This window comes from Bradyrhizobium neotropicale, assembly GCF_001641695.1.
Lineage (GTDB): Bacteria > Pseudomonadota > Alphaproteobacteria > Rhizobiales > Xanthobacteraceae > Bradyrhizobium > Bradyrhizobium neotropicale.
The window spans coordinates 1-55185 of record NZ_LSEF01000089.1; the positions used below are offsets into that span (position 1 = coordinate 1).

At 65.2% G+C, this 55185-nt stretch carries 54 protein-coding genes, 1 tRNA gene and 3 pseudogenes (1 of these 58 only partly in view); 22 read left to right on the forward strand and 36 right to left on the reverse strand.

Going from position 1 to position 55185, the window contains the following annotated elements:
* Positions 1-11 precede the first annotated feature (11 nt).
* Complete coding sequence (locus AXW67_RS28065; RefSeq protein WP_063675747.1) at positions 12-1142, reverse strand: IS630 family transposase; 1131 nt, start codon at positions 1140-1142, stop codon at positions 12-14.
* 113 nt (positions 1143-1255) lie between these two features.
* On the opposite strand from AXW67_RS28065, the gene AXW67_RS44405 reads away from it, so the two are divergent.
* Entirely contained in the window at positions 1256-1462 is a 207-nt protein-coding gene (locus tag AXW67_RS44405) for a LexA family protein (RefSeq protein WP_347336765.1), read from the forward strand.
* Positions 1463-2688: 1226 nt separating this feature from the next.
* On the opposite strand, the pseudogene AXW67_RS44885 reads toward AXW67_RS44405, so the two are convergent.
* Positions 2689-4239, reverse strand: a pseudogene (locus AXW67_RS44885) (autotransporter-associated beta strand repeat-containing protein); the annotation flags it as partial.
* 231 nt (positions 4240-4470) lie between these two features.
* On the opposite strand from AXW67_RS44885, the gene AXW67_RS28075 reads away from it, so the two are divergent.
* A complete protein-coding gene (locus AXW67_RS28075; RefSeq protein WP_245315756.1) occupies positions 4471-5511 on the forward strand; it encodes an AraC family transcriptional regulator in 1041 nt (346 codons plus the stop codon).
* 45 nt (positions 5512-5556) lie between these two features.
* Here the strand turns inward: AXW67_RS28075 and AXW67_RS28080 are convergent, their stop codons facing one another.
* From AXW67_RS28080 to AXW67_RS28110, 7 genes are all read right to left on the reverse strand, one after another.
* On the reverse strand, positions 5557-6807 hold the full coding sequence (locus AXW67_RS28080; protein ID WP_082908071.1) for an MFS transporter: 1251 nt from the start codon (positions 6805-6807) through the stop codon (positions 5557-5559).
* 64 nt (positions 6808-6871) lie between these two features.
* Positions 6872-7840, reverse strand: a complete 969-nt coding sequence (locus AXW67_RS28085) for an ABC transporter ATP-binding protein (protein ID WP_027552355.1) — start codon at positions 7838-7840, stop codon at positions 6872-6874.
* Positions 7837-8817, reverse strand: a complete 981-nt coding sequence (locus tag AXW67_RS28090) for an ABC transporter ATP-binding protein (RefSeq protein ID WP_063680507.1) — start codon at positions 8815-8817, stop codon at positions 7837-7839. Before AXW67_RS28090 ends, AXW67_RS28085 begins: the two co-directional genes overlap by 4 nt.
* On the reverse strand, positions 8817-9746 hold the full coding sequence (locus AXW67_RS28095) for an ABC transporter permease (RefSeq protein ID WP_063680508.1): 930 nt from the start codon (positions 9744-9746) through the stop codon (positions 8817-8819). Before AXW67_RS28095 ends, AXW67_RS28090 begins: the two co-directional genes overlap by 1 nt.
* On the reverse strand, positions 9712-10671 hold the full coding sequence (locus tag AXW67_RS28100) for an ABC transporter permease (protein WP_063680509.1): 960 nt from the start codon (positions 10669-10671) through the stop codon (positions 9712-9714). Before AXW67_RS28100 ends, AXW67_RS28095 begins: the two co-directional genes overlap by 35 nt.
* A 29-nt stretch (positions 10672-10700) precedes the next feature.
* Complete coding sequence (locus tag AXW67_RS28105) at positions 10701-12491, reverse strand: peptide ABC transporter substrate-binding protein (RefSeq protein WP_063680510.1); 1791 nt, start codon at positions 12489-12491, stop codon at positions 10701-10703.
* 260 nt (positions 12492-12751) lie between these two features.
* The gene (locus AXW67_RS28110; protein WP_027552350.1) at positions 12752-14170 is read right to left on the reverse strand and encodes a M20 family metallopeptidase; all 1419 of its coding nucleotides are present in this window, start codon (positions 14168-14170) and stop codon (positions 12752-12754) included.
* A 289-nt stretch (positions 14171-14459) separates the two neighbouring features.
* Here AXW67_RS28110 and AXW67_RS28115 point away from each other — a divergent pair, with 289 nt between their 5' ends.
* The 3 genes from AXW67_RS28115 to AXW67_RS28125 all read left to right on the forward strand — a co-directional run bounded on the left by AXW67_RS28115 (position 14460) and on the right by AXW67_RS28125 (position 16826).
* Positions 14460-15431, forward strand: coding sequence for a S1C family serine protease (locus AXW67_RS28115; RefSeq protein ID WP_063680661.1), 972 nt, complete (start codon positions 14460-14462; stop codon positions 15429-15431).
* Positions 15432-15465: 34 nt separating this feature from the next.
* Positions 15466-16536, forward strand: a complete 1071-nt coding sequence (locus AXW67_RS28120) for a carboxylesterase family protein (protein WP_063680511.1) — start codon at positions 15466-15468, stop codon at positions 16534-16536.
* A gap of 83 nt (positions 16537-16619) precedes the next feature.
* Positions 16620-16826, forward strand: coding sequence for a hypothetical protein (locus AXW67_RS28125; protein ID WP_027552347.1), 207 nt, complete (start codon positions 16620-16622; stop codon positions 16824-16826).
* Positions 16827-16919: 93 nt separating this feature from the next.
* On the opposite strand, the gene AXW67_RS28130 is transcribed toward AXW67_RS28125, so the two are convergent.
* The 3 genes from AXW67_RS28130 to AXW67_RS28140 form a co-directional block, all read right to left on the reverse strand.
* Entirely contained in the window at positions 16920-17579 is a 660-nt protein-coding gene (locus AXW67_RS28130) for a DsbA family protein (RefSeq protein WP_063680512.1), read from the reverse strand.
* Between the two features lie 176 nt (positions 17580-17755).
* Positions 17756-18199 carry a PaaI family thioesterase gene (locus AXW67_RS28135; protein ID WP_063680513.1) on the reverse strand — a complete coding sequence of 148 codons (444 nt, stop codon included), beginning with the start codon at positions 18197-18199 and terminating at the stop codon, positions 17756-17758.
* Between the two features lie 3 nt (positions 18200-18202).
* Positions 18203-18631, reverse strand: coding sequence for an acyl-CoA thioesterase (locus tag AXW67_RS28140; RefSeq protein WP_063680514.1), 429 nt, complete (start codon positions 18629-18631; stop codon positions 18203-18205).
* Between the two features lie 111 nt (positions 18632-18742).
* On the opposite strand from AXW67_RS28140, the gene AXW67_RS28145 reads away from it, so the two are divergent.
* The gene (locus tag AXW67_RS28145) at positions 18743-19291 is read left to right on the forward strand and encodes a TetR/AcrR family transcriptional regulator (protein ID WP_063680515.1); all 549 of its coding nucleotides are present in this window, start codon (positions 18743-18745) and stop codon (positions 19289-19291) included.
* Between the two features lie 60 nt (positions 19292-19351).
* Here the strand turns inward: AXW67_RS28145 and AXW67_RS28150 are convergent, their stop codons facing one another.
* Positions 19352-19843 carry a hypothetical protein gene (locus tag AXW67_RS28150; RefSeq protein ID WP_027552342.1) on the reverse strand — a complete coding sequence of 164 codons (492 nt, stop codon included), beginning with the start codon at positions 19841-19843 and terminating at the stop codon, positions 19352-19354.
* Positions 19844-20042: 199 nt separating this feature from the next.
* Between AXW67_RS28150 and AXW67_RS28155 the strand changes: the two genes are divergently transcribed.
* Both AXW67_RS28155 and AXW67_RS28160 read left to right on the forward strand, forming a co-directional pair.
* On the forward strand, positions 20043-20312 hold the full coding sequence (locus AXW67_RS28155; RefSeq protein WP_063680516.1) for a PsiF family protein: 270 nt from the start codon (positions 20043-20045) through the stop codon (positions 20310-20312).
* A gap of 102 nt (positions 20313-20414) precedes the next feature.
* On the forward strand, positions 20415-21500 hold the full coding sequence (locus AXW67_RS28160) for an AbrB family transcriptional regulator (protein WP_063680517.1): 1086 nt from the start codon (positions 20415-20417) through the stop codon (positions 21498-21500).
* Between the two features lie 123 nt (positions 21501-21623).
* Here AXW67_RS28160 and AXW67_RS28165 read toward each other — a convergent pair whose 3' ends face one another.
* Complete coding sequence (locus AXW67_RS28165; RefSeq protein ID WP_027552339.1) at positions 21624-22169, reverse strand: disulfide bond formation protein B; 546 nt, start codon at positions 22167-22169, stop codon at positions 21624-21626.
* A gap of 159 nt (positions 22170-22328) precedes the next feature.
* Between AXW67_RS28165 and AXW67_RS28170 the strand changes: the two genes are divergently transcribed.
* The 3 genes from AXW67_RS28170 to AXW67_RS28180 all read left to right on the forward strand — a co-directional run bounded on the left by AXW67_RS28170 (position 22329) and on the right by AXW67_RS28180 (position 23225).
* Positions 22329-22413: transfer RNA gene (locus AXW67_RS28170), tRNA-Leu, on the forward strand.
* Positions 22414-22603: 190 nt separating this feature from the next.
* Positions 22604-22906: a hypothetical protein gene (locus tag AXW67_RS28175; RefSeq protein WP_063680518.1), complete on the forward strand. Its 303-nt coding sequence runs from the start codon at positions 22604-22606 to the stop codon at positions 22904-22906.
* Positions 22907-22991: 85 nt separating this feature from the next.
* Positions 22992-23225, forward strand: a complete 234-nt coding sequence (locus AXW67_RS28180; protein WP_063680519.1) for a hypothetical protein — start codon at positions 22992-22994, stop codon at positions 23223-23225.
* 133 nt (positions 23226-23358) lie between these two features.
* On the opposite strand, the gene AXW67_RS28185 is transcribed toward AXW67_RS28180, so the two are convergent.
* Positions 23359-24318: an AraC family transcriptional regulator gene (locus AXW67_RS28185; RefSeq protein ID WP_063680662.1), complete on the reverse strand. Its 960-nt coding sequence runs from the start codon at positions 24316-24318 to the stop codon at positions 23359-23361.
* A 298-nt stretch (positions 24319-24616) separates the two neighbouring features.
* Between AXW67_RS28185 and AXW67_RS28190 the strand changes: the two genes are divergently transcribed.
* The 3 genes from AXW67_RS28190 (at position 24617) to AXW67_RS42885 (ending at position 25390) form a co-directional block, all read left to right on the forward strand.
* Positions 24617-24859, forward strand: coding sequence for a hypothetical protein (locus tag AXW67_RS28190; protein WP_027552320.1), 243 nt, complete (start codon positions 24617-24619; stop codon positions 24857-24859).
* A 16-nt stretch (positions 24860-24875) separates the two neighbouring features.
* On the forward strand, positions 24876-25127 hold the full coding sequence (locus AXW67_RS28195; RefSeq protein ID WP_027552319.1) for a GCG_CRPN prefix-to-repeats domain-containing protein: 252 nt from the start codon (positions 24876-24878) through the stop codon (positions 25125-25127).
* 125 nt (positions 25128-25252) lie between these two features.
* Positions 25253-25390, forward strand: a complete 138-nt coding sequence (locus AXW67_RS42885) for a hypothetical protein (protein ID WP_161491301.1) — start codon at positions 25253-25255, stop codon at positions 25388-25390.
* Between the two features lie 105 nt (positions 25391-25495).
* On the opposite strand, the gene AXW67_RS28200 is transcribed toward AXW67_RS42885, so the two are convergent.
* The 11 genes and pseudogenes from AXW67_RS28200 to AXW67_RS28250 all read right to left on the reverse strand — a co-directional run.
* A complete protein-coding gene (locus tag AXW67_RS28200; protein WP_063680520.1) occupies positions 25496-26173 on the reverse strand; it encodes a hypothetical protein in 678 nt (225 codons plus the stop codon).
* Between the two features lie 92 nt (positions 26174-26265).
* Positions 26266-26979 (reverse strand): hypothetical protein, encoded by a 714-nt coding sequence (locus AXW67_RS28205; RefSeq protein ID WP_063680521.1) that lies wholly within the window; start codon positions 26977-26979, stop codon positions 26266-26268.
* A gap of 134 nt (positions 26980-27113) precedes the next feature.
* Entirely contained in the window at positions 27114-27362 is a 249-nt protein-coding gene (locus tag AXW67_RS28210; RefSeq protein WP_027552315.1) for a hypothetical protein, read from the reverse strand.
* Positions 27363-27642: 280 nt separating this feature from the next.
* Positions 27643-28145: pseudogene (locus tag AXW67_RS28215) on the reverse strand (NAD(P)H-dependent flavin oxidoreductase); the annotation flags it as partial.
* 698 nt (positions 28146-28843) lie between these two features.
* Positions 28844-29617, reverse strand: coding sequence for a thioesterase family protein (locus AXW67_RS28220; protein WP_063680522.1), 774 nt, complete (start codon positions 29615-29617; stop codon positions 28844-28846).
* Between the two features lie 145 nt (positions 29618-29762).
* The gene (locus AXW67_RS28225) at positions 29763-30731 is read right to left on the reverse strand and encodes an NAD(P)H-dependent flavin oxidoreductase (RefSeq protein ID WP_063680523.1); all 969 of its coding nucleotides are present in this window, start codon (positions 30729-30731) and stop codon (positions 29763-29765) included.
* Between the two features lie 288 nt (positions 30732-31019).
* Complete coding sequence (locus tag AXW67_RS28230; RefSeq protein ID WP_063680524.1) at positions 31020-32420, reverse strand: aspartate ammonia-lyase; 1401 nt, start codon at positions 32418-32420, stop codon at positions 31020-31022.
* Positions 32421-32457: 37 nt separating this feature from the next.
* A complete protein-coding gene (locus AXW67_RS28235) occupies positions 32458-33006 on the reverse strand; it encodes a hypothetical protein (protein WP_063680525.1) in 549 nt (182 codons plus the stop codon).
* Positions 33007-33049: 43 nt separating this feature from the next.
* Positions 33050-33652 (reverse strand): YqaA family protein, encoded by a 603-nt coding sequence (locus AXW67_RS28240; protein ID WP_082908072.1) that lies wholly within the window; start codon positions 33650-33652, stop codon positions 33050-33052.
* A gap of 45 nt (positions 33653-33697) precedes the next feature.
* Positions 33698-34102, reverse strand: a complete 405-nt coding sequence (gene hisE / locus AXW67_RS28245; protein ID WP_027552308.1) for a phosphoribosyl-ATP diphosphatase — start codon at positions 34100-34102, stop codon at positions 33698-33700.
* A 163-nt stretch (positions 34103-34265) separates the two neighbouring features.
* Positions 34266-34529: pseudogene (locus AXW67_RS28250) on the reverse strand (hypothetical protein); the annotation flags it as partial.
* 353 nt (positions 34530-34882) lie between these two features.
* Between AXW67_RS28250 and AXW67_RS28255 the strand changes: the two are divergent.
* The 6 genes from AXW67_RS28255 to AXW67_RS28280 all read left to right on the forward strand — a co-directional run bounded on the left by AXW67_RS28255 (position 34883) and on the right by AXW67_RS28280 (position 42539).
* Entirely contained in the window at positions 34883-35932 is a 1050-nt protein-coding gene (locus AXW67_RS28255) for an ABC transporter substrate-binding protein (protein ID WP_063680526.1), read from the forward strand.
* 89 nt (positions 35933-36021) lie between these two features.
* On the forward strand, positions 36022-37818 hold the full coding sequence (locus AXW67_RS28260) for a glucan ABC transporter ATP-binding protein/ permease (RefSeq protein WP_063680527.1): 1797 nt from the start codon (positions 36022-36024) through the stop codon (positions 37816-37818).
* A 177-nt stretch (positions 37819-37995) separates the two neighbouring features.
* Positions 37996-39495 carry a D-alanyl-D-alanine carboxypeptidase family protein gene (locus AXW67_RS28265; RefSeq protein ID WP_027552304.1) on the forward strand — a complete coding sequence of 500 codons (1500 nt, stop codon included), beginning with the start codon at positions 37996-37998 and terminating at the stop codon, positions 39493-39495.
* A 191-nt stretch (positions 39496-39686) separates the two neighbouring features.
* Positions 39687-41372, forward strand: coding sequence for a long-chain fatty acid--CoA ligase (locus AXW67_RS28270; protein WP_063680528.1), 1686 nt, complete (start codon positions 39687-39689; stop codon positions 41370-41372).
* Positions 41373-41390: 18 nt separating this feature from the next.
* Positions 41391-41945 carry a DUF924 family protein gene (locus AXW67_RS28275; RefSeq protein ID WP_063680529.1) on the forward strand — a complete coding sequence of 185 codons (555 nt, stop codon included), beginning with the start codon at positions 41391-41393 and terminating at the stop codon, positions 41943-41945.
* Between the two features lie 108 nt (positions 41946-42053).
* Positions 42054-42539, forward strand: coding sequence for a peroxiredoxin (locus tag AXW67_RS28280; protein ID WP_063680530.1), 486 nt, complete (start codon positions 42054-42056; stop codon positions 42537-42539).
* Positions 42540-42717: 178 nt separating this feature from the next.
* On the opposite strand, the gene rnhA is transcribed toward AXW67_RS28280, so the two are convergent.
* Genes rnhA through ispH form a run of 3 tightly spaced genes read right to left on the reverse strand, consistent with a single transcriptional unit; the run spans position 42718 to position 45137 of the window.
* Positions 42718-43182 carry a ribonuclease HI gene (gene rnhA / locus AXW67_RS28285; protein WP_063680531.1) on the reverse strand — a complete coding sequence of 155 codons (465 nt, stop codon included), beginning with the start codon at positions 43180-43182 and terminating at the stop codon, positions 42718-42720.
* On the reverse strand, positions 43179-44162 hold the full coding sequence (locus AXW67_RS28290; RefSeq protein ID WP_063680532.1) for a homoserine kinase: 984 nt from the start codon (positions 44160-44162) through the stop codon (positions 43179-43181). The genes rnhA and AXW67_RS28290 overlap by 4 nt, the downstream gene beginning before the upstream one ends.
* 6 nt (positions 44163-44168) lie before the next feature.
* Positions 44169-45137: a 4-hydroxy-3-methylbut-2-enyl diphosphate reductase gene (gene ispH / locus AXW67_RS28295; RefSeq protein WP_063680533.1), complete on the reverse strand. Its 969-nt coding sequence runs from the start codon at positions 45135-45137 to the stop codon at positions 44169-44171.
* A gap of 256 nt (positions 45138-45393) precedes the next feature.
* On the opposite strand from ispH, the gene AXW67_RS28300 reads away from it, so the two are divergent.
* Positions 45394-46086 (forward strand): DUF1013 domain-containing protein, encoded by a 693-nt coding sequence (locus tag AXW67_RS28300; RefSeq protein WP_027552297.1) that lies wholly within the window; start codon positions 45394-45396, stop codon positions 46084-46086.
* A gap of 239 nt (positions 46087-46325) precedes the next feature.
* Here the strand turns inward: AXW67_RS28300 and AXW67_RS28305 are convergent, their stop codons facing one another.
* The 6 genes from AXW67_RS28305 to AXW67_RS28330 all read right to left on the reverse strand — a co-directional run bounded on the left by AXW67_RS28305 (position 46326) and on the right by AXW67_RS28330 (position 52640).
* A complete protein-coding gene (locus AXW67_RS28305) occupies positions 46326-47069 on the reverse strand; it encodes an OmpW/AlkL family protein (protein ID WP_063680663.1) in 744 nt (247 codons plus the stop codon).
* 202 nt (positions 47070-47271) lie between these two features.
* Positions 47272-47478, reverse strand: coding sequence for a DUF6494 family protein (locus tag AXW67_RS28310; protein ID WP_063680534.1), 207 nt, complete (start codon positions 47476-47478; stop codon positions 47272-47274).
* 25 nt (positions 47479-47503) lie between these two features.
* Positions 47504-47764: a hypothetical protein gene (locus AXW67_RS28315; RefSeq protein WP_035684761.1), complete on the reverse strand. Its 261-nt coding sequence runs from the start codon at positions 47762-47764 to the stop codon at positions 47504-47506.
* Between the two features lie 227 nt (positions 47765-47991).
* The gene (locus tag AXW67_RS28320; protein WP_027552293.1) at positions 47992-49902 is read right to left on the reverse strand and encodes a propionyl-CoA synthetase; all 1911 of its coding nucleotides are present in this window, start codon (positions 49900-49902) and stop codon (positions 47992-47994) included.
* Positions 49903-50219: 317 nt separating this feature from the next.
* On the reverse strand, positions 50220-51620 hold the full coding sequence (locus AXW67_RS28325; RefSeq protein ID WP_063680535.1) for a tetratricopeptide repeat protein: 1401 nt from the start codon (positions 51618-51620) through the stop codon (positions 50220-50222).
* Between the two features lie 252 nt (positions 51621-51872).
* Positions 51873-52640, reverse strand: a complete 768-nt coding sequence (locus tag AXW67_RS28330) for a tetratricopeptide repeat protein (protein ID WP_063680664.1) — start codon at positions 52638-52640, stop codon at positions 51873-51875.
* Positions 52641-52743: 103 nt separating this feature from the next.
* Here AXW67_RS28330 and AXW67_RS28335 point away from each other — a divergent pair, with 103 nt between their 5' ends.
* Positions 52744-54288 carry a cation:proton antiporter gene (locus AXW67_RS28335; RefSeq protein ID WP_063680536.1) on the forward strand — a complete coding sequence of 515 codons (1545 nt, stop codon included), beginning with the start codon at positions 52744-52746 and terminating at the stop codon, positions 54286-54288.
* Positions 54289-54537: 249 nt separating this feature from the next.
* On the opposite strand, the gene AXW67_RS28340 is transcribed toward AXW67_RS28335, so the two are convergent.
* Positions 54538-55185: the 3' portion of an SDR family NAD(P)-dependent oxidoreductase gene (locus AXW67_RS28340; RefSeq protein ID WP_063680537.1), read on the reverse strand. It continues 159 nt past the right edge of the window; the window shows 648 of its 807 coding nt (coding positions 160-807); the start codon falls outside the window, past its right edge — the gene reads right to left on this strand; the stop codon is at positions 54538-54540.

Here is a 55185-nt window from a genome sequence, read left to right on the forward strand (position 1 = left end):
CTAGTGGTTCATCACAGTGGTTTTGACTCTTTGGCGGCAACTGGATAGGCGCGACCGAGTTTGGCGCGGGCTTTGTCGGTTGTGAACATCCATTTGATGCGGTCTCGCGCCTTGTTTCGCTGCCGTTGCCATGCTGCGATTTCTTTTCGAAGCCTTTTGGGATCGTCGATGCGACGGCCGAGACACTGGCGCTGCAGCACGCTGATCTCGCACTCGACCATATTGAGCCAGCTGGCGTGTTTCGGGGTGTAGTGGAACTCGAGGCGGCGCAGGATGCGACGGGCCTCGGCAGGCGCAAATGCCTGATATAGCGCGCCGGCCGTATGAATCGACAGATTGTCCTGCACCACACGGATGCAGGCGGCATTGGGATAGTGGACGTCGACGAGTTCGCGCATGCAGTGCGCGTAGTCGACCGCGGCGCGGTGGTCTGTAACCTTGACATTGCGCCAGCCGCGATGCGGATCGAAGGTGACGAAGAGATTGACGGTACCGTTGCGGCGATATTCGTAATCGTAGCGCTCGCGCTGTCCCGGTTGGGCAGGGATCGGCTGGCGTACCTCGCCGATCAGCTGGACTGGGGTCTCGTCGAAGCAAACCAGGGGCCGCTCGGGATCCGGCGCCTCGGCGTAGAGATCGAGCACATCCTCCATCCGGGCGACGTATTCGCCGTCGACATGAGGAATGCACCACATATCCCGGCGCCACGGCTTGAGGTCGTTGTCGGCCAGCCGGCGGCGCACGGTCTCGCCCGACAGGCTGGCGTGATCGGTGAGCTTGACCATCGCGTCGGCCAGCAATGTCAGCGTCCAGCGTTTGCGGCCGGCGGGCGGCTTGGCGCATGCCGTCGCCACCAGCAGGGCCTCTTCCTTGCCTGTCAGCTTGCGTTCCGCGCCCGGACGCGGCTCCTCACTCAAGGCCCGCTCCAGATTGCCTTCTACGAAACGGCGTTTGGTCCGGCCGACGGTGGAAAGGCTGACCCGGACGGTTCGGGCAATCTCCGCGTCGCAGCTGCCTGAATCGGCCGCCAGCACAATCTGAGCCCGTTTGAGTTTGCGGGCGGAATGCGTGCCGCCGCCGAGCATTGCCGTCAGTTCGTCCCGCTCGGCTTGGCTCAATTCGACCCGATAACGTACATTCATGCTTCGCCTCCTTGTCGGAGGCCGGGACGAATCCAGCTATGAGTCAAAAATCAGGCGCGCACTTCACCGAGAAGCAGGGACACTATCTCGCTTTCATCCATACCTACTCGTACATGTTCGGACAGCCGCCCGCCGAGGCCGACATCCAGCGGCATTTCCGCGTCAGCCCGCCGTCAGTCCACCAGATGATCCTCACCCTCGAACGCAACGGGTTCATTCGTCGCCAGCCCGGCGTCGCTCGAAGCATCGAGATCCTCTTGCCACCCGAAAAGTTGCCTATCCTCGGATGGCTCGGTATCAAAACGTCAAAATCACTGTGATGAACCACTAGCGTATCTGCCGAGAACCGGTAATCGGCCCCGACGGCGGTCCCAAACACGCGGCTCGTCGTGTCGTTCGAGCCGGTCACTGCATTGCCATCTGTCGACTGCGCGCCGCCGAAGCCCGCGGCCCACACGCTCCAGCGCTGCGCGAACGCCTGCGGCTGAGCTTTGGTGACCATGGCAAAGGCGTCGGTGCGCTTGCGTGCGGCGTAGGCGCTGGCCTGATCCTCCTCGGCAAAACCGGCCGCGCCGCTCGCCGAACCAGGCGCGCCGCTCCGCGCTGCGAGGGGATCGGTGAGCAGGCCCACGAACTGACCCATGGTATTGAACGTGGTCTGCTGCGAGGACGTCCCCGACTCGCCGGAGGCTTGCGTCAGGCCCGCCGCCGTCATGCGGCCATAGACCAGCGGAATGCCGCCATTGGCGTTGAAGGAATTGACCAGCGCATTCGCCACGGCCTGCTGATTGCCGTTCAAGCCGGAATTCGGCGGTGGGACGAAGGCGAGCGCCAGATTGAGATAGGCATTGTTGGCGTCGTAACTGAGATCGGTCTTGAAGTTCGTTGGCAGGTTGGTGTTGACGACCGTTGGGGCAAAGGTGCCGGAGATGCCGCCACTCGCGCTGAGGATCGTGTACTTCTTCTCGATGTAGTTGCCAGCGGCGAACACTGCGTTGACCGTGGCGCCGCCGAGCGTCGCCGTGTCTGTCACGCTCGCGTAAGATGCCGTCGCGGGATTGACATGCACGAGATAGATTGCGCCTGACTGCAGGGCGAGACTGCCGACGATGCTGGTCGAGGTGCCCGGCGTGCCATTGCCCGGCGCAAGGGTGCCGCCGCTGCGGATCGTCACAGCCAGCGGATCGATGGTACCAGAGCCCATCAGCACGCCACCGGCATTCACCGTGACCGCGGAAGTGCCCGTGATCGTGCCTTCGACATCGAGCACACCGCCGTTCACGGTGGTGGCACCGGTATAACCGTTCGTGCCGGACAGCGTCTCGGTACCGCTCGTCAGCGTCAGCCCGCCGGTGCCGCTGATCGCGCCCGAGAAGGTGCCGCTGGCGTTGGATAGCGTCAACGAGTTGCTGCCGAGCACGACGCTGCCGGTGCCTGCCAGACTGACGATAGAGGTGCCTCCGTTGGTCAGCCCGGCGATGGAGAAGATGCTGTCATTGGTGACGGCGCTCGACGCAATCGAGCCGGTGCCGGAAAGCGCCAGCGTGCCGCCGTTGATCATCGTCGTACCGGCATAGGTGTTGGCGCCGGAGAATGTCACCGTTCCAGCGGTAGCTTTCACCACGGCACCTGCGCCCGCCAGCGCGGCGCTGACTGCTCCAGCCCGGAAGTCGAAAGTGCCGGTCGACGCAAGTGTGCCGTTCTGAACGGTGCCGCCGGTGAGGGTGAGACCACCGTTCTGGGTTTGAGCCGTTCCGCCGAGATCCAGTGTGCCTCCGTTCACTTTGAGGCTGTTGGCGACGTCGCCCAATGTCCCTGCGCCCGACAGCGAAAATATCCCGGCGTTGATGATCGTGCCGCCGGTGTACAAATTGGCGCCGGAGAATGTCACCGTCCCAGCGGTACCTTTCATCACGGCACCTGCCCCCGCCAGCGCGGCGCTAACTGCTCCAGTCCGGACGTCGAACAAGCCGGCCGACGCAAGTGTGCCGTTCTGAACGGTGCCGCCAGTGAGCGTCAGGCCGCCGTTCTGGGTCTGCGCCGTGCCGCCGAGATCGAGCGCTCCGGCGGTGATCGTGAGGCCGTTGGCGATGTTGCCCAATGTCCCGGCGCCGGATATCGCGAGGGTGCCGGCATTGATGGTCGTGCCGCCGGTGTAGGAATTGGCGCCCGCGAGGGTCACGGTCCCGCTGGTGCTCTTCACCAACGCACCCGCACCTGCCAGAACGCCATTCACCGTACCCGCTTGCGCGTCAAACTCGGTGCTCGCGCTGACCGTAGCCGATGACGCAAGTGTACCGCCCGTCATCTGGTAGCTGGTCGTGTTCAAAGTGCCCTTCTGTATGGTGCCACCGGTTTGCGTCACGTCGCCGCTCTGCGTCTGCGTCGAGTTGCCGAGGTCGAGGTTGCCGCCATTTACGGTCAGGTTGTTCGCCGTGCTGCCCAACGTGCCCGCCCCTGCCAGCACGAGGTTGCCGCCGTTCAAGATCGTGCCGCCGGTGTAGGAATTAGCGGTGTTGAGCGTGACCAACCCCGACCCCGCGAGCGTCAAGGACCCGGCGCCGGTGATCGTGCCCGAACCAAAGCTGAAGGTGGCGCCCGGCGCAGTCGTGATGACCGTGTTGGAATTGAGTTGAAGCGTATCGGAGTAACCAAAATCAGAGGCGAAATTGCTGCTTTGTACGTTGATCGCCGCAGAGCCCGAACTCGTCTGCATGATGAGCGTGCCCAAAGCAAATTCGTAGCCCCCGCCGCCGCCGGTGGCGTTGAGATTGAGGGTGCCTATAGTGAAGGTACCACTGAGCCAAACTGTTAGGGAAACCCCTCCACCCGGGGTTGAGAAGGTTGCGGTCGCATCGACCGCGTTCGGCACGGTTGCCGGCGACCAGTTTGATGCGGTTCCCCAATCCGCACCACCACCGATGGCTTGCCAGGTCTCGGCGTCAACGTCTCCAGCCGCAATGGCCGAGCCGAATATTGCAATACAGACCGCGCGGAGCCGCCCGTCCCACCCCATCCGCAACCGCACGCTGCACCCCATTCTGCGCCGACACGAGCACTCGCTTCCGGGCCCGCCCGGCTGCGCCGCCTCCCGCATCCCACGATCGGGGACAAGGATTGCCGCGGGAGCGGACTATAGCGGCCTGCCAGACCCGCCGATGTGCCCAGAGTCTCAGCCGCGGATTCCGGCCGACACTGATGCAATTGCATCACAACTTCCGCGCACGCCACGCGGTTGCTCCGCGCGGTCCGGATGATTAGATACCGTCGTCGATGTCGGTGCTCTGTATGGCCTTCGTCCGTGCGGCCGGTGTTATCGGGGGATGGTGTGGACGGGGCACTCGCGAACGAGAGCATGCCGGCGGATGACGGCGAGCGCGGAGCAGCGGCGCTGGCGCAAATGCGCGCGATGACAGCCGATATCTGCGATGTCATCCCGCTCACCGCAGAGGATGATTTCCGCATCACCACCGCGACGATGATGATCGGCAATGCCTTGCTGGTCGATTCACGCGTCACCGACCTCGAATACGACCGGACACCCGCGCACATCGCCCGCGGCGGCCTCGATCACTTTCACGTCACTCTCTGCATCGAAGGCGAGATGTGGTTCAGTTCCGGGCGTCGGGATGTGATGGTACGGGCCGGCGACATCTGTCTGCTCGACATGGGGCCACCGAACCGCACGGTGCTTCGTGGCGGCGGCGGTCGCACCCATCTCAGGGCGATCATTCTGCAACGCGCGATGCTGGCGCCCCGCCTTGCGCATCCAGACGCGGCGACGGCGATATTGCTGCCGGCGCAGCACCCTCATGCGCGCCTGCTCGCCAACCATTTCGCGGCACTCATGCTGCCTCCCGCGCCTGAGGCCGGCAGCGCCGAGGTCACGATCGAGGCGATCGCGGACATCGCCGCGGCAGCCGCCGGCGGTACGGCCGACATTGCGGCGGGTGTCGAGCGCGCCGAACGGCATCTCTACCTCGCGGTGATCAAGCGTCGGATCGCGGACAATCTCGAGACCGACGCGCTCACCGTTGACGAGCTCTGCCGTCACTTCCAGATCTCGCGCGCGACGCTCTACCGGTTGTTCGAGACCGACGGCGGGCTTGCGCATTACGTGAGAGAGCAGCGGCTCAATCTTGCCTTCCGGCAGCTGATATCGCCGGCCGCACGGGAGACGCGCCTGATCGACATGGCCGTCAACATGCGATTCAGCAGCGACTCCACCTTCATCCGCGCATTCCGCCGCAAATTCGGCCTGACGCCGGGGGAGCTCAGAGAGCTGGCCGACAGATGGCTTCGCGAGACCGGAGCAGTGCCTGCCATCGACACGGTGCTGCATCAACTGGCGCGGCGGCGCAAATCATAGCCGCAGGGAGCACTGCGTTCAGCGGACGGTGCACGAGCGCCCCGCTCAGGCGAGGTCGACGCCACGCCGCTCCGGGATCAGCGCGAGCAGTGCCACGATATCGAGGATGTAGAGTAGTGCGAGACCGGCGATTGCGGTCGGGAAGCCGTAGGCGGCGCTGACGATGCCGACCACCAGCGGACCGAAGCCGGCAACGGCGCGACCGATATTGAAGAACACGTTTTGCGCGGTGGCGCGCGCCGCGGTCGGATAGAGCTCGCTCATCAGCGCGCCGTAGCCGCCCAGCATGCCGTTGACGAAGAAGCCCATCACGGCGCCGCCGATCAACAGCGCCGTCGCGCCGGTCAACTGCGAATAGACCACGACCATGATGGCCGCGCCCGCCATGTAAGTGAGAAACGCGGGGCGGCGACCGAAGCGGTCGGCCGCGTGGCCGAACAGGAAGATGCCGAGCGCCATGCCGGCGATGGTGACGGCGGTCCAGAGGGCCGATTGCGTGAGGCCATAGCCGAACCGCGTCGACAGGTAGTTCGGCAGCCAGATCATGATGCCGTAGTAACCAAAATTCTGCACCGAGCAGAGGATGATCATGCCGATGCTGATCCGGGTCGTCTCGCCGTCTGCCACGAGCGCGCGGAGCGAAGAGCCGGCATCCGCCGTCTTCGCCTTGTGCGCCATGAAGACATCGGGTTCGTGCAGTTTGCTCCGGATCACATAGGCGACGAGAGCCGGAAACACGCCGAGTGCGAACATCCCGCGCCAGCCGATGAGGGGCAGCAGGATCGGCGTCACCAGCGCCGCGGTGAGCACGCCGAACTGCCATCCGAGCCCGACATAGGAGGTCGCCCGTGCGCGCTTTTCCGCGGGCCAGGCTTCCGCCACCAGGGCCATGCCGATGCCGAACTCGCCGCCGAGACCGATGCCGGCGATGGCCCGGTAAGTCAGCAGGTCCCAATAGCCCTGCGCCAGCGCGCAAAGGCCGGTGAAGACCGCGAACAGGACGATGCTCCAGGTCAAAACGCGGACCCGGCCGAGCCGATCGGACAACATGCCGAAGATGAAGCCGCCGACGACCGCGCCGACCAGTGTCCCCGTCACCAGCGAAGCCGCCTGCGGCTGCGTGAGATGAAGATCCCTGGAGATCGCCGTCAGCATGAAGCCGAGGATGAGCAGATCGAACCCATCCATGGCATAGCCCAGCGCCGATCCCCACAGCGCCCGGCGTGCTTCCGTATCAGCATCCCTCGACGGCCGCGCGTCGGCGCCGACGAGATCGACGCCCTCTATCTGGCTCATTGCTTCCCCCGTCCCTGACCGATCCCTTCGGGATCAAGCCCCCATCTCATATGCGCAACGCGCCTCAGACCAGATGACACGCCACGGCGTGACCGCCTGCGCCCTCCTTCAGCTCCGGCGCGCTCTCCGAGCATCGCGGCTGTGCGATCGGGCAGCGGGTATGGAAGTGGCAGCCCTTCGGCGGCTTCATCGGGCTCGGCACGTCGCCTTTGAGGCGAATGCGGTTGCGCTTGAATTTCGGGTCCGGCACCGGCACGGCGGAAAGCAGCGCCTTGGTATAGGGATGCTGCGGATTGCGGTAGAGGTCGCTCGCCTTCGCGATCTCGACGATGCGGCCGAGATACATCACCGCGACGCGGTCGGAGATGTGCTCGACCACCGAGAGATCGTGCGCGACGAAGAGATAGGTGAGGTTCAACTCGGCCTGGAGGTCCTCCAGCAGGTTGATAACCTGCGCCTGGATCGAGACGTCGAGCGCGGAGACCGGTTCGTCACAGACGATCAGTTTTGGCTCGACCGCAAGCGCACGCGCGATCACGATGCGCTGGCGCTGGCCGCCGGAGAATTCGTGCGGATAGCGGCGCATGTGCTCGGCCTTGAGGCCGACCTTCACCAGCAGGCCCGCGACGCGCTCTTCGCGCTCCCTGGCGGAGGACGCGAGATTATGGATGGTAAAGGCTTCGCCGAGGATGGCGCCGACCGTCATGCGCGGATTGAGCGAGGCGAACGGGTCCTGGAACACGAGCTGCATGTTCCGCCGCATCGCGCGCAGATCGTTGCCGCCGAGCTTGCGCACGTCCTGGCCGTCGAACACGACCTCACCCTCGGTCGGCTCGATCAGGCGCAGCACGCAGCGTCCGGTGGTGGACTTGCCGCAGCCGGATTCGCCGACGAGCCCGAGCGTCTCGCCGCGATTGACCGAGAACGACACGCCGTCAACCGCATAGACGCTGCCGACCTGACGCGACAACAGGCCGCCGAGCACAGGAAAGTGCTTCTTCAGGCCGGAGACGCGCAGCAAGGGCTCGCTCATGACGCGTCTCCCAGATGACAGGCCATGCGGTGACCGGGCGCGATCTCACGCAACAACGGCTCCTTCCTGGTGCAGATGTCCATGGCAAAGCGGCAACGTGGGGCGAAGCGGCAGCCGACCGGCGGATTGATCAGGATCGGCACCGAGCCGCCGATCGCCTCCAGCCGCGTCTTGTGCTCGCTGTCGAGATCGATACGCGGGATCGAACGGATCAGGCCTTGCGTGTAGGGATGGCGCGGATCGCTGAAGAGATCGTCGACCGGCGCTTCCTCCACGACCTTGCCGGCATACATCACGACGACGCGCTGCGCGGTCTCGGCGACGACGCCCATGGCATGGGTGATCAGCATCACCGCCATGCCGAAGCGCTCCTTCATGTCCTGCAGAAGGTCGAGGATCTGCGCCTGGATGGTGACGTCGAGCGCGGTGGTCGGCTCGTCGGCGATGACCAGCTTCGGCTTGCAGGCGAGCGCCATCGCGATCATCACGCGCTGGCGCATGCCGCCGGAGAACTGGTGCGGATAGTGATGCACACGGCCTTCCGCGTTCGGGATCTGCACCAGCTTCAGCATGTCGATGGTGCGCTCGAGCGCCTGCTTCCTGGTCACCGCCTCGTGGCGGCGCAGGCTCTCGGCGATCTGCTCGCCGATGGTCAGCACCGGATTGAGCGAGGTCATCGGCTCCTGGAAGATGAAGCCGATCTCCTTGGCGCGGATCTCGTCGAGCTGGTTGCTCGTCAGCGGCACCAGATCGCGGCCCTCGAAGATGATCTCGCCGGCTGCGATACGGCCCGGCGGCATCGCGATCAGCTTCAGGATCGACATTGCGGTGACGGTCTTGCCGCAGCCGGATTCGCCGACCACGCAGAGCGTCTCGCCCCTGTTGATGGAGATGTCGACGCCGTCGACGGCTTGCAGGATGCCGTCGTCGGTGGAGAAGTGGGTCTTGAGCCCTTTGATCTCGAGCAGCGGCGCCATCAGATCACCCGTCGCGCATCGAGCGCGTCACGCAAGCCGTCGCCGATGAAGTTGATCGCGACGACCGCAACGAAGATCGCGCCGCCCGGGAACAGTGCCCAGTGTGGACCGATGTCGAGGAAGTCCTTGGCGTCGAACAACAGCCGTCCCCACGTCGGCGTATCCGGCGGGAAGCCGAGACCGAGGAAGGACAGCGTCGATTCCGCGATGATCGCGGCGGCGACGTCGATGGTGCCGGCGATGATGACGGGGCCGACGGCATTGGGCAGGATGTGACGCACCACCTGTCGCACCGGGCTCGCGCCGAGCGCGCGCGCCGCCTCGACGAACTCCTTCTCGCGGATCGACAGGAACTGCGCGCGCACGAGGCGCGCGACCGGCATCCAGCGCAAGCCACCGATCACGAGCACGATCAGGATGAAGATGCCGCCCTCGGGGCCGAACATCACCTTCAGCCCGTCGCGGAAGAGATAGATGAGAAGGAGCAGCAGCGGCAGTTGCGGCAGCGACAAGAAGAGGTCGGTAAGCCACATCAGCCCATGCCCGAGCGCACCGCGCGACATGCCGGCCAGCGCGCCGATCAGCGTGCCGACGAACACCGAGACAAGCATCGCGGCGAGACCGACCGCGAGCGAGATGCGGCCGCCATAGATCATGCGCGCCAGGATGTCCTGGCCAAGATCGTCGGTACCGAAGGGATGGGCGAGCGAGGGCCCCTGCAGGCCGGCCACAATGTCGATGTCGTTGATCTTGACGCGCCAGACGAAGGGACCGACCACGACCGCAAGGATCAGGATCAGAAGCAGGAAGGTGCTGACCACGGCGAGCCGGTGGCGGCGATAGCGCCGCCACGTCTCGCGCCAGGGCGAATAGGCCGCCCGCGCGGTGGTCCGCTCAGCGGAGGGAGATGCGAGGGTCAAGCCAGCCATACAGGACGTCCGCGATGAGATTGAACAGCACGACGAGGCACGCGAAGACGAAGGTGACGGCCATCACCACCGGCGTGTCGTTGGCGAGAATGGAAGAGATCAGGAGCGAGCCGATGCCGGGAATACGGAAGATCTGCTCAGTGACGATGGCACCGCCGAACACCGCCGGCATCTGCAGCGCGATCAGCGTGACGACCGGGATCATGGCGTTGCGCATCACGTGCTTGACGATGACCTTGACCTGGCCGAGGCCCTTGGCGCGCGCCGTGGTAACGTAATCCAGCCTGATCACGTCCAGCATCGCCGAGCGAACGAAGCGCGTCAGTGATGCGGCCTGGAACAGGCCGAGCACCATCACCGGCATGATCGCCTGCCGGATCATCTCGAGAACCCAGCGGATGCCGGTCCCCTTGATGTCGGTGGAGTAGACGAAGGGCAGCCAGTCCAGCGTGACCGAGAAGATCAGGATGAAAAGGATGCCGGTGAAGAAGGTCGGCAGCGAGAAGCCGACGAAGGCGAGCGTGTTGGCGATCTGGTCGAACAGCGAATAGGGTTTGGTCGCCGCATAGACGCCAACTGGAATGGCCACCAGCAGCGCCAGGATCTGCGCCGAGCCGATCACGTAGAGAGTCGCCGGCAGGCGCTGCAGGATGAGCGTGTCGACGTTCATCCTGCTGACGAAAGAGAAGCCCCAATCGCCATGCGCCATGGCGGAGAGCCAGTGCAGGTAACGCAGGTAGATCGGATCATCCAGGCCGAACTTCGCCCGAAGCGCGAGAGCGACTTCGGGCGGCACGTTCGGATTGGTCGCCAGTTCCGAGAAGGGATCGCCCGGGGCGAGCGCGAGCACGACGAACAGCACGAGCGAGATTCCGAGCAGGCTCGGAATCGCGATCAGGATGCGACGCAGGACATACTGACTCATGAGAGAAGGACCCGCTCAGGCGTGCGTGATCATTCTTCCCGGTACCAATCGTGCAGATTGTCGGTTTCGTTGGCCCAGCCGCTGATGATCGGACGCAGATTGTTGGCCGCCGCTTCCACCTTGAGCCGATGCTGCACCGGGATGAACACCGTGTCCTGGTACATGAGATCGTTGGCCTTGATGTAGAGCGCTGCGCGCTTGACCGGATCCATTTCGCTCTCGGCGGCTTCGATCGCCGCGTCGTAGTCCTTGTTGACCCAGCGCGGGAAGTTCGTGCCCTGCCACTTGTTCTCCTTCGTGGCGACGTTGGTCGACAGATAGCGGCGCATATGCTGCGACGGATCCGGCTGGCTCAGCGGTATCTGGAACATCTCGAGATCGGCGTAGAAATGCGCATAGGTGTCGGGGTTGGCGACGTCGGAGGAGAAGAACACGGACGCCACCACCGACTTCAGCTCGACGTCGATGCCGGCCTTCTGGCAAGCCTGCTTGACGATCGCCTGGGTCTTCTGACGCGGGCCGTTGATCGAGGTCTGGTAGACGAGCTTCAGCTTCTTGCCGTCCTTCTCGCGGATGCCGTCCGCGCCCGGCTTCCAGCCGGCGTCGTCCAGGATCTTCGAGGCCTTCTCGACGCTGAACTCCCAGGAGGTGTTCTTGGAGACGAATTTTTCCGGGCCGTTGAGGAAGTTGGCGGTGGTGCGGCCGGCACGGCCGTAGATCGCCTTCTTCACCGACTCGCGGTCGATCAGCAGCGACAGCGCCTTGCGCACCGCAGGATCGGAGAACAACGGATGCTTGGTCTTCATCGAAGAGCGCTCGCCGTCGACCTCGGTGTTGGGATCGGTGAAGTTGAGCGCGATGAACTCGGTGTCACCGCCGACGGCATAGATGGTCTTGCCCTTGCCGCCCTTCTCCAGGCGCAAGAGGACGTCGTCCTCGACCTGGATGTTCCAGCCGAAATCATATTCGCCAGTCTGGATCACGGCGCGCGCGGCCGAGACGGCGTCGCCGCCGCCCTTCATCTCGATCGTGTCGAAATAAGGCCGGTTCGGCATGTGGTAATCGGGATTGAGCTGGCCGCGGACGAGATCGCCCGGCTTGAACTCGACGAACTTGTAGGGGCCGGTGCCGACCGGCGAGAGGTTGGTCGGCGCCTCCCGCGATTTGGACCCTTTGTAGTCCGCGAACAGATGCTTCGGGATGATGGTGTTGGGAGCCCCGACAAAGGCGTCGGCCCAGAACGGCGTCGGCTTGTTGAAGAGGATGCGGACCGTAAGGTCATCCACCTTCTCGACCGTGATGTCGCGGTGCGTCGCAATCGTCAGCGCGGAGGTCGCCGGATCCTTGGCGTATTCCCAGTTGAACACGACGTCGTCGGCGGTGAACGGCTTGCCGTCGTGCCACTTCACGCCGGGCTTGAGCTTCCAGGTCACCGACTTGCCGTCGGCGGCCAAGCCGCCGTTCTGGATCGAGGGAATTTCGGCCGCCAGCACCAGCTTCATGTTGCCGTCCGGATCCCAACAGGCGAGCGGTTCGTAGAACAGGCGCGAGCCGTCCTGGTCCTTGGTGCCGGTCGCGAAATGCGGATTGAGCAGGGTCGGGCCCTGCCACCACAGCAGCTTCAGCGCAGCGCCGCCGCCGCGCTTGGTCGGCTTGTAGACTTGAGGACCTTCCGCCATGGCGACGCCGCCAAGCGCGAGGATCTGGTTGGCCAGGGGTGCGGTGAGGCCGACCGCGGCCATGCGCTGGATGAAGGCGCGGCGATCCATCTTGCCGCCCGCCACCTTGTCGATCATCGAACGCAGTTCTTTGTCCAGCATGGTTGTCCCCCGTCTGGTTCCGTTACGGATGCAGGCGGCCGCGATGCGGCCACCAATTTTGGCTGGCAGTAGATGGCACACCGAATAGGCCGCGCGTCAACTGGGACCGTGTGTGTGCAAACGGTCTTCTGACTTTCCGTTGGGCAAAACGCGTTTCGTTCGCCCAACCGTGCGGCAATCCGACGTCAAAGCACGCCGGATTCCGCGCTGCACTGCGGAAAATTTGTTCGCCGCATCAGACGAAGTAACGAGACAAAATTCTACACCACGGACATATCGAGCGGCGGCGCGACATGATCCGGCAGCGGACAGACGTAAGGTGTCTTGGCGGTCCGCTTCGTCAGGTCCGCCTTGGCGGCCTTGATCAGCTCCGGTTCCGTGAGCGCCTTGACACCGAGCCCGGCCATGGCCTTGGCCGCCTGCACCATGGCCTTGTGGGCGTGCCCGCTCTTGCCTTGCGCCACCACCTGCCAGGTGTGGAACGGGGTGCCGATTGCAACCGTCGGTGCGTGCACCTGCACCGTCGGCACCACCCAGCTGACGTCGCCGACATCGGTCGAGCCGACCAGCGGATTGCGCTTGGCATCGAGCGGCACCAGGAAGTCGGCGAGCGGCCGATCGGTCGGCTCCATGCCGATCGCGTAATAGACCGACGAGATGTCCTTGTCGCTCAGCGTCGCGCGGATCTCCGTGGCGAAGCTCTTGTCCGCGTCGTCGAAATGCGGCGGTCCGAGCTCTTCCATGACCCGGTGCAGCGCCTGCTCAAGCGGCGCGTTGGGCAGGATGTTCGAGACCGCAGAGATGATCTTCATCTCGACCTTGGTCTCGGTCATCAGCGCCGCACCCTGCGCGATCTTGCTGACGCGCTCGACCAGCTCGGTCATGCCGGGCAGATCGCGGGCGCGGATCGAATAGCGCACCCGCGCATGCGCCTGCACCACGTTGGGCGCGATGCCGCCGGTATCGAGCAGCGCGTAATGAACGCGCGCATCGCTCGGCATGTGCTCGCGCATGTAGTTCACGCCGACATTCATCAGCTCGACCGCGTCGAGCGCGGAACGGCCGAGATGCGGCGAGGCCGCCGCATGCGAGGTGCGGCCGGTGAAGATGAAGTCGGCGCGCGTGTTGGCGAGCGACGGCGTCACCGCCACTTCCCAGAAGCTGTGCGGGTGCCAGGTGATGGCGATGTCGGCGTCCGCGAAGGCGCCGGAGCGCACCATGAAGGCCTTGGCCGCGCCGCCCTCTTCCGCCGGGCAGCCGTAATAGCGCACACGGCCCGGCACCTTGTTCTCGGCGAGCCAGTCCTTCACCGCGGTTGCGGCGAGCAGCGCGGCCGAGCCGAGCAGATTGTGACCGCAGCCATGGCCATGGCCGCCGGATTCGATCGGACGATGCTCGGCGACACCTGCCTCCTGGCTGAGGCCCGGCAGCGCGTCATATTCGCCCATGAAGGCGATGACCGGACCGCCCTCGCCCCATTCGCCCATCAGCGCAGTCGGGATGCCGGCGACGTTCTCGGTGATACGAAAGCCCTGATGGCGCAGCTCGGCGAGATGCTCGGCGGCGGACCGCGCCTCGGTGTAGCACACCTCGGGCATGCCCCAGACCTTGTTGCTGAGGTCGATGAAGCGCCCCTTGATAGTGTCGACGCCACGCCAGATGTCACTGCGGTTATCCATGCTTCGGTCCGTGATCCAGGTCAAAACGAAGCGGTAATGGTTAGCAGCTTCGTTCGCCAACGACCAGCGGCTGGCCGGACATCAGCCATGCGGACGGTGCCGATATGATGACATGTCTGTCAGACTTGTGTGCGGCCAGTTCCTGCCCTTTCGAAGAATTCACGCGGCGGCATCTGGAATAGTGGCGGTCAAGTCTTTCAAGACGGCCGCCCGGGGCTTAAATTGGGGAATGCTTCGCGCGCCGCTCGTTCGCGGCGAAGGGGCCGCGTTCGCAGATCAGGAGAACTCCATGCCCGCTCTGACCGAATGGCGCGTGCCGCCGGCCAACCAGCCGCGGGCGAGCGACTACGGCTTCGATCTCGACCGTGCGCTCGCCTCCATCGTCGGCCTGCATGCCATCATCCCGCCGGACGCCTTCAGCGCCGAGACGCTGGGCACCGAGCGGGCCGGCAACGGCGTCGTGATCGACGACGGGCTGGTGCTCACCATCGGCTATCTCATCACCGAGGCGGAATCGGTCTGGCTGCATCTCGCCGACGGGCGAGTCGTGGAAGGACATGCGCTCGGCTTCGATTCCGTCACGGGCTTCGGCCTAGTGCAGGCGCTCGGCCAGCTCGACATCGAACCGTTGCCGCTCGGCTCGTCGGCGGCGAGCCGGATCGGCGACCGCGTCGTGGTCGGCGGCGCCGGCGGACGCACGCGATCGGTCGCGAGCCAGATCGTGGCCAAGCAGGAATTCGCCGGCTACTGGGAATATCTGCTCGATGAAGCCGTCTTTACCTATCCCGCCCACCCGAACTGGGGCGGCACGGGCCTGCTCAACGAGCGCGGCGAACTGATCGGGATCGGCTCGCTGCAGCTCGAGCGCGAACGCGACGGCAAGGGCGAACACGTCAACATGGTCGTGCCGATCGACCTGTTGAAGCCAGTCCTGGACGATTTGCGCAAATTCGGCCGCGTCAACAAGCCGGCACGACCCTGGCTCGGGCTCTACTCGACCGAGATCGACAACCGCGTGGTCGTGATCGGGATCTCCGCCAACGGCCCGGCTGCCCGGGCCGAGCTCAAGACCGGCGACGTCATCCTCGCGGTCGACGGCGACAAGGTGACGAGCCAGACCGCCTTCTATCGCAAGATGTGGGCACTCGGCGCCGCCGGCGTCGACGTGCCGCTGACGGTGCATCACGAAGGCGTCACCTTCGACGTCACGGTGACATCGACCGACCGCTTCAAGCTCTTGAAGGCGCCGAAGCTGCATTGAGCAGGCTGAACTGACCTCAGGCAAGGACGTGGTAATGACCGAGGCCGTGGTGGACGACATCGTCGCCGTGCTGCCGCCGCTGCTCAATGCGTTGGAAGCGCTGAGCTTCGTCGGCCGCCATTTGCATCCGCCGGCATTCGGTTCAGTGATGAACGCGATCGGTGCGCCGGACGAGACGCTGCAGGCGGCGCGCGCAGCCCTTGGGGAATGGCCGGAGCGATTCGCTGACCTTCGCAGCCTGGTGGAGCGCGCCTGCGACGAGACGCTCGCCGCGTTCGCCGGCCTGCGCGAGGTCGAGCGCGGCAATGGCGACCTGGTCGCTGTCTTCCGCGCGCTGCGCCACGTGCCTCGTGCGCAGGAGGCGCTCTATCCGCTCGCGGCGAAATTTCCGCCGGTGAGCAGCTTCTTTCTCAGCGCGACGACACGCGAGGATGAAGGCCTGCTGATGCGGCTTGCCACAGGCACGAGCGAGCACACCGGCGTCTTCCACGATCACAACGAGCCCGGCAGCCGCGGCGGCTTCTCGGTCTATGTGCCGGAATATTACACGCCCGATCGCGCCATGCCGCTGGTGATGGCGCTGCATGGCGGTAGCGGCAACGGTCGCGGCTTCCTGTGGAGCTGGCTGCGCGATGCGCGCAGCTTTGGTGCGATCCTGGTGGCGCCGACCGCGACCGGACCGACCTGGGCGCTGATGGGCGAGGATACTGACACACCGAATCTGATGCGCGTCATCGAGAAAGTGCGCAGCCGCTGGACGATCGATGCCGCACGCCTGCTGCTGACAGGCATGAGCGACGGCGGCACCTTCTGCTACGTCAGCGGGCTCGATGGCGCCTCACCCTTCACGCATCTCGCGCCGGTCTCAGCGACCTTCCATCCGTTGATGGCAGAGATGGCGGACGCCGCGCGCATGCAGGGCCTACCGATCTTCGTCACCCACGGCAAGCTCGACTGGATGTTTCCCGTGCAGACAGCGCGGCAGACACAGGCTGCGCTCTCGGCCGCCGGTGCCGACGTCACCTATCGCGAGATCGACGATCTCAGCCACGCCTATCCGCGCGAGATCAATGCGGAGCTGGTGCAGTGGCTGAATGGAGGATGAACAACCCGTCCTTGACCGCGCCGCAGTGCCGCGGAACCATCACTCCAGGCCGGAGTTATCGTCCGGTCACCGGAGGTTCGACAATGCAGACTATTCTCGGAATGATTTTGGGCGCGCTCCTGCTGGCTGGCGGCGTCTATGTCTATGACTCCATGCAGACGTCCTCGGTCGCCAATGGTGACGTCGCAACCGCCAATCGCACCATCGTAAACTGGGATGTCGCGAAGGCCGATTGGGACGCGCTGCGCGATCGCGCGCACAAGGACTGGGTCCGGATCTCGTCGAAGTAACATCGCCCGAACATGAGCAAGGCGCCGTCGCGGTTCGCGGCGGCGCCTTTGTGTTGGGCACGATCAGAGCGGCGCGCAAATCAGTTCATCGTATCAGTTCATCTTGGCCTTGCGCGCATCGGCGATGACCTGCTCGAACTCCGCCATCGTCAGCACGCCGGGCACGCGGTATTTTCCGACGATGAAGGACGGCGTGCCGCGGAAGCCGAAGGCCTCGGCCTGGTCGTTGTTGCGCTTGAGGACGGAGTCGATGTCCTTTGCGCGCTCAGTGAGGTCGCGCTTCAGGCGATCCATGTCGACGCCGACGCCGGCCAGGAGCTCGTTGATGCGCGGCTCGGTCAGGCGCGAGCTGACTCCCATCATCGCGTCATGGGCCTGGTGATACTTGTCCTGGAATTTCGCCGCGAGCGCGATCCGCGCCGCCGTGATCGAGACCGGACCGAGGATCGGCCAGTCCTTCAGCACCAGCCTCACCTTGCCGTCGTCCTGGATGACCTGGCGCAGCTCGGGCTCGAGCTTGCGGCAATAGGGACAATTATAATCGGACCATTCAACGATGGTGATGTCACCATTGGGATTGCCGGCGACGGGAGTGTCGGGATCGCGCAGCACCTTGGCCTCGGTCAGCACCTCGTCATCGTCGACGGCCGCGCGTGCCGAGGCGATGCCACCCGCCACGAGGGCTCCGGCTCCGATCAACGTCAATGCGGTGCGCCGCGTCGGCCCAAGGCCCTTATTCCTGAATCCAGTCATATCTCGTCCCGTTTCGGTCCCATCGCCGCTGATATGGTTCAGGACCGGGAATTGTTACGCGTCATATAGAGTGTTGCGGCGGCATTGTCATCGCACCAGCAGCGTGACCGCCAGCGGCAGCAGAAACGAGGTGATCAGGGCGTTCAGGCTCAATCGCCGCGCGGCGCCTGCGAAGGCTACCCGCGGGGCAGCATCGCCATCAGCGTGCCGGTCATGGCCGCGATCAAGGTGGTCTTGCCGTCATGCTCGGCGAAGGCCTTGGCCTCGCAGAAGGTCAGCGTGCGGCCCGGCTTGACGACCTCGGCCTTGAAGACGAAGCGCTCGCCGCGGGCGGGCGCGAGCAGCGAGGACTTGAACTCGACGGTGAGGATGTCGGCCTCGCGCTGCATCAGGGTGAAGGCGGCAACCCCGCACGCATTGTCCAGCCCTGCGGTGATGATGCCGGCGTGAATGAAACCGTTCTGCTGCGTGAAGGCTGACGTATGCGGCATCGCCAGCTCGACCTCGCCCGGCGCGAGACGGACAATCGAGATGCCGAGCGTTCGCATCGCCGGCTGTCCGGCGAACAGCGCGGTGGCGGCGGCGTGGTAGTCGGGGTTTTTCGGTTCGAACGCGGCCATCGCCTAGGCCTCGGCCGGTTCGACGAGATGCGTCATGGCGATTTGGCGGATGGCGTCCGCAAACGGCGCAGACTTGCGCAGCTCACGGTTCATATGCACACCCGTGATCTCGCAGATCGCCGCGATCTCTCCGGTCTCGGCATTTGTCATCTCGTGCCGGAAGCGGATCGATTTTTCGCGGACCTCGAGCAGATGGCTGCGGATCTCGATGATGTCGCCGGCGAGCAGCTCGCGCTTGTAGGTGATGTTCTGCCGCACCGCGGCCATGCCGCGGCCGGAGCTGCGCAGGTAACTCGGCGTCAGCCCGAGCCGCGCGAACAGATTCCAGTTGGCCTCGTCGAATTTGCCGACGTACCACATGATGTTCATGTGACCGACGTGATCGCACTGCCACGGATAGACCGTACCGCGATAGGTCGCCTCCTGCTCCATCGGACTTCCTGTCCTTCCGCTGCCTGTCTTCTTGATCTGATACGGTAGCGTATCAGGCCCGGGACGCGCTAGCAATACGGCACCGTATCAAGAACCGGTGAGGCTTTCTTCATGAGCGACGGCAGGGGCGATGTCTGGGTCGAGGCGGGGTTTACCGAACTCGCCCGCTCCGGGGTCGAGGGCGTGCGGGTCGAGGTGCTCGCCAAGAATCTGGGCGTCACCAAGGGCGGCTTCTACCGCCGCTTCGCCGACCGTGCCGCGCTGCTCGACGCCATGCTCGGGCGATGGCGTGAGGGACGCATCGCGGCGATCGCGCAGCAGACGAGCCTCGACGGACAGGGCCCCCGCGAGCGGCTGAAGGCACTGATCCAGCTCTATTCCGAGCGGCTGAACCCCGAAGGCATGGCGATCGAGCTCGCGATCCGGCAATGGGCCCGCACGGACGAAGCCGCAAGCGCGGCGGTGGCGAGCGTGGATGAGGCGCGGCTGAAGCACGTCGCCGAGCTCTATCGCGCCACAGGCCTTGCAGCCGAGGAAGCCGACGCGCAGGCCTTCCTGTTCTACTGCTTCATCTTCGGCCAGAGCCTGTTGTTCGTCGAACGCGGCCCGCGCAAGCGCTCGCAGCTCGTGGCGAAGTCGGCCGAGAAGCTGCTGGACTAGATGATTTGATTTTGGCGAAATGGCCGGAGCTTTGCTCCGGCCATCGCGTCACATCGAAGCTCAGGCGGCGCCCTTCAGCTTCTTGTTGCATTCCGAGTAGTAGCCGCCGCCCTTCTCGATCCACTTCATGCCGCCATTGGCGTTGGTCGCCTTGTTGGCATTGTACTGGTCGACGCAAGTGTGCAGGCGGGCCTTGCCGGCGGTCTCCTTGGCATATTTCGGATCGACCGCGTTCGGGAAGACCGCATTGCCCATCGGCATGGTCGGCGCCGGCGCGGCAGCGGGGGCTGCTTCCTTCTTCGCGGCGGCCTTCGGCTCGGCGGGAGCGGCCGGAGCAGCCGCGGTCGGCGCCGCGGCGGGCGTTGCGTCCGCGCCGCACTGGGCCTTGCGGAAGTCATTCCACTTCATGCCACCGAGCGTGCCGTCCTTCTTGGCGGCCTGATATTTCGCACTGCACTCCTGCGTGGTCAGTGCCTGCGCCGGCGCGGTCGCCACCAGCGCGGCGAATCCCGCCACCGCGGCGGCACACAACAATTTTGCTTGAATCGTCATCCTTGGTCTCCCTCCTTGGCCTTCCCTGGGGAAGCGAAATGAGGATTGCTATCCTAGCGTGCCGACGGATTCCGACAAGGAAGCGATGCTGCTCCCGGCCAAAATTTAGTGGTCGCGCGCTGCGAATTGTTCATGTCGCGTTCAGCATCGCGAGCCGACGTTCACACCCTCGCCAACTTGCAACCAAGAGTGCAACGCCATGAACCTCGCCTCGCGCCTCGCCGCAGTCGCCCTCGTCTCCCTGTTCGCAACCGGCACCGCCTTCGCTCAGACCGCCGCGCCGGCCGCCAAGACCGATCCCGCCGCCACCACGGACAAGAAGGCGCCGAAGGAGCGCTCGGCCGAGTCGCTCGATTGCTCGAAGCAGGCGGATGCCAAGGGCCTCAAGGGCAAGGACCGCAAGAAATTCCGCCGCGAGTGCATGAAGGAAGCGAAGGCCGGCACCGCCGCCCCCGCCGACAAGAAGTAAATCCGTCACAATCTTTCTGCTCGCGTTACGGCGAGAGGCGCGCGCATTGCGGCATGACATGGCCGCAATTGTGCGCCTCCCGCCGATTTGCCATAAGGTGGCGTGAAGCAAATCACCGCCTCCCTGCCGTTCGAATGGCCGAGCCGCGCCAAGGTCTTGAGCGCGGTGGAGACGCTCGTCATCGGCGCCGCCGGCGGGCTTCTGTTTCTGGTCGCGGGCCTTCCCGGCGGGCTGATCTCGGGATCGATGATCGCAGTCGGGATCGCGGCGATCGCCGGGCGCCAGCTCGCGGTGCCTCCGCTCCTGACCCAGACCGTGCTGGTGCTGCTCGGCATTTCCTTGGGCTCCGTCGTCTCGCGCCACCTGATCCAGCAGGTCAGCGCCTATCCCCTGACCATCGGGCTGCTCGCTTTGGCGACGTTCTGCGCGACCTTTGGCTCGAGCTATTACCTCCAGCGCGTCCACGGCTGGGACCGCACCTCGGCGTTCCTTGCCGGCAGCCCCGGGGCACTGTCGCAGATCACGATCCTTGCGGTCGAGCGCGGCGCCGACCTGCCGGGCATCGCGGTGGTGCAGACCATGCGCGTCATCATCCTGACCGCGGCGCTGCCGCTGGTGCTGGCACTCGCGGGCGTTGCGCCGTCCGCCGCGCCGTCGCTGGCGACGACGACCGCCTCGCCGTTCGATCTCCTGAAGCTGGTCGCCGCCTCGCTGGCGCTGTCGCTGCTGTTGCGGCTGATCAAGTTTCCGGCGAGCTGGATGTTCGGCGCGATGATCGCCTCCAGCGTGCTGCATGGCGCGGGATGGGTCGAGGGGGGCCTGCCGGACTGGGTGCGCGGTGTGGCGCTGGTCGGCATCGGCGCGCTGATCGGCAGCCGTTTTGCGCGGATGAAAGTCAAGACGCTCGCTGGCCACCTCCGTGCGGCGCTGGGCTCATTCGCGGTCGCGATCGCCGTCTCCGGCATCTTCGTCGGCATCGTGGCGCTCGCCACGCAGGTGAAATTCTCCGACGTCGTCGTCGCCTTCGCACCGGGCGCGATGGACGCGATGCTGGCGCTGGCCTTGACGCTGCATATCGACCCGATCTTCGTCGGCGCCCATCATCTGTCGCGCTTCGTGTTCGTGACGATCGCGACCCCCGGCATCGTGCACCTGTTCGGTCGTACGCAGGACGACGTGGACGATTAGGTGGCGCCACTCCCTGCCTGGTAGGGTGGGCAAAGCGAAGCGTGCCCACCAGCCGCACGCGCGATCGCTCATCAATGGTGGGCACGGCGCGCGAAGAGCGCGCCTAAGCCCACCCTACGGCAGCTAGGCGCGCTTCGCCGTCGCGAAGAATCCCCACGCAGCGATCCCAGCCATCAGCAGCGAGATCAGCACATTGTAACCGGCGAGCGAGAGGCCGAGGAAGCGCCACTGCACCTCGTCGCAGCGGACCACCTTCACGGTGTCGAGCCGCGACAGCAGGTCGGTGGCGCTGCCGAGGTTGACGACGGGACCGGAGCAATCGGTCGGCCCTTTCCAAAACCCCCATTCGACGCCGGCGTGGTAGCCGCCGAGCCCGGCATTGGCGAGAGTCGCCAGCGCGAGGATCGCGAGCCCTGCGAGCAGCAGCGGCCGCGGCGCGCCGCTTCGTGCCGCGAGCACGGTGAGCACACCAACCGGGATCGCCAGATAATAGGCATAGCGCTGCTCGAGGCAGAGCGGACAGGGCACGATCTCCAGCACGAGCTGGAAGAACCAGGCGCCCGCGATCGTCGCCGCCGCGATCAGGGTGACGAGAAGCGAGGCGGTCAGCGCGGGACCGCCCGTGGCCGACTTGAACGCGGGCATTGCGGCAGCACTCTGGGTTGTCACGGCAGCCTCTCCGGGTAGATCGCTGCCCAAGCCTCTAACCCCGGCCCATGTCGCTGTCGAGAACAGCCGGGATCACTTTGGCGCGGGTTGACCCCGTCTTTCCCATGGCTATAGTCCGCCGGCTTCGCGACGCCCTCACCCAGGAGGGGCCGACCGAGGGCCCCTGTGGCGGAACTGGTAGACGCGCTCGACTCAAAATCGAGTTCCGCAAGGAGTGCTGGTTCGATTCCGGCCAGGGGCACCAGCCTTCGCTGCTTCGCAGCCACGGCTGGGCGAGCCACGCACGGCCCAATCCGGGCGAAGCAGGGAAGGCTGTCACGCCGAAGCCTTGGCGAAGGCGGACTGGATCAACAAAGCTCACGTCCCCCTCCCTAGCAATTGTCGCATCCCCACTGTATAAGCCCTTAGCTTCTTCACTCACCGAAGAGGCTCATATGAACGACCTGCACACGTGGCTCTCAGAGCAGCACCACGGCCTGCGGACCTTCCGGACATTCCAGCAGAAGCTCGAGACGCTCGGTCGCGACGACCCCGAGCAGCGCGGTCTTTACCGCCTCCTGAGCAACCTCGTCGGCAGCTATGTCGAGGCCTTCGACGAGGCCCCGCTGCCGGTCGAGGTCGCCGATGACGCCCATCACCGCCTGGTGACACTCCTCGCCAGCCTCAACCCCGAGGGCGATGCAAGCCGGCGGCTCGCCGACATCAATCGCGTGGCGGAGAGCGAACTCTGGCAGTGATGCCGCGGAGCGGCTGCACCGCTCGCGTCCGTGTCACTTCATGCTTATATCCTGCGGCAACGCGTTGACGCAGCGAGCAACTTTGATGGCCAGGAGACGCACGAGCGAGCCGGACGCCGACGACCCTCCCCGCTTTTTCGTCTGGGTCCGGGGCCTCGAGGGTCCCGAGCCGCAGAAATGGATGGCGATGGATTTCGGCATCGACGACTGGAAACGGTCGCTTGTGCTGGCCTATCTGGAGCTGCCAAAGGACGAGCGGCATCTGCCGCTGTCGGTGCTGGCGCGGCGCTATCCGCCCCCGCGGGTGGACTCTCTGTAGGGTGGGTTAGCGTTAGCGTAACCCACCACTGTCTATCTGCACGGAAACAAAAGAGGTGGGTTACGCCGAGCGGACTGCGCTTCGCGCAGCCGCGGGGCTAACCCACCCTACTACGATTGCGGATCGCGATCTCTCACTTCCCCCTCGCCGCGGTCGGCGTCAGGCCGAAGCGGCGGCGGAAACAGCGGTTGAAATAAGAGAGATCGTTGAAGCCGCAGGCGAACGCGATGTCGCTGATGCGGCCTTCGCGTTGCGCGAGCAGGTCGGCCGCCTTGCGCAGGCGCAGCTCATTGAGGCGCGTGGTGAAGCCTGCGCCGGCCTCGAACAACAGCTCATTGACGTAGCGTTCGGACAGGCCGGCGGCGACGGCGAGCTTTTGCGCGGAAAAATCCGGCTCATGGAAGCGCGTCTCCAGGATCGCCAGCACCGCCTTGAGCCGCACGGCGCGCAGCCCCCGGCGGCGTGCCGCGGCCGCGACATCGCTGCGGGCCCCGAGGCCGATCGCCGCGAGATCGAGCAGATGAGCGGCGATCGCCATGCCGGCTTCGTCGGCGGCGGTGGGATGGCGCAACAGGAGATCGCTGTAATCCATCACCAGCGACAGCGCGCCACCGGGCTCGAGCTCGCAGCCGACGAGACCCTCGACGTCGGCGACCATTGCCCGCAGCGTCTCGGCCGGCAGATGCACGTTGGTGAAGCGCTTGACGCTCGCGCCGTCGGCGGCGAAGAACGGCTCGTCAAGCTTGAGCAGCACCATCGATCCCGGCCGCATGTCGAATTCGCGGCCGCGATGGACCACGCGGGAGGTGCGGTCGCCGGTGTTGCGCACGAGGCAGAAACGGTCGTCGCCGGTCTCGATCACCTGACGCTTCTCCCGCCGCACCGTCGCGAAGCTGCCGTTGCAGCGGCCGAGCATGGTGGTGCCGATGTGGATCGAGTTCATCGCGGCGCGGAACGGCACGTCGGAGGCCGGATCGAGCTCGCCGGTGTTGGAAAAATGCTCGAACAGCTCGGCGAAGCGGATGAATCGCTGCCGGTCGGACAGACCCTGCGGCAGCATGTCGGTCGAGAGCACTTTCCTGATGACGGACATCGGAGAATGACTTTTCGAGAAAGGCTTTTTGAAAAGATCGCAGACAACGCCGGCCAACCTTCGCAACCCGAAGATGAACCCTCGCTGAAGGCCAACCGCCGACAACCTATCAGCACGGTGACGTGATTCAAGCAGCGCCGGTCAGTCCAAGCCGGCAAGCGGCCGGCGCCGGACAGTCCAAGACGGCCCGCGCGCGCCCGCCCTATTGAGACGACGGATGCGGCATTCCCGCCACCTGCGGGCTGCATCCGGGCAACCGGGCGGCCCCAGCATGACGCCCGCTGGAGGAGACAACGACATGCGAACCTCTCTACCCCGCAGCCTCATGCTCGGCGGCGCCATCGCGGCAAGTCTTTGCGTCGGCTATGCGCTCGGCGCGCAGCCGCACATGGACGAGGCCATCGGGATCCTGCAATCGGCCCGTGCCGAGCTCGCCAAGGCCGAGCCGAACAAGGGCGGCCATCGTGAAAAGGCGCTCGGCCTGATCGACCAGGCGATCGGCGAAGTGCGCGCCGGCATCGCATTTGCCGCCGGCCATTGATCGGGGAGGACAGATCATGATGCGAACCGTTCTTGCCGCAGCCTTCGCCCTCGCCGCGATCGCAGGCTCCGCAGCGGCGATGCCGCTGGCGCCCCTCGACGCGGCGACGAGTGGCGATGTCATCGCCGTCGCCGGTGGCTGCGGCGCCGGCTGGCACCGCGGCCCCTACGGCGGCTGCCTGCGCAACTACGCCAACCCGGCGGCGCATGCCTGCCCGCGCGGCTACCACATCGGTCCTGGTGGCGGCTGCCGCGGCAACGGCAGGTAAGGACCGCGAGGCTCCTCCCTCCGCCTCCTCTCCCTCCACGAACACGACATGCCCGGGCACGAGCGCGAAGCGCGTCTTCCCGGGCACGAGCGCGTGGCGCGTACACGCGGTTCGGGACGAAGATCATGACCGAACAGGGCGAGACGGCTGAGGCCATCGCCATCCTCCTCGCCGAGGACGATGGAATCGCACGGGGGTTGAAGCCCATGGTCATTCCGGGGCGCGCCAACGGCGCTAGCCCGGAATCCATCTCGCCGCGTTAGGCGTTGATGAATGGATTCCGGGCCCGCGTGCTACGCACGCATCCCGGAATGACGAGGCGGGTTTGGAACGCAGGTCTCGCCATCGCTCCCACCGAGGTTGTCTTCCTAATCGTCATCATCAGCCCCAAACAGCCTGATCTGCGGGAAGCCGCTGCGCGGACGCGCGGCGAGGTCGCGGGCGTCGGAATCCTCGCGGATGCTGCGCGCGACGTCATCCCAGTCGGTGCGGTCGCGCATGCCGCGTGAATCGCGTGATTCGTTGCGCCGCCGCTCGGCCCAACGCTCGTGCCGTTCCGCGCGGCGCCGTTCGGAGGCGGTGCGCTTCACGTCGGAATCCTTGGCCTTGGCATTGGCGTTTTCGGGCGAGGATGCCGGCTCGGTCAATGCCTGCTTCTCGGCGGGCTTGGCGGCCTGCGCAGGTGACGCCGGCGCCCCCTTCGGCTCTTCGGCTGCAACGTGCTTCGGCGGTACTGGCGGCGCTGCTGGTTCTGCATTGGCCTGAGAGGTCTTCGCTTCAGGTCTTGCTTCGGACTTGGCCCGGTCCTGCGCGGGCGCGGCGATCATGGTGCCGAACGCCTGCGAGCCGCTGAGATACTGGACGCGTTCAGACGGCGCACTCGTCGCCGCCACGGAGTCGGCGCGCCGCTCCTTGATGGCGTCCGGGCCCCGCTTGGGCGTGACCGGATTCATCATGTTGCCGGCGACGATGCCGCCGCCGAGCCCAATGGCGATGGCCGCAATGATGGTTCCGGCACCGACAAAATAGGCTGTCGAGGCGCGCATAGATCCACTCCCTCTTTTGGAGCGGGCAACGCCGAGGGATTACCGGATGTTCCTGATCGGGAGACGCGCGATCCCCGCAGGGAACTTGGGCGTCAGATCTGCTGCGCGACCTTTTCCAGCCCGATGATGCGGGCGAGCTTGCGCACTTCCTCTTTCTGGTCGTCGCGCAACTGGAACAACAGCGGCATCGCGGCCGACTTCAACTGCTGGACCTCATCGCAATTCGGATCGATCTGCACGCCAGGCGGTGTGTTCGGATTCGATAGCTTGTTCGCCTGGATCCTGCGGGCGACGTTGCGCAGCGCGGTCTCGACCGACGGCCAGTAATATTCCTGCGAGGACGACAGCTTCAGACGGTCCTTGATGCCGGCGATCTGCACGTCGGACAGCAGCGAATAGGTTTTTTGCGGCTGCGGTTTTGGCGCTTTCGGCTTGGCCGGAGCCTCGGCAGCATGCGCCGGCGCGTTTGCAGCGGGGGCTTCAACAGCCGGCGCCTCGGACACACTGGCCTTGGGCACCGGGAAGTCGGACGGCGTCGCAGCGGCAAAAGCCTGGCGGAGCGGCTCGGTCAGCACAGGCATTTGAGTTTGAGTCTGCACCGGCTCGATCGCGGCCGAGGCGAGTGCCAGCGTCGGGACCAGGCGGTCGGCCTTGGCGGCGCGGTTGGCAGCGAGCGGCTTCGGCGGACCCTGCGTGATCATCTCGGCGCTGACACTGGGCACGCTATCGCGGCCGAGAATGGCGGTGGTGGCGGCGCCGAGGACGAGGAGGCAGGTCAACGCGACGATGGTGATGGCTTTGGACAAACGTCTCTCCACGTCCGGCATTTCAAGTCCAATTGATCACTGCTGGGAAACTGGGCGGTAATTAAGGCCTAACCGTGCTCCCGCCGCGGAATTCGCTGGGACTGCGGCGACACAGGCCGAAAAACTCAATGAAATCAGGCGGCTGCCGCAAGATCATAGGCATCCTGGATGTCGGCGACGATCTCGGACGCCTCCCAGACGGCGCGCGGTTCGACCGATTGCAGCGTCACCGTCCAATTGCCGCCGCGGCGGGTGCGGGGGACGCTGACGATGTCGAAGCGCACGTTGCGGCACAGCGGATGACGAGCCAGCGCATGGGCCACACGGACGCGGATTTCATCCAGCGAAGCCGCCGTCTTGGTGCTGAGAAAATCGAAGTCCATCGCCTGTCCCTCTCGATCCTGGTTGGCGGCCTTGAGGGATTCTTGGCGGGCGATGGTTAATCTGCCGTTAAGTGCGCCGGACCGCGGGAGTGCGCGGTTAACTGTGCTGCGTCTTCTCCCTCTCCCCGCTCTTTGCGGGGAGAGGATCGGGGTCAGGGGCTGCCGCCGCGCGCACGGTGAGAGTTGGCCTCGCGGAGGCTCCCCCTCACCCGTATCGCATCTTCGATGCGATACGGCCTCTCCCCGCAAGCGGGGAGAGGCGAAGGAGAGCGACTACCACCCGCCCCTCCCCCCCGCGATATTCGGCGAGCGTCCGTGCGACGAGATCTCGACCCCCAGCACATCGCTCACGCCCGACGTCGAGTGCCCGCCGCTCCAGATGTCGCGCCAGCGCTTCGGCCGGTTCTCGCGCGCGGTGACGTCGATGTCCTTGCCGATGTCGATGGCGCCGCGCGCGGGCAGGTCGTCCGGATCGAGACCGGCGGCAACGATCGACGGCTTCAGCATGCTGGTCTGAAGTCCGGTGAACGCAGTGGTGAGCAGAATGTCGTCGGCGCTGCTGTTGACGAGCATCTGCTTGTGGCTGTCATCCGCCATGCTCTCGCGCGTGGCGATGAACTTCGTGCCCATATAGGCGAGATCGCAGCCGAGCACTTCGGCGGCCTGCAGCGCGTGGCCGTCGCTGATGCCGCCGGCGAGCACGATGATGCCGTCGTAGAACGCGCGCACCGCGCGGACGAAGGCGAACGGGTTGAGCCAACCGGTCTAGCCGCCGGCGCCTGGCGCCGCCGCGATCAGCGGCAGGCTGAGACGGTCGCGAAAGCGTTGCAGTCGGTCGGACGTCACGCAGCCTCCTCAAAGCGGGCTTTGCCATTCCGTCCCGCATGCGCCGACGTTGCGGCAACATTGGCACGTCAGAAGCCGATGACAAAGCGAAGCGGATCCGGTTCGTCAGGCAGCTGCCGATGACCGGCGCCGGCAAAGTCGACAAGAAGACGTTGCACGCGAGCTTCTGGAGCCGGCGAGATCGAGTGGCGAGATAATCGTCCTGATTGTGATCCCGGGTTCGGAGTGCACGCGCCGCGCGAAACGCCGCTGCATGGCAGCATTTTCCTCCGGAGTATTACGGTGTTGTTGTGGCCGGCGAACAACAATCCGCCACGGAGTGTGAGGGCACGATGCGCGCGCAATTGCGGGCGAATCAACGAATCAACTAGACCGCAAATGGGGCTGGGAAGCGGAGTATCAGATGAGAGTCGCTTCCTTGGAAAGTGCGTTGGCTGCGGTCACGTTGATCACGGCTATCATTGTCCTGCTGTGGGAGATCAAGATCGTCTACGGCAGTTGAACTGGCAGGACGCTGGCGTCGAACAGAGACCTCCGGACAAGAAGAGGTTCGCGACCAGGGCATCCCTTCCGCGGCGGCGGAAGCTGCCATTCAAATTGACACCAGGACTTGAGCGCGGCGAAAGCCGTGAAGCTCACCGCTTCTCGATCACGAGACTCTGCACAGCGCGACCGAAATAGCCTTGCCTGTCCGCGAGCCGCGACATCGCGAGCCCTGTGCCGTCGGCACCGATCCAGGATTCCCCGTCAAGCAAAATCCATTCGCCGACCGGCTGGCGCGCAAAGCTCACCGTGAGGTCGGCGTTGATGTAGGTCCAGGCGCGGAAATCCAGCGTCGAGGCGGTGCCGTTGGAGAAATCGGCAGCGACCACAGCGCGCATCGCCTGCGAGATCACTTCACCTTCGATCAGCGGATGGTCGACGCGAAACCAGATCGCGCCAGCGCCGGCCTGACCGAAGCGGCCGCGCGCGGCGCGCATCGAGACCGATCGCACGAACGGACTGGTCGCGGCGTGGCCGTCCTCGACGAGAGAGTCCTCCGGAGACGACAGCTCGACCGGCAACTCCTTGACGTCGTCCGGCAACGTCAGCACCTGCCGCTTGATCTTGAGCACGGTCGCGCCGACGACTTGCACGCCGTCGGCCAGCAACTTGACTGCGCAGAGCTGAATCTTGCGGCCCTCGCGCAAGACTTCGGTCGCGATCGTGAGCGGCGCCACCGGCACCGGCCGCATCAGGTCGATGGTGACGCGCGCGATGTCCATCGGCACTTGCGTCGGGATGCGTTCGGCCGCCCAGGTCACCAGCGAGGCCGGCGCCGAGCCATGCTGCATGCGCCGGTCCCAGGGACCCGCGGCATTCGGGCTGGTGACGACGCTGTTGCCGTCGACGCGGTAGATGGCGGTCATGTCTTGCTCGGGCTCGGCTGGCGTTCCCCGGACTCAGCGCAGCGCGTAGCGGTGCGCTGCTGATCCGGGTCCATATGTTGCGGCGATGGGTCCGGCTCTGCGGCGCCGAACTTCATGCCGCACCGCGTCCGGGACACGAGAGCGATCACAACGGCGGATCGATCGCCTCGTCATATTCTTTCTTGAAGCGCGCGATCAGCTCGGCGGCGGGCACGACCTTGTCGACGCTGCCGATGCCCTGGCCCGAGCCCCAGATCTCCTTCCAGGCCTTCGGCTTGGCGCGCTCGCCGGAGGCGTCGGTGCCGAAGTTCATCTTGGAGGGATCGGAGGACGGCAGGTTTTCCGGGTCCATGCCGGCCGCGAGGATCGAGGGCTTCAGGTAGTTGCCGTGCACGCCGGTGAAGAGGTTGGAATAGACGATGTCGTCGGCGGTCGAGCCCGCGATCATCTCCTTGTAGCGCTCGACCGCATTGGCCTCCTGCGTGGCGATGAAGGCCGAGCCGATGTAGGCGAAGTCGGCGCCGAGAATGCGCGCGGCGCGGATCGCCTTGCCGTTGCCGATCGCGCCCGACAGCGCGATCGGGCCGTCGAACCATCTGCGCGTCTCCGCGACGAAGGCGAGTGGCGAGATCGTGCCGGCATGGCCGCCGGCGCCGGCCGCGACCAGGATCAGGCCGTCGGCGCCCTTCTCGATCGCCTTGTTCGCGAATTTCTGGTTGATCACGTCGTGGAAGACGATGCCGCCCCAGCCGTGAACGGCCTGGTTGAGCTCCTCGCGCGCGCCGAGCGAGGAGATGATCATCGGCACCTTGTACTTGGCGCAGAGCTGCATGTCGTGATCGAGCCGGTTGTTCGATTTGTGCACGATCTGGTTCACCGCGAACGGTGCGGAAGGCCGCTCGGGATGGGCGCGGTCATAGGCCGCGAGCTCTTCGGTGATCCGCGCCAGCCACTCGTCGAGCAGCTCCGGCGGACGTGCGTTCAAAGCGGGAAACGAGCCGACCACGCCCGCCTTGCACTGCGCGATCACGAGATCGGGCACCGAGATGATGAAGAGCGGCGAACCGATCACGGGGATCGACAGGCGCCCTTTGAACAGCGCAGGCATGGTCATAGCGAAACGATCCTCTATTGGGCTGACATGTTGAAGGCTTGGCGGCCATACCAACAAGGCAATCTTTCCACTGTCAAGTATTGCGTTTGCACGCCACCCGCGGACGTCGTTACCGCAATTCCAAGGCACGGAATTCGCTGCGCGAGTTCGCTTCAATTCCCGCTTCGTCATTCCGGGGCGCGCGAAGCGCGAACCCGGAATCCATCGCACCATTCACGCTGAGGCCTGATGGATTCCGGGCCTGCACCTGTCGGCGCATCCCGGAATGACGGGATGCGCGATCTACGTTCACGCAATCAGATCCGGATTGATCAGCCGATCGAACGAGAACATCTCGTCCCACTTGTCCTGCGTCAGCAGCTTGCGCTCGACCACCACGATCTGGTGCAGCGACTTGCCGCTCTTGTAGCCCTCGCGCGCGATCTCGGCGCATTGCTTGTAGCCGAGCAGCGGCTTCAGCACGGTGACGATGCCGAGCGAGTTGAGCACCATGTTGCGGGTGTGCTCCTCGTTGGCGGTGATGCCGAGCACGCAGTTCTCGCGCAGGCTGTTGACCGCGCGCTCCATGGTGCGGATCGAGAAGAACAGCGCGAACGAGATCACCGGCTCCATCACGTTGAGCTGGAGCTGGCCGGCGGAGGCGGCAAGCGTCACCGTGGTGTCGAGGCCGATGACGAGGAAGCTGGTCTGGTTGACCACCTCGGGGATCACCGGATTGACCTTGCCGGGCATGATCGAGGAGCCCGGCTGGAGCTGCGGCAGGTTGATCTCGTTCAGGCCCGCACGCGGGCCTGAGGCGAGCAGGCGGATGTCGTTGCAGATTTTTGTCAGCTTGCTCGCGGTGCGCTTCAGGACGCCCGACAATTGCACATAGGCGCCGGTGTCGGACGTTGCCTCGACGAGATCGCCGGCGAGCACGAAGTCGACGCCGGTCAGCGCGCTCAGGTGCCGGACGGCGAGTTTGGGATAACCGGGCGCGGCCGTGACCGAGGTGCCGATCGCGGTGGCGCCGAGATTGATCTCACGCAGCAGCGCGCGGGCTTCCGAGATGCGGTCAACCTCCTCGCCGATCGTGGTGCCCCAGCCGCGGAATTCGGCCCCTAGCGACATCGGCACGGCGTCCTGCAGATGCGTGCGGCCCATCTTCAGCACGCGGTCGAACTCGCGGCCCTTGGTGAAGAAGGCCTCCTGGAGCTGGCGCAACGCCGTCATGTAGCTTTCGAGCCGCAGGATCAGCGCAAGCCGAAAGGCGGTCGGATAGGTGTCGTTGGTGGACTGGCCGTAATTGACGTGATCGTTGGGGCTGACCTGCTGGTAGTCGCCTTTCGCAAAGCCGAGCGATTCCAGTGCGAGGTTGGCGATGACCTCGTTGGCGTTCATGTTCGTGGAGGTGCCGGCGCCGCCCTGGATGAAGTCGGTGACGAACTGATCCATCATGTCGCCGGCGATGACGCGGTCGCAGCCGACGATGATCGCGTCCGCAACCTTGCCGTCAATCGCGCCGAGATCGCGGTTGGCCATGGCCGCGGCCTTCTTGACGTAGCCGAGCGCCTTCACGAAGTAGGGCTCCTGGCTCATCGGAATGCCGGTGATGTGGAAGTTCTCCTTCCCGCGGATGGTCTGGACGCCGTAGTAGATGTCGTCGGCGATCTCACGCTGTCCGAGGAAGTCCTGCTCCGTACGGCTCATGGGCGCTCCTTGTTGTTCGCGCGCGGCGTCATCGCCTTCAGTTCTGGCACAGCGCGCTGGTCACGAAAGTATCGGTGCGGCAGTCATCCGGTTTGCGTTGCCTGCCCGGGATCAGGACCTTGGCCGAGCACTTCTCGGCGGAGTCGGCGTTCAGGCTCTTGCCTTCCCTGTAGCCCTTGCTCTGGCAGAGCTGGTCAGCGGCCTGCTTGCAGTCCGGCGCGCCGTTCGCCGAAGCCGGGCAGACAACGCGGCCCGACACCATGCTGGACGGCTTCGCCAAGCGCGACAGGCCGTCCATCGTCTCACCTGGGCTTTTCAACGGCGGAAGGATCGAGGGCAGCTTGTCGAACAGCTTGCCCATCTCATTGATCAGACCCGGATTCTCCTCGCCCGCCGGCGGTCCCGACGGAGCGGGCGCCGATTGCGGCAGCGCCTGGGGTCCAGCCTCCCGAAGACCGAGCGACGGCGCGGACGCAGGCGCGGTGGACTGGGCCCATCCGAAGCCGGCGGTGCCAGGCACGACCAGCAGCACCGCGGTCACGAGTATCCGGAGTCGCGCGACCGTGTTGCCGGATCGAACCATCATGGCGCAACCGTAGCCGAAGCCAGCGCGGCGGCAAAGCGCCTCGCTAGATCAGCTTGATCGCCACCACGAAGCCAAGCACGAGCACGGCGGCACCGAGCGCGACCCAGAGGCCGAGATGCCGTTCGATCCTGACGCGGATCCAGTCGCCATAGCGGTTGAGCAGCACGGCGGCGACGAAGAAGCGTCCGCCGCGCGCCACGATCGAGCACAGGATGAACAGCCCGATATTGTAGCCGGCAAAGCCCGAGGTGATGGTGACGAGCTTGTAGGGGATCGGGGTGAGCCCCTTGAGCAGGATGATCACGGCGCCCCATTCGGCATAGGAAGCACGAAAAGCATCGACCTTGTCGCCGAGGCCATAGACCTGGATCAGCCAGTGGCCAACCGAGTCATAGAGCAGCGCGCCAATGGCGTAGCCCAACATGCCCCCGAGCACCGAGGTGGCGGTGCAGACCGCCGCATAGACCCACGCGCGCTGCGGGCGCGCCAGCGACATCGGGATCAGCATCACATCCGGCGGCACCGGAAAGAACGAGCTCTCCGCGAAAGACACGGCGCCCATGATCCAGAGCGCGTAGGGCTTGTGGGCGGCGTCGATGCACCAATCGTAGATACGTTTCAGCATGGCGCCGCGATCAAGCACCATGGGACGGATTTGTCCATGGCAAGATTGGGCCGATTTGTGTTGCTTCTAGTGGCGCTTTCGCGCCGCGCGGCCCTCGAGCGCGACAATCGGTCGCCGCGCAGCGACGGACGGCGAGGCGACCTTGGGCAGCTTCATCGCCGACTTCGGCAGCTTCTCGGCGATGCCGAGCATCTCTTCGCGCCGGGCCATCTCGCGCCAGACGTCGTCGGGACGCACGCCGGCCGACACCCAGAGCACGGTGAGATTGTAGAGCAGATCAGCGCTTTCCCTGATCACGGCTTCGCTATCGCCGTGGACCGCGTCGATGACGACCTCGATGGCCTCCTCGGCCAGCTTCTTCGCCATCTTGGCCGGCCCACGCTGAAACAGCCGGGCCGTGCGTGATGTCTGGGGATCAAGATCCCTGGCCGCGAGCACAGCCAGATATAGCCGCTCAAGCGAATCGCTCATGTCATCAAAACTACCCTAAACCAATGGCGAGCGCGTTAACGTCCGATAGGAGAACCAAAAAACAGGCCGCCGCGGCAAGCACGACGGCCTGTTGTGGTCAACCTTTGGTAGCCAAGCTCGTACCCGTTAAGACTCGTACCGTTAAGGCTCGTACCCGTTAAGGCTAGTAACAGTTGGTGAAGTAGCCTTGGCCGCAGAGCTCGGACGGTGCCGTGCCACCATAGCGCTGCGCCTGGTAGTCCGGGCCCGGACCGTAATAGGGGCCGCCGCCGTAGTAGGTCGGGCCGCCATAATAGACGGGACCGCCACCGTAATAGGCCGGACCGTAGTCATAAGCGTAGGCGTTGCGGGACGCGGCGATCGCAAGGCCGGTGCCGACGATGCCGGCAAATGCCGCGGCCGCAGCCGCTCCGCCGCCGCCACGCCANGCCAGTGGCGGCCGCCTGCGAACGAGGCCGTGGGCGCGACGGTGGTCAGGGCCAGCACGGCCGCGGTTGCAAGAACGGCCTTGCGGCCGGCAAACCTGGAAACTCGGTCTAACATGTCTTGGACCCTCCTTGGGACCTGCGATGGTGCCTGCGGACAGGCTCATGCCTCTCAAACCCCCGCATCCCATGTTGGGTTCCCCAACCCCAACACAAGCTGAACGGGGTTGCGTAATCGTGACGCAACCTCCGCTCATCTACCGTTCATGTTCGATCGTCCACGATGGATACGAGCCGGCGCTGCACACTCGTCAAGCGTCATCAAACCATAATAAAGGCGGGACCGGCGCCGCTGATGTTCGGACTTGGAACGATCGCTCTTCGTGGCCTGCTGGCGTTCACGATCGTGATGGCCATGCTGGCCGCGCGCGACGCTGGGGCAGCGGAGACCAGCGCATCGCCCATTGCAATCCGGTTTGCCTTCGATCGGCCGATTGACTCGAGCATGGCGCCGTTCTTCGTGGCAATGAAGGACGGCAGATTTTCCGCCGAGCATCTCACGGTCTCCTTCACCAGCGCGGCCGGATCGCCGGAGGGGCTCGCGCGTGTCGCGAAGGGCGACAGCGATCTCGCGCTCGTCGACATCAACGAGCTGATCCGCTTCCGCGACAATTCCGATGCGGCGCCCATCAAGGCGGTATTCGTGCTGTTCAATCGCGCGCCCTACGCGATCGTCGCACGCAAGAGCCGCGGCATTCACCAACCGTCCGATATCGAGGGCAGAACCGTCGGCGTTGCTGACAGTGATCTGTCGATCCGGCTGTGGCCGGCACTGGCGCAACAAAACGGCATCAACACCTCGCACGTGAAATTCCACAAGATGAGCGCGGCGGTGCGCGAACCGATCCTCTCGGCCGGGCAGGTCGACGCGGTGGCGGGATTCAGCTATCTCTCGGCGGTGAACCTGCGCGACCGCGGCGTGCCCGCGGGCGATCTCGCCGTGCTGCGCTACGCCGACTATGGCTGCGAAGCCTACGGTTTTGCCGTGGTGGTCAATCCCGCCTTCGCAGCAGGAAAGCCGGACGCGGTGAAGGGCTTCGTGCGCGCGCTGGTCGCCGGCATCAACGCCACAGTGAAGGAGCCGACGCGCGCGGTGGACGAGGCCGTAAGCCGCATGGACAGCGGCGATCGCGATCTCGAACTCGAGCGCCTGCGCACCGTGCTCGCCGATAACGTACTGACCGACGAGGTCCGCCGCGATGGCCTCGGCGGTGTCGACGCCGCGCGCCTGGAGCGCTCGATCGACCAGATCGCGCAGGATTTCAAATTCCGCAAGCGCCCGGCCGCAAGCGACATCTTCGACGCGCAGTTCCTGCCACCGGTCGAGGACCGGCTGATCAATTGAGTAAAACTGGCAGCTTCCGCTGTATCTCGCAGGCGATCCTAGTTTAGAATACGGGCTCCTCCAGTCGCCCACCCGAGTTCGTCGCCCGCATGTCCATCCTCCGCCTCTACACCCGCGTTCTTGAGCTGCTCGGCAGAGAGGCGCGGCTGGGCTGGCTGCTGGCGATCGCCAATCTCCTGCTCGCGAGCGCGCAGTTCGCCGAGCCCGTGCTGTTCGGACGTATCGTCGACGTGCTCTCCGGCAAGACGGTGGCCGGCTCGAATTCGGCCTGGCCGTTTCTTTGGGCCTGGGTCGCCTTCGGGTTGTTCACAATCATCTGCAGCGCGCTTGTCGCGCTGCACGCCGACCGCCTCGCCCACCGCCAGCGTCAGGCAGTGCTGACGAGCTATTTCGAGCACATCCTGCAACTGCCGCTGACCTTCCACTCCGGCACCCATTCGGGCCGGCTGATGAAGGTGATGCTGAACGGCACGGACGCGCTGTGGCGACTGTGGCTCGGCTTCTTCCGCGAGCATTTTGCCGCGATCCTCTCGGTCGTGGTGCTGCTGCCGCTGTCGCTCTATCTGAATTGGCGGCTCGCGATCCTCCTGTTCGTGCTCTGCGTCGTCTTCACGGGTCTGACCACCTTCGTCGTACGCAAGACCTACGGCATGCAGATGGCGGTCGAGGAGCATTACAGCGACCTCTCCGCCCGCGCCTCCGACGCGCTTGGCAACGTCGCGCTGGTGCAGAGTTTCGTGCGCGTCGAGTCCGAGGTGCAGGGCCTGCGTTTCGTCGCAGATCAATTGCTGGCGGCACAGATGCCGGTGTTGTCCTGGTGGGCGCTGGTCACCGTGATCACGCGCGCTTCCACCACCATCACCGTGCTCGCGATCTTCACGGTCGGCATCGCATTGCATGAGCAGGGACTGACCACGGTCGGCGAGATCGTGATGTTCGTGAGCTTCGCGACGATGCTGATCCAGAAGCTCGAGCAGGTCGTCAGCTTCATCAACAACGTGTTCATGGAAGCGCCGCGCCTGCGGGAGTTCTTCAACGTGCTCGACGCCGTGCCCGCAGTCCACGACCGGCCCGACGCGATCGATGCCGGACGCCTCTCCGGCCTCGTCGAGTTCCACGACGTCACCTTCTCCTATGACGGCAAGCGACCGGCGGTCGAGGACCTCTCCTTCACAGCGCTGCCCGGCCAGAGCATCGCGCTGGTCGGCCCGACCGGCGCCGGCAAATCCACCGCGATCGCGCTGCTGCATCGCGCCTTCGACCCGCAGTCCGGCTTCATCAAGATCGACGGCATGGACGTGCGCGGGATCACGCTGACGTCGCTGCGGCGAAACATCGGCGTCGTGTTCCAGGAGGCGCTGCTGTTCAACCGCTCGATCGCGGAGAATTTGCGCGTCGGCAAGCCGGACGCGACGGACGCGGAGATGCGCCTCGCCGCCGAGCGCGCGCAGGCGCTCGACTTCATCGAGCGCAGCGGCGGCTTCGAGACCAATGCCGGCGAGCGCGGCCGCATGCTGTCCGGCGGCGAGCGGCAGCGGCTGTCGATCGCGCGCGCACTGCTCAAGGACCCGCCGATCCTGATCCTGGACGAGGCGACCAGCGCGCTCGACGCAATCACCGAGGCCAAGGTGAACGCCGCTCTCGACGAAGTGATGAGGGGCCGCACCACCTTCGTGATCGCGCACCGCCTCTCCACCATCCGCAAGGCCACGCGGATCCTGGTGTTCGAGAACGGCAGGGTGATCGAGAGCGGAACTTTCGATGAACTCGTGGCCAAAGGCGGCCATTTCGCCGAGCTCGCCAGGGCCCAGTTCATGGTGCAGGAGAACGCACGGGCCAGCGTGACGGCGGCGGAAGCCGCAGCGGCGACGGTCAAATCCCCCTAAGGCCGTCGAAATTCAGCCTATTTCCTTGCTGAATACCCGGCCAAGCCCCCTGTTCTCGACGCACGAGCCGGTATAGGTTTGCGATGCCGCGAGCGGCGGCGCCGGATTTCAAAGTTCGAAACTCAGCTCACGAGAGCCGTCCGGAACCGGCGGGTCTCCAAGGACCGGAATCGGATAGTGCACGTCTTTCGCCCGCTGCTTCGTCATTCCCTGTTGAACCTGCTCGCTGCAACGCTCGCGCTTGCCGCGCTGCTGGCGCCGCGCGCGGCGGACGCCGAAGCGCTGCTCCTGATCGAAGCCAACAGCGGCAAGGTGCTGCAGGCGGAAAACGCGACCATCCCCTGGTACCCGGCGTCTGTCACCAAGATCATGACCGCCTATGTGACGCTGAAAGCGGTCAAGGACGGCAAGATCACGCTCGACACGCTGTTCACGGTGTCGCCGACCGCAGCTTCGCAATCGCCGTCGAAAATGGGCTTCCGCCCGGGAACGCAACTCACCGTCGACAACGCGCTGAAGATGATGATGGTGAAGTCGGCGAACGACATGGCTGTGGTGCTCGCCGAAGGCGTCGGCGGCTCGATCGACGGCTTCTCCGCGATGATGAACCAGACCGCGCAGAAGCTCGGCATGACGCAGACGAGCTACGTCAATCCGAACGGCCTGCCTGCCGATGGCCAGATCACCTCGGCGCGCGACCTCGGCATCCTCGCACGCGCGTTCCTGCGCGACCTGCCGGAGTACGAATACTTCGTGCACATCCCGGCGATCCGCTTCGGCAAGCGCATCACGCCTAACTTCAACAAGCTGATCGGCCGCTATCCCGGCGCCGACGGTTTCAAGACCGGCTTCATCTGCGCCTCCGGCTACAACCTCGTGGCATCCGCAACGCGCAACGGAAGGCGCCTGATCGCGGTGGTGCTCGGCTCCAACTCCGGCACCGCGCGTGCGGTGAAGGCGGCGCAGCTGCTCGAGCGCGGCTTCGCGCAGGACAATCTGACGTGGCTGCGCCCCTCGCTCGGCACCGTCGAAAATCTCGTGCCGGTCGACGCCTCGCCGCCGAACCTGCGCGAGGAGATGTGCGGCGGCCACCGCAAGCGGCCCGCGAGCGACGATGATGATGCGATGATCGCGACCAATGCCGGGCCGACCGGATCGGCCTCGGCCACCGGCGGCGAAGCCCAGGTGACGTTCTTCACCGCCGGGCTTCAACCGCCCCTGATGAAGGCTTCGGATCTCATGGCCTCGGCCGCGGCGGCCACCGAGCCGGTGCCGGTCTACACCGGCCCGACCCGCACCGGCGCCGCCCTGATCGCGGCGGTTGCCGCCGATGCCGACCAGCAGGCGACTCCGAAGGCGCGTGGCAAGAAGTCGCGCGTTGCGGCCAAGAAGCCCGACGCGGCGGACAATCCCAAGGACGGAAGCAAGGACGGAAACAAGGACGCTTGGAAGGGCGCCAGGACGGCGGCCGCAAAGCCAGATGCCAAGCCCAATGCGAAGGGTGAGACCAAGGGCGACGCCAAGACCGCGGCAAAGCCGGCCGGGACCAAGCATGCTGCGGCCAAGCCGGATGCGTCCAAACCTGCCGAGAAGCCTGCCGCCAACGGCGATCAAGTGGCGAAGCCATCCAAGCCGAAGGCGGCGACCAAGCCCAAGCCAGCCCCCAACAACAGTTAAGTCAACGGCACGGCGAGCGATGCTGCGTCGGCACTTCGCAGGTGCGACAGCGCGGCTTGCGACGATTCCAGTAGCCTCCCCCCGCCCTTTGCCCTAAGCCTCAACGGCTTGCCACCGGTTCCGGCAGGCTCGATACTGCCGGCAACGAGGCAAGCCCGAGACACAACGGGCTCTGAAGGAGGGGAGTTTCCATGGAGCGTATCTGGCTCAAGCAATATCCGCCCGGCGTGCCCGCTGATATCGAGCCGACGCAATACGCATCGCTGGTCGACCTGCTGGAGGAGAGCTTCACCAAGTTCGCCGACCGCAAGGCCTTCATCTGCATGGACAAGGCGATCAGCTACCGCGACCTCGATCAGATGTCGCTGGCGCTTGCGGCTTACCTGCAGGGCCGCGGGCTGCAGCGCGGGGCACGCGTCGCGATCATGATGCCGAACGTGCTGCAATATCCGATCGCGACCGCCGCCGTGCTGCGCGCCGGCTTTGCGGTGGTCAACGTCAACCCGCTCTACACGCCGCGCGAGCTCGAGCACCAGCTCAAGGATTCCGGCGCCGAAGCCATCATCGTGCTCGAGAATTTCGCCCACACCGTCCAACAGGTGATCGCCAAGACGGCGGTGAAGCACGTCGTCGTCGCCAGCATGGGCGACCTGCTCGGCTTCAAGGGCGTGATCGTCAATCTCGTCGTCCGCCGCGTGAAGAAGATGGTGCCGGCCTGGTCGCTGCCGGGCGCGGTGCCCTTCAACGAGGCGCTTGCGGCCGGCCGCGGCATCACGTTCAACAAGCCAAAACTGTCGCCCGGCGACGTCGCCTTCCTGCAATATACCGGCGGCACCACCGGCGTCTCCAAGGGCGCCACCCTGCTTCACCGCAACATCGTCGCCAACGTGTTGCAAAACGACGCCTGGCTCCAGCCGGCGCTCAACGCACCGCCGCACATCGAGCAGCTCCTGATCGTCTGCGCACTGCCGCTCTATCACATCTTCGCGCTGACGGCCTGTTACCTGCTCGCGGTGCGCGCCGGCGGCTGCAACCTCCTGATCCCCAACCCGCGCGACATCGCGGGCTTCGTGAAGGAGCTGGCGAAGTACCAGGTCAACAGCTTCCCGGCCGTGAACACGCTCTACAACGGGTTGATGCATCATCCCGACTTCAAGAAGCTCGACTTCTCCAAGTTGAAGATCTCCAACGGCGGCGGCATGGCGGTGCAACGCCCGGTCGCCGAGCAGTGGCGGGCTGTGACCGGCTGCTTCATCGCCGAAGGCTACGGCCTGTCGGAGACCTCGCCGACCCTCACCTGCAATCCGGCGACCACGACCGAGTTCTCCGGCTCGATCGGCATCCCCGTGCCCTCGACCTGGCTCTCGATCCGCGACGACGACGGCAACGAATTGCCGCTCGGCCAGCCCGGCGAGATCTGCGCCAAGGGCCCGCAGGTGATGACGGGTTACTGGAACAGGCCGGAGGAGACCGCCAAGGTGATGACGGCCGACGGCTATTTCCGCACCGGCGACATCGGCGTGATGGACGAGAAAGGTTACACCAAGATCGTCGACCGCAAGAAGGACATGATCCTGGTCTCGGGCTTCAACGTCTATCCGAACGAGATCGAGGAAGTGATCGCGAGCCATCCGGGCGTGCTCGAATGCGCCGTGATCGGCATCCCCGATTCCAAATCGGGCGAGGCGGTGAAGGCCTTCGTGGTGAAGAAGGACCCGAACCTTACGGCGGAAGACGTCATCAGGTTCTGCCAGGAGCAGCTCACCGGCTACAAGGTGCCCAAGCACATCGAATTCCGGACCGACCTGCCGAAGACCAATGTCGGCAAGATCCTGCGCCGGCAGTTGCGCGACGAGAAGAAGGCGGAGGCGGCGTAAATCGCGCCGCTTTAGTCCATGATTGAAGTGGCCGACATCGGACCGGCCGGCATTCTCGCCTTTTGGCGCGAAGCCGGCTACGACCGCTGGTACAAGCGCGACGACGTGTTTGACACGGAAGTCAGGCGCCGCTTTCTGGATCTATGGCGGAAGGCCGCCGCCGGCGAGTTGGCATCCTGGGAGGCGACCGACGATGGTGCGCTGGCCCTCGTCATCGTGCTCGACCAGTTTCCCCGCAACATGTTCCGCGGCGATCCCATGACGTTTTCCAGCGACGCGCTGGCGCGCGAGGTGGCCCGCCGCGCGCTCGCCCGCGGCATGGACAAGCGGATTGATCCGATCCTGCTCGAATTTCTCTATCTGCCCTTCATGCATTCCGAGCATCTGCCCGACCAGCAGCATTGCGTTGAGCTGTTCCGGCAAATCGAGGACAGCGAGAACCTGAAATACGCCGAGGAGCACGCCGACATCATCCGCCGCTTCGGCCGCTTCCCCCACCGCAACCACGTCCTGGGGCGAAAGACCACGGAGGAGGAGCAGGCGTTCCTCGACAGTGGCGGCTTTGCCGGCTGATGACATCACGGTGAAGGGCCGCAACCTTCGCCGCCAGGCACATTGGAAATATTGTGCGGCCCGGCCGCCCGGTCTACAAAGCGGAACCGATTTCCAGGGAGACTGACGATGGCGATCCAGATTGGCGACAAGCTGCCCGAGGCGAAATTCCGCGTGATGACGGCGGAAGGCCCGCAAGTGAAAAGCACCGACGATATTTTCAAGGGCAAGAAGGTGGCGCTGTTCGCGGTGCCCGGCGCCTACACCGGCACCTGCCACAAGATGCATCTGCCGAGCATCTTCCTCAACGCCTACGCCATGAAGGACAAGGGCGTCGACACCATCGCGATCGTATCCGTCAACGACGCCTTCGTGATGAACGCCTGGAAGCGCGACACCGACCAGCGCGACGAGGCGACCTTCCTCGCCGACGGCAATGCCGACTTCACCAAGGCGATCGGCATGGAGCTCGATGCCTCCGCCAACGGCCTCGGCATCCGCTCCAAGCGCTACTCGATGCTGATCGAGGATGGCGTGGTCAAGAAGCTGAACCTCGAAGCGATGCCCGGCAAGGTCGAGGTGTCCGGCGGCGATACGCTGCTGGGGCAACTGTAAGGCGAGACGAGCCTCGCGCTACGTTTACGACTGTCATCGCCCGCCTTGTGCGCAATTACGCACTGGAGCGGGCGATCCAGCATTCCAGAGGCTTCGAGATTCACAACGCCGCCGCGGTCTACTGGATCGTCCGGTCAAGCCGGGCGATGACGCCTGAAGACATGGTGGCGATGAAGACCTACTCCGTCACCCTCTGCTGCAACCTCGCCTTCACGATCCCATCACGCGCCAACTGATCCGCGCGCTCGTTCTCGGGATGCCCGGCGTGGCCTTTGACCCAGTGCCAGCGCACCTCGTGCTGCTTCAGCGCGGCATCCAAGCGCTGCCATAGCTCGACATTCTTGACCGGCTTCTTGTCGGCGGTGCGCCAGCCGTTGCGCTTCCAGCCATGGATCCAGCCGGTGATGCCCTGACGGACATACTGGCTGTCGGTGTAGAGATCGACCGTGCACGGCTTCTTCAGGGCTTCGAGTGCCGAGATCGCCGCCATCAGCTCCATCTGGTTGTTGGTGGTGTGGCGCTCGCCGCCGTTCAGCTCCTTCTCCTTGTCGCCGAACTTCAGGATCGCGCCCCAGCCGCCGGGCCCGGGATTTCCCGAGCACGCGCCGTCCGTGTAGATGGTGACGTTGGGAAGTTCGCTCACGCGACGAGTCCTGACGGCATCAGCCCGTAGTCGCGCACGCTCGAGACGCTCTGGTGGAAGCGCAGCTTGCGGACATATTCCAGGGGATCCTTGGGGCGCACCAGCGCACCGGGCGGCACGTTGAGCCAGTCGACCAGCCGCGTCAGCAGGAAGCGGATCGCGGCGCCGCGCGCCAGAAGCGGCAGCGCGGCCTCTTCCGCCTCGGTCAGCTTTCGCACGCGACCGTAAGCATTCAGGAAGGCGCGCGCCTTGGTGACGTTGAAGGAATGATCGGCCTCGAAGCACCAGGCGTTCAGGCAGATCGCGATGTCATAGGCCAGCATGTCGTTGCAGGCGAAGGTGAAGTCGATGATCCCCGAGAGCTGGTCGCCGAGAAAGAAGACGTTGTCGTTGAATAGGTCGGCGTGGATCACGCCCTCCGGCAGCTGCGTCGGCCAGACGCCGCTCTCGAGATGGTCGAGCTCGGCGGCGAGAAACGCACGCAGGCCCGGTTGCACCTCGTCGGCACGGACGGCGGCCTGATCGAACAACGGGCGCCAGCCGGAGACGGAGAGCGCATTGGCGCGCCGAACCGCGAAGTTGGCGCCGGCCAGGTGCATCTTCGCCAGCACCTCGCCGACGCCGGCGCAATGCGCGGCGTTCGGCTTGCGCGGCCAGACGCCTTCGAGAAAGGTGATGATCGCCGCGGGCCTCCCTGCGAGCTCGCGCAGCGCCTCACCGTCCCTGCCCTTCACCGGCAGCGGACAGTTGATGCCGTGCTCGGCGAGATGCGTCATCAGCGCGAGGAAGAACGGCAGATCGTTCTTCGCCACGCGCTTCTCGTAGAGCGTGAGGATGAACGAGGCCTTGCTCGTATGCAGCAGGAAGTTGGAGTTTTCGACGCCCTCGGCGATGCCCTTGTAGGAGAGCAATTCGCCGAGATCGTACTGATTCAAGAATTCCGCAAGCTCGTCGGCGGCGACGTCGGTGTAGACCGCCATAAAGAGCTACTCGGCAGCAGCTTCGGGGCGCACCGAGCGCGGCAGCGGGAAGAACTCGTTCTCTTCCGCGGCCGAGACCGTCTCCACATGCAGCGTATAGCGCTCGGCGAAGGCGTCCATGATCTCCTCGACGATCACTTCGGGCGCGGATGCGCCCGCGGTGATTCCGAGGCTCGTGATGTTGCCGAACTTGCTCCAGTCGATGTCGGCGGCGCGCTGCGCCAGCACGGCGACCTTGCAGCCTTCGCGCTCGGCGACCTCGCGCAGGCGCTGCGAGTTCGACGAGTTCGGCGCACCGACCACGATCAGCGCATCCACCACCGGCGCCACCTTCTTCACTGCGAGCTGGCGGTTGGTGGTGGCGTAGCAGATGTCTTCCTTGTGCGGCCCGTTGATGTTCGGGAAGCGCTCCTTGAGCAGCGCCACGATCTCCGCGGTGTCGTCAATCGACAACGTGGTCTGGGTCACGAAGGCGATGTTGTTCGGGTCCTTCGGTGTAATGGTCTTGGCGTCCTCGGCGGTCTCGATCAGGGTCACGGCGCCGGGCGGAAGCTGGCCAAGCGTGCCGACCACCTCGGGGTGATGGGAATGACCGATCAGGAAGATCTCGCGGCCACGCTTGAAGTGGATCGCGGCCTCGCGGTGGACCTTCGTCACCAGCGGGCAGGTCGCGTCCAGCGAGAACAGGTTGCGGGACTGGGCGTCGGCAGGAACCGACTTCGGCACGCCATGGGCCGAGAACACCACCGGCGCGGTGGTGTTTTCCGGGATTTCAGCCAGTTCCTCGACGAAAATGGCGCCCTTCTTCTTCAACCCGTCGACGACATATTTGTTGTGCACAATCTCGTGGCGAACATAGACCGGGGCGCCGTACTTATCGAGCGCCCGTTCCACGGTGTCGATGGCCCGCACCACGCCCGCACAGAAGCCGCGGGGAGAACAAAGCACGATCTTGAGGTCTGGTTTTGCTGACATGAAGCGATCTCGGGACCGAATCACCCCTCGGGCAAAAGGCCGGGGCGTGGTCGATGGATTGAATAGGGCTTAGGTACGGTCTGCTCGGACTTTACAGGGACTTGGGCCCCCTTTCGGGCGCTGTCAAGGCACTATCTATAGCAGAACCATTGCGTAATTGCCCCCCGGCGGCTTATATAGGGGTTAATTCCCGTCATCGCTGATGACCACCGGTTTCGCCTCCAAAGGGGTGGGCGAAGCACAAAGGAGATTTGCCATGAGCAACGCACCTCTGATGCCCAAGGCGACTGCCGTCTGGCTGCTCGATAACACGGCGCTGACCTTCGACCAGGTCGCCGATTTCACCAAGATGCACCCCCTCGAGGTGCGCGCGATCGCCGACGGCGACGCCGCCCAGGGCATCAAGGGCATGGATCCCCTTTCCAACGGCCAGCTGACCCGCGAGGAGATCGAGAAGGGCGAGAAGAATCCCGACTACCGCCTCCGCCTCCAGGAGAGCAAGGTGGTGCTGCCACCCCAGCCCAAGCGCAAGGGCCCGCGCTACACCCCGGTGTCGCGCCGCCATGAGCGCCCGAGCGCGATCCTCTGGCTGCTGCGCAACCACGCCGAGCTCAAGGACGCCCAGATCATGCGCCTGGTCGGCACGACCAAGAGCACGATCGCCAGCGTGCGCGACCGCACCCACTGGAACACCGCCGGGCTGACGCCGATCGACCCCGTCACGCTCGGCCTCTGCTCGCAGATCGAGCTCGATTTCGAGGTGCAGCGCGCGGCCAAGGAAAAGCCGATCGACGCAGCCTATGGCGGCGCCACGCTGCTGCCCGCCTCCGAGACCACCCGCAAGGACGAGTTCGAGCCCTCCGAGAAATCGAGCGACGACCTCAACGTCGACGCCGTGTTCGCCAAGCTCAAGACGCTCGGCGGCAAGAAGCAGGACGAGGAGGAGTAGTCCTCAAGTCTCTCTTCGATCGATTTGAACGCGGCGGGCACCCCGCCGCGTTTTTGTTTTGTCAGCCGCTGAACAACGGAGCACGCCACGCCCTCCGGGGTCGTCCTGGCGAAAGCCAGGACCTCCGCGCGAGCGCTTGCGCTCGTCGCGATTACCCCAAGGGAGTAGTTTGGCGAAGATTCGTCGTTCGGTACGCCCGCCAGGACGACGTTGGGGAAGCACCGTGCCCTCCCCCAACCTCAGAACTTATACGTCACACCACCACCGACCAGCCACGGGTCGATATGCGCCGTGCCGCTCACCGGCAGCCCAGAGACCGTCGCGGTGTAGTCCGGCCGCAGCCAGAGCTTCTTCACGTCGACGTTGAGGCCCCAGTGGCGATCGAGCATGTAATCGAAGCCGAACTGCACGGCCGCGCCCCACTGGTTGCTGACATGCAGGCCTGTGGTGGTGGCGACGATCGCGCGGGGCCCGGCGATGGCCGCCGGCACATTGGCGGCCGAGTTGTTGAAGAACACGGTGTAATTCACGCCGGCGCCGACATAGGGCTTGAACGCGCCGAAATTGTCGAAGTGATATTGCAGCGTCAGCGTTGGCGGCAGCAGCGTCGTCTTGCCGATCGGCAGGCTGGCGAGCGAACCGGTGCCGGTGATCGAATGACGCGTCACGCCGAGGATCAGTTCGGCCGCGATGTTGTTCGTGAAGAAATAGCTGATGTCCAGTTCGGGTACGACCTGGTCGCTGATCGACAGACCCGAATTCGGCGAGGAAAGCGACGGAACGCCCGCGACATTGACGCTGCTGCCGCTGGCATCCGGCAGGACACCGAGCGCGCGCAGGCGGATCATCCAGGGATTGACGGCTTCCACCGGCGGCGCCTTCCTGTAGACCGGCAGGTCGGCGGCTTCCGCCGACACAATAGTCCCCGCAACCACCACACCAAGCGTCGCGAGCCGCGCCAGGTTTCTTATCGTACTTTGCATTGCATTCCCCTTCAGCCATGTCCGCGCTTCGTTGCGCGACATGCGCGTCAGAGCAGAAAGGGGATGGAGAAGGATTTGATGCCGATCAAATCAGGCGACGCGCGCCACAATTTGGCCGCGGCGTTGCAGATGCGTCACGATGAACGCGAATGCGAGCGAATGGCGCGGGAGCCGTCAACGTGCGGCTCGCGCGAACGGCAAATCAGCCCAGCTCGATCGTGTCGTCGATCTCGTGGACGAGTCCGACGCTGTCGATCGTCAGCACCATCTTCGCGTTGAGCTTCTCATGGCCCGTGATCCGGCCCGCCGCGATCGCGTCGCGCACGGCCTTCTCGATCTCGCGCTGCGAGGTGACACCGACTTGCTTCAGAAATTTACGCAGGCTGGTATTGAACTGGTCTTCGTTCATGACGGCCTCCGTCGACCGGGGCGGCTCACGGCCGTTCCGGGTGGTTCAGCATGTACTCGCCGAGGTCGCGCTGGCGGCGGTCGGCGCGGGCGGTGGCGGCGTTGCGCTGGACGTCGCGATCCTTGCGGCAGGCGACGTATTCGGGCGAACCGGACGCGTAGCCGCGGCTCTGGCAGACCGCATCGTCGTCGTCACCACCCATCGCCACCGGCGTCTGGTAGCGTGCCGAGCACGCGGAGAGAATGAGGCCCGCAAACACAATCGCAAGAAACGGCTTCGAATTCATGGCAGGCCTTTCATCCTCATGGTGAGGAGCCCGCGCAGCGGGCGTGTCGAACCATGCAGGCCCGGATGCAGCAGCGGGGCCTTTCATCCTTCGAGACGCGCGCTAAGCGCGCTCCTCAGGATAAGGGTTGAGCGGAAAAATGCGGCCTATTCAAGCCCCGTGAGGTTGTCATTCCGGGGCGATGCGACGGGACCGCGCAAGCGCGGCCCGGAATGACAGGTCAAACCTCACACCCGCCCCTTCAACGCGTCCCCGATCTCGTCGAGCACCTTGGGGTCCTCGATCGTGGCCGGCATCGCCCAGGGCTCGCCGTCGGCGATCTTCTTGATGGTGCCGCGCAGGATCTTGCCCGAGCGTGTCTTCGGCAGGCGGCCGACGGTGATGGCGAGCTTGAAGGCGGCCACGGGGCCGAGCTTGTCGCGCACTAGTGCGACGATCTCCTTCTCGATCTCGGCAGGCGGCCGTTTCACGCCCGCCTTGAGCACCAGGAAGCCGCAGGGCACCTCGCCCTTGATTGCATCCTTGATGCCGAGCACGGCGCATTCGGCGACATCCTGGTGCGAGGCCAAAATCTCTTCCATGCCGCCGGTCGAGAGGCGATGGCCGGCGACATTGATGATGTCGTCGGTGCGGCCCATGACCCAGACGTAGCCGTCCTCATCCTTGTAGCCAGCATCGGAGGTTTTGTAGTAGCCGGGGAATTCGGTGAGATAGGCCTCCTTGAACCGCTCGTCCTGATTCCACAGCGTTGGCAGGCAGCCCGGCGGCATCGGCAGCTTGATGACGATCGAACCCATGGTGTTGGCGTCGACGGGCTTGGCCGCTTCATCCACCACGTCGACCTGGTAGCCCGGCATCGGCACGGTCGGCGAGCCGTGCTTCACCGGCAGCATGCCGAGGCCCACCGGATTGCCGGCGATGCACCAACCGGTCTCGGTCTGCCACCAGTGATCGATCACCGGCACCTTCAGCTGCGCTTCGGCCCATTCGACCGTCGGCGGATCGGCGCGCTCGCCGGCGAGGAACAGCGTGCGGAATTTGGAGAGGTCGTACTGCCGGATGAACCTCCCCTCCGGATCCTCCTTCTTGATCGCGCGAAACGCAGTCGGCGCGGTGAAGAAGGCCACCGCCTTGTGCTCCGAGATCACGCGCCAGAACGCGCCGGCATCGGGCGTGCCGACCGGCTTGCCCTCATACATGATCGAAGTCGCACCGTGCAGCAGCGGCCCGTAAATGATGTAGCTGTGCCCGACGACCCAGCCGATGTCGGAACCGCACCACCAGACCTCGCCGGGCTTGACGCCGTAGAGGTTGAACATCGACCATTTCACCGCGACGAGATGGCCGCCATTGTCGCGCACGACGCCCTTGGGAATGCCCGTCGTGCCCGAAGTGTAGAGGATATAGAGCGGATCGGTGGCGGCGACCGGCACGCAAGGCGCGCGCTTGCCGTCATTGATCGCCTTGCGGCGCAGGCTCGCCCAGTCGTAGTCGCGCCCCGGCGTCAGATCGCAAATGAGCTGGGGACGCTGCAGGATGATGCACGCCTTCGGCTTGCTGCTGGCAAGCCTGATCGCCTCGTCGAGCAGCGGCTTGTACTGCACGATGCGACCGGGCTCGATGCCGCAGCTTGCCGACAGGATCAGCTTGGGCTGGGCATCGTCGATGCGGGTGGCGAGCTCCTTGGCCGCGAAGCCGCCGAACACCACGCTGTGGACCGCGCCGATACGGGCGCAGGCGAGCGTCGCCACCACGGCCTCCGGCACCATCGGCATATAGAGGAGGACGCGCTCGCCCTTTGCGACGCCGAAATCCTGCATGATGGCGGCGAGCGCCTGTACCTCGGCGAGCAGCTCGGCATAGGTGAATTTCCTGGTGCTGCCCGTCAGCGGCGAATCATGGATCAGCGCGACCTGGTCGGCGCGGCCGCGTTCGACGTGACGGTCGAGCGCGTTGTAGCAGGTGTTGACGATGCCGCCGGTGAACCAGCGGCCATAGGTCCCCTGGGTGGCATCGAAGATCTTTTTCGGAGCCTCGATCCAGTCGATCTCCCTGGCAGCCTCGGCCCAAAACCCCTCGGGATCGGCGAGCGAGCGCGCATACACCTCGTGATACCTGCTCTTACCCTGGACGTTCATACCCGCGCTCCCGTTCCCTTTATTTGCCTGGCCTCGACCTTGTGACAGGACAGCCGTCCCGCCATGACCCGGATCAAGTGCCAGCCTTGTTTGACGGGTATTTTCCCGGGAACGGGCCGCGGTTCAAGCTGAAAAGGAGGATGTACTGTCTCCCTCTGCCCATTCTTACGGGGAAAGGGTCGGGGCGAGGGGCTGCATCCGCAATCACGATGAAAGCTGGACTCGCGGAAGGTCCCCCTCACCCGGAATTTGCTAGGCAGGTTCCGGCCTCTCCCCGCAGGCGGGGAGAGGCGAAGACCGCGACCGTCGAACGCTCGTCAGCTCTCCATCGCGTTCAGCCGCTGCAGGCGATCCTGCATGACCTTTCTCAGATCATACCCCGGACGGCCGAAGCTGGCGTTGCGGGTGGCGAGGAAGTCGCGCTGGCTCTTGCGCAGGTCATTCGCCGAGCGTTTATTCGCCGCCTTCAGCACGCGCTCATAGGTCTCGGCGATCTGGCGGTCGAGCACCCCGAGCTGCGGATCGGCGCAGATCACCTTCTCGACCTCGCGCCTCGCCGTCGCGCAATCGAACGACGGCCCGTTGCCGGAATTCGTGGCCAGGGGGCGTTCCGACTCGTCGCCGAATTTTGCGATCTCTGCCATCATGGTGCGGCGGCCGCCGGCGGCGTTCTCGTTGCCGGGATCGAGCCGCAGCGCGGTCTCGTAATCGGCCAGCGCGTTCCTGCGCTCGCCCATCTTCTTGTAGAGCACCGCGCGGTTGTTATAGGTCTGCGCGAAATTCGGATCGAGTTTCAGCGCAGCCTCGTAGTCGCTCAGCGCAGCGCCAAGCTCGCCCTTGAGCTGGTAGGAATCGCCGCGGTTGGTGAAGAAGTTCGGCCGCTGTGCGAGGCGCAGCGCCTGGTCGTAATCGGCGATCGCCTTGTCGTACTCGCCCATCGCGGCGAGCGAGAGACCGCGGTTGTCGTAATATTCCGGCACCTTCGGATCGAGCTTGATCGCCTCGCTGTCGTCGGAGACCGACTTGTCGAGCTGCCCGAGCTGCTTGTAGGCATTCCCGCGATTGGTGTAGGTGCGCGGCCGCTTCGGATCGAGCCGCAGCGCCTCGTCGAAATCCTTGATTGCCTTCTCGTTGTCGCCGCCGAGATGGAAGGTCACGCCACGGTCGGACCAGGCCTGCGCGTAGTCCGGCTTGAGCTTGATCGCCTGGTCGAAATCGGCGAGCGCGCGGTCAAGCCTGCGCTGATTGATGTAGACGACGCCGCGTAGCTCATAGGCTTCGGCATCCTGCGGATCGAACTCGATCGCCTTGCTGAGGTCGGAAGCGGCACGGTTGAGATCACCACCGGCGCGGCGCAGGAGGTCGCCGCGCGAACGCCAGGCACGCGCATTCCTGCCGTCGAGCGCGATGGCGCGGTCGAGGTCCCGCAGTGCTGCGGTCTGACCGCCGGAGGTTCGAGCGTTGGCGTCGGCACGAACGACGAGCGCCGCGGCGCGATCGGCATTTGGATTTGCGGTCTGGTCGATGATGGTGCTGCAGGCCGAAATCAGGTCGGTCGGCTCGGCCTTGCTGCCGGACGCGCAGTTGACACCTGTTTCCCCGTCGGCCGCGGCGGCAGGACCAGCAAGGAGAAGGCTCATGGCCGCGCCGAGGAAGCAGGCGCGCAGTCTGCGCATCGCAAGAGAGGGCATTTGCGCGGAAGACTGCGTGCCGCACATGAGAAAGCTCCGTGACATCAGGTTTTCACACCATTGTCGCGGTGACGCAGGGTTCGGTTCAAGCCGCGACCTCCCGTGAGGGGCGGATCGCCCTTCGCACTCCCTCTCCCCGCCTGCCGCGAGAGGGTGGGGTGAGGGGGAGCCTCCGCGGGGACGGTGAGAGCTGGAATCGCGGAGACCTCCCCTCACCCGGAATTTGCTCTCGCAAATTCCGGCCTCTCCCCGCACGCGGGGAGAGAGGCGAAGACATCCTCAATACCCATCCACCCCGTTCAGCCGTTGCAGCCGGTCCTGCATCGCTTTCTTCAGGTCATAACCCGGCCGGCCAAACTCGGCGTTGCGGCGGGCGATGAACTCGTCTTGCTCGCGCTGGAGCACCTTGGCCTCCGTCGGGCCGCGCGCTTCGCGGATGACGCGCGCGTTCAAGGCGTAGATCTCGCGGTCGAGATCGGCGAGCTCACGATTGGCGCAGATCGCCTTCTCGACGGCACGGCGAACGCGGGCGCAGTTGAAGCTGGGCTTGCCGGCGACCGCCATCTGCGCCCCGATGCGCTCGAGCTCGCGGGCGATCGCCTTGTGATTGGCCTTGGCCTTCTCGTGGTTCGGATCGAGCTTCAGCGCCGCACCGAAATCGTGCACGGCCTTGGGCCGGTCGCCCTTCTTCAGCCACAGCTCGCCGCGCGCATTGAAGATGTCGGCGAGCGTGGGATCGAGCTGCAATGCGCGGCTGTCGTCGGCGATCGCACGGTCGATCTGGTCGTGGCGCGCATAGAGCGCGGCCCGCGCTGCAAGCGCCTTGACGAGGTCCGGCTTGGCCGTCTTCTCGTTGTCGATCACATCAGCGCAGGCCGACGTTGCCTTGTCCATGTCATCGGCGGCCGCCGCAGCCAGGCACGGCGCGATATCGACCGGCGTGACGGCAACCGGCTCGCCGCCGGTGGCGGCATGGGCCGGACCGACAGACAGTGCGCCGAACAACGCGGCGGCACCGAGCCATTGAATCAGAACGCAAGCGCGCATCGTCTTCGTGATCGGAATGTCTCGCCTTGTCGCCATATTGTCCATTATACGGCCGGATTGATGCTAGCCTGTAGCATCGCTCAAACTATCTCGGGGCTTCGTCGTGTCGACATTCGAATGGGTCATCGCGCTGCTGCTCGGCGCCGTTGCATTATCGGCGGCAGCGCGGCGGATCAAGGTCCCCTACCCGACCTTTCTCGCCATCGGCGGCGCCCTGATCGCCTTCGTGCCGAACAGCCCGTCCTGGACGCTGGAGCCCGATTTGGCATTGGCTCTTTTTGTCGCACCGGTGCTGCTGGATGCCGCCTACGACACCTCGCTGCGCGACCTCCGCAAAAACTGGGTTCCCGTCTCGACCCTGGTCGTCGCCGCAGTCGGCCTGACCACGGTCGGCGTGGCATATGTTGCGCACCGGCTGGTGCCGGACATGCCCTGGGCCGCCGCAATTGCGCTCGGCGCGATCGTGGCGCCGCCGGATGCCGCGGCCGCGGTCGCGATCCTGAGCCAGGTGAAGCTGCCCCACCGTATGGTGAAGGTGCTGGAGGGTGAAAGCCTGCTCAATGACGCGAGCGCGCTCCTGATCTATCGCATCGCGGTCGGCGCGGTCGCCATCGAGCATCTGAAGTGGAGCCAGGTCGCGCCGACGATTGCGCTGGGGCTGGTCGGCAGCGTCCTCGCCGGTCTCCTCGCAGCCCGCATCATCCCGTTGTTCCTGGAGCGCGTCACCGAGGCGCCGAGCGCGATCATCGTCCAGTTCGCAACCACCTTCTTGATCTGGATCACTGCCGAGCATCTCGGGCTGTCCGGCATCCTCACCATCGTGGTCTACGCCATCACGATCGCGCGCACGGCGCCGGCGCGGATACCGGCGCGGCTGCGGGTGCCGTCCTATGCGGTGTGGGAGACGATGGTGTTCGTGCTCAACGTGCTCGCCTTCATGCTGATCGGCATGCAGATGCGGCCGATCTGGTCGCGGCTCGATCAGGACGTGCGCTGGGAATACTGCGTGGCGGCGGCCTGGATCCTGCTCACGGTCATCCTGGTGCGGCTCGCCTGGGTGACGTTCTATCGCACGACGCTGCGCGTGCTGATCACGCATGACCTCTATCATCCGAAAGATCCGAAGGCGGTCGCCTCGCCCAAGGGCGGCCTCATCATCTCCTGGTGCGGCATGCGCGGCCTCGTCACGCTCGCCACCGCCTTCGCGCTGCCGGAAAACTTTCCCCATCGCGACTTCATCGTCTTCATCGCTTTTGCGGTGGTGCTGGGCTCGCTGGTCGTGCAGGGCCTGACGCTGCGGCCGCTGATCCTGGCCTTCGGCCTCAAGGACGACGATCCCGTCGGCGTGGAGGTCGCGCGCGCCCGCGCGGTTGCCTATCGCGCCGCGCTCGATGCGATCGACGACGATCCCTCGGAGGAGGCGGAGATCCTGCGGCTCGAATACCGCGCGATCCTGATGCAAGCCGAGAACGATCCCGACGGCGGCATCGCCGACGGCCGATTGCCCGCCGATCCGCTGCGCCTGCGCGCCATCGAGGCAGCGCGAAAATCGATCTTCGACCTCCGCGCCACCGAGGTGATCGGCGACGACGCGTTCCACCGGCTCGAGGAGGAGCTCGATCGCGCGGAGTTGAGCGCGGGGGGATGATCACTCGATCCTCCACACACTCCGCCGTCGTCCCGGATCTGCGCTCGCTTGTCCGGGACAGCGTGAGGAGGTTGGCCGCCGCCTCACATTCAACTGTCGTCCCGGCGAAGGCCGGGACCCATAACCACAGGGAGTAGTTTGGCGAAGGCTCGTGGTTATCAGTCTCGCGCCACAACTACGCCCTGTGTTATGGGCCCCCGGGCTCGCGCTACGCGCGCCCCGGGACGACGGCGGAAAATGCGGCGCCGTCTACGCCCCCGCCTTGCACGTGATCCCGCCGTCCACCACCAGCTCGATCCCCGTCACGTATTTCGACTCGTCCGAGGCCAGGAACAGCGCCGCATTCGCGACGTCCCAGGCGTCGCCCATGTGGCCCATCGGCACCTGGGCGTCGCGGGCGCGCCACATCGCTTCGACATCGCCCTTGGCGTAGCTCGACGCGAGGCCTGCGGAATGCGCGACCATCGGCGTCTTCATCAGGCCGGGCAGGATTGCATTGACGCGCACATGGTGGCGCGCGAACTCGATCGCGGTGGTGCGGGTCATCTGGTTCATCGCCGCCTTCGAAGTGCCGTAGGTGACATAGGAGATGCCCATATGGCGGATCGAGGCGATCGAGGAGATGTTGATGATCGAGCCGCCGCCCTGCTTCACCATCACGGGGATGACGTGCTTCATGGCGAAATAGGCGCTCTTGAGGTTGACGCTGAAGACGCGGTCCCAGCTCTCCTCGGTCACCTCGACCACGCTGCCCATCTCGGCGATGCCGACATTGTTGTCGAGCACGTCGATACGGCCGTAAGCCTTCAGGCACGCCGCGACCATCGCCTCGATCTCGCTCGCGCGCGACACGTCAGCCGTGAACGCGGTCGCCTTGCCGCCCTCGTCCGCGATGAT

Coding starts and splice junctions, on each gene's coding strand:
- AXW67_RS28065 (WP_063675747.1), bottom strand. CDS start 1,142: ATGAATGTACGTTATCGGGTCGAATTGAGCCAAGCCGAGCGGGACGAA.
- AXW67_RS44405 (WP_347336765.1), top strand. CDS start 1,256: ATGTTCGGACAGCCGCCCGCCGAGGCCGACATCCAGCGGCATTTCCGC.
- AXW67_RS28080 (WP_082908071.1), bottom strand. CDS start 6,807: ATGAGCCAGATAGAGGGCGTCGATCTCGTCGGCGCCGACGCGCGGCCG.
- AXW67_RS28085 (WP_027552355.1), bottom strand. CDS start 7,840: ATGAGCGAGCCCTTGCTGCGCGTCTCCGGCCTGAAGAAGCACTTTCCT.
- AXW67_RS28090 (WP_063680507.1), bottom strand. CDS start 8,817: ATGGCGCCGCTGCTCGAGATCAAAGGGCTCAAGACCCACTTCTCCACC.
- AXW67_RS28095 (WP_063680508.1), bottom strand. CDS start 9,746: ATGGCTGGCTTGACCCTCGCATCTCCCTCCGCTGAGCGGACCACCGCG.
- AXW67_RS28100 (WP_063680509.1), bottom strand. CDS start 10,671: ATGAGTCAGTATGTCCTGCGTCGCATCCTGATCGCGATTCCGAGCCTG.
- AXW67_RS28105 (WP_063680510.1), bottom strand. CDS start 12,491: ATGCTGGACAAAGAACTGCGTTCGATGATCGACAAGGTGGCGGGCGGC.
- AXW67_RS28110 (WP_027552350.1), bottom strand. CDS start 14,170: ATGGATAACCGCAGTGACATCTGGCGTGGCGTCGACACTATCAAGGGG.
- AXW67_RS28115 (WP_063680661.1), top strand. CDS start 14,460: ATGCCCGCTCTGACCGAATGGCGCGTGCCGCCGGCCAACCAGCCGCGG.
- AXW67_RS28120 (WP_063680511.1), top strand. CDS start 15,466: ATGACCGAGGCCGTGGTGGACGACATCGTCGCCGTGCTGCCGCCGCTG.
- AXW67_RS28125 (WP_027552347.1), top strand. CDS start 16,620: ATGCAGACTATTCTCGGAATGATTTTGGGCGCGCTCCTGCTGGCTGGC.
- AXW67_RS28130 (WP_063680512.1), bottom strand. CDS start 17,579: ATGACTGGATTCAGGAATAAGGGCCTTGGGCCGACGCGGCGCACCGCA.
- AXW67_RS28135 (WP_063680513.1), bottom strand. CDS start 18,199: ATGGCCGCGTTCGAACCGAAAAACCCCGACTACCACGCCGCCGCCACC.
- AXW67_RS28140 (WP_063680514.1), bottom strand. CDS start 18,631: ATGGAGCAGGAGGCGACCTATCGCGGTACGGTCTATCCGTGGCAGTGC.
- AXW67_RS28145 (WP_063680515.1), top strand. CDS start 18,743: ATGAGCGACGGCAGGGGCGATGTCTGGGTCGAGGCGGGGTTTACCGAA.
- AXW67_RS28150 (WP_027552342.1), bottom strand. CDS start 19,843: ATGACGATTCAAGCAAAATTGTTGTGTGCCGCCGCGGTGGCGGGATTC.
- AXW67_RS28155 (WP_063680516.1), top strand. CDS start 20,043: ATGAACCTCGCCTCGCGCCTCGCCGCAGTCGCCCTCGTCTCCCTGTTC.
- AXW67_RS28175 (WP_063680518.1), top strand. CDS start 22,604: ATGAACGACCTGCACACGTGGCTCTCAGAGCAGCACCACGGCCTGCGG.
- AXW67_RS28180 (WP_063680519.1), top strand. CDS start 22,992: ATGGCCAGGAGACGCACGAGCGAGCCGGACGCCGACGACCCTCCCCGC.
- AXW67_RS28185 (WP_063680662.1), bottom strand. CDS start 24,318: ATGTCCGTCATCAGGAAAGTGCTCTCGACCGACATGCTGCCGCAGGGT.
- AXW67_RS28190 (WP_027552320.1), top strand. CDS start 24,617: ATGCGAACCTCTCTACCCCGCAGCCTCATGCTCGGCGGCGCCATCGCG.
- AXW67_RS28195 (WP_027552319.1), top strand. CDS start 24,876: ATGATGCGAACCGTTCTTGCCGCAGCCTTCGCCCTCGCCGCGATCGCA.
- AXW67_RS42885 (WP_161491301.1), top strand. CDS start 25,253: ATGACCGAACAGGGCGAGACGGCTGAGGCCATCGCCATCCTCCTCGCC.
- AXW67_RS28200 (WP_063680520.1), bottom strand. CDS start 26,173: ATGCGCGCCTCGACAGCCTATTTTGTCGGTGCCGGAACCATCATTGCG.
- AXW67_RS28210 (WP_027552315.1), bottom strand. CDS start 27,362: ATGGACTTCGATTTTCTCAGCACCAAGACGGCGGCTTCGCTGGATGAA.
- AXW67_RS28220 (WP_063680522.1), bottom strand. CDS start 29,617: ATGACCGCCATCTACCGCGTCGACGGCAACAGCGTCGTCACCAGCCCG.
- AXW67_RS28225 (WP_063680523.1), bottom strand. CDS start 30,731: ATGACCATGCCTGCGCTGTTCAAAGGGCGCCTGTCGATCCCCGTGATC.
- AXW67_RS28230 (WP_063680524.1), bottom strand. CDS start 32,420: ATGAGCCGTACGGAGCAGGACTTCCTCGGACAGCGTGAGATCGCCGAC.
- AXW67_RS28235 (WP_063680525.1), bottom strand. CDS start 33,006: ATGATGGTTCGATCCGGCAACACGGTCGCGCGACTCCGGATACTCGTG.
- AXW67_RS28240 (WP_082908072.1), bottom strand. CDS start 33,652: ATGGTGCTTGATCGCGGCGCCATGCTGAAACGTATCTACGATTGGTGC.
- hisE (WP_027552308.1), bottom strand. CDS start 34,102: ATGAGCGATTCGCTTGAGCGGCTATATCTGGCTGTGCTCGCGGCCAGG.
- AXW67_RS28255 (WP_063680526.1), top strand. CDS start 34,883: ATGTTCGGACTTGGAACGATCGCTCTTCGTGGCCTGCTGGCGTTCACG.
- AXW67_RS28260 (WP_063680527.1), top strand. CDS start 36,022: ATGTCCATCCTCCGCCTCTACACCCGCGTTCTTGAGCTGCTCGGCAGA.
- AXW67_RS28270 (WP_063680528.1), top strand. CDS start 39,687: ATGGAGCGTATCTGGCTCAAGCAATATCCGCCCGGCGTGCCCGCTGAT.
- AXW67_RS28275 (WP_063680529.1), top strand. CDS start 41,391: ATGATTGAAGTGGCCGACATCGGACCGGCCGGCATTCTCGCCTTTTGG.
- AXW67_RS28280 (WP_063680530.1), top strand. CDS start 42,054: ATGGCGATCCAGATTGGCGACAAGCTGCCCGAGGCGAAATTCCGCGTG.
- AXW67_RS28290 (WP_063680532.1), bottom strand. CDS start 44,162: ATGGCGGTCTACACCGACGTCGCCGCCGACGAGCTTGCGGAATTCTTG.
- ispH (WP_063680533.1), bottom strand. CDS start 45,137: ATGTCAGCAAAACCAGACCTCAAGATCGTGCTTTGTTCTCCCCGCGGC.
- AXW67_RS28300 (WP_027552297.1), top strand. CDS start 45,394: ATGAGCAACGCACCTCTGATGCCCAAGGCGACTGCCGTCTGGCTGCTC.
- AXW67_RS28305 (WP_063680663.1), bottom strand. CDS start 47,069: ATGCAAAGTACGATAAGAAACCTGGCGCGGCTCGCGACGCTTGGTGTG.
- AXW67_RS28310 (WP_063680534.1), bottom strand. CDS start 47,478: ATGAACGAAGACCAGTTCAATACCAGCCTGCGTAAATTTCTGAAGCAA.
- AXW67_RS28315 (WP_035684761.1), bottom strand. CDS start 47,764: ATGAATTCGAAGCCGTTTCTTGCGATTGTGTTTGCGGGCCTCATTCTC.
- AXW67_RS28320 (WP_027552293.1), bottom strand. CDS start 49,902: ATGAACGTCCAGGGTAAGAGCAGGTATCACGAGGTGTATGCGCGCTCG.
- AXW67_RS28325 (WP_063680535.1), bottom strand. CDS start 51,620: ATGTGCGGCACGCAGTCTTCCGCGCAAATGCCCTCTCTTGCGATGCGC.
- AXW67_RS28330 (WP_063680664.1), bottom strand. CDS start 52,640: ATGCGCGCTTGCGTTCTGATTCAATGGCTCGGTGCCGCCGCGTTGTTC.